We start from the raw sequence: 57,671 nt of genomic DNA on the forward strand, positions 1-57,671 counted from the left end.
TTGTCGGAGGGGTTCTCGACCCTGGCAATGCGAGCCTTGAGGTTGAGTGCGAGGGTGCGGATTGAGCCGTTGAAGCCGTTTTCGGTGGAGGTGAAGGTGCCAATGGTTGCCATTGTCGTGTTCCTTTTCGCTGTGTCGGGCCGCACCATTGCGGCCTCGATGGCTGTCGCAAGGACCGGGGACGATTGGTCCGCACCCATAGGGCCGCAATGGAATGGAGGGCGGCAAGTCGCAGTTTTGTTAGTGCGCGAGGAATGGCGGCGCAGCTGACAGGGGTAAGAAAACGCCGACTTGCCGTTGCGGAAGGACGATCGAGGCGCAGCCAATCTTCGGTCAGACACGCCTCATCGAGCCCGCCGAGGGAGCGCTGTCAACAGCGGGTGAGAGGGACATGGCAATCGCACCTCTGACGAATGGAGCCTCCCGATCGGTGTCGTAGGTTCAATCCATTTCCGCAGGCCGCGATGTTCCGCGAGTACGGTATCTAACACCTGATGGGACGGTTGCATCCAACCGGCCTAACGAAAACGTTCAGTCGCGACTGGTCGCCTGGAGGGAGGTGATGTCAGGCAAAGTCGATTATCGATGGCCCACGCCAGTGAACTTGCCGCGAAGTTCAGGATTTTTGTAGCATTGGGAACACCATTCCAAATGTAATGGCAGCGATAGCAACGAACTGGGGAAGGCTCAGCATTTCCTCGAGCACTGCCATCCCGACCACAGACGTCGTCACTGGAATGCACGGCATGAACAGCGAGGCCTCTCGCGGGCCAAGTTGATGAACCGTATAAGTGTAGAGAACGATCGCAACCGCGCCGGCAAGAATGCCCTGGATCACGAATTGCATCGCGATCTCCGCTACGGACGCAGCTGCAAGACCACTCGGCGCTGCGGTGTACAACAGGGGTAGCGGCAAGCAGGAGAAGAGGACTCCTGCGATCGCCGCCGTTATCGCGTCGACGGACCAGAACCTCACCAGCACCGCATAGAGCGCGAACATGATCCCCGATCCCGCAAAGAGCAGATCGCCGGGCAGGGTGTCGCCTGTCTTGAGGGCTGCGGGGGAAACGAACAGAAGCAGTCCGCCGATGATCGCGACCATGCCGATGATGCGCGCGCGGGAAACCTTGTCCTTGAACACGAGGCGCGAGAGCAAGAACGAGAAGAAGACGATGGACGCGGGAGACAGGGCTGCAGCATGGGCGGCCGGGGCGTGGGTAAGCCCCTGATTGATGATCAGGGTGTAAGGCAATCCCACCAGCAGTGCCAGCAGACCGGCTTTGCGCCAGCCTAACAGCCTCAGCTTTGCCGTGCCGGTCTTCCATAACACCGGCAAGAAGACGAAAAGAGCGCCAGCAAACCGCAAGCCGACGATATCGGCGGCGGTCAGATGTTCGCGCAAGCTGAAGCGGGCGGCCACGAATTGCACGGTGGTAATCGCGACGAATGCTGCCCCTGCTAAAATAGCCATCCGCTTGCTGCCGTCACTGTCTGCGAGGATCGAAATACGCACTCTTGCCTCCATAAGGGCAGGGGACCCGGCCTGGCCATTGGCAGGCGACCGAATGTACCGGGAAACAACGATCACATCGTATTGCTCAAGCGTGCGTGTCTGAATATATTAATTTCGTGATTTTGAAGTGAGTATAACTCGATTATGGATCAAACTGCGTGAAACACGAAGCTGCCGAACTCGACGCAATCGACCGCAACCTGCTGAGGCTGCTGCAGGAAGACGGCCGCCGTACCACGCTCGAACTGGCGAGCCGGGTCGGCTTGTCGCCGACCGGGGCGAGCCAGCGCCTCAAACGTCTGTTCCGGGAGGGTTATGTAAAATCCGTCAGGGCGATCCTTGATCCGCAGAAGGTTGGCCGGGGAACAGTGGTGTTCATTCAGGTCCGCCTCGATCACACTGCTCCGCACATTTTCGAGCGGTTCGCCGAGGCAATCTCAAATGCATCGGAAGTTCTGGAATGCCACATGGTCATCGGCGGCTTCGACTATCTCGTCAAAGCGAGAATTGCCGACATGACGATGTTTCAGGACTTTCTGGAGCGGGTGATATTGCCTTTACCCGGTGTAAGGGAGACCCATACCTACGCATCCGTTGCAGATGTAAAGCCTGATGCCCTTTTGCCGATTTGAGGCTTTAACGCAGGACCTCCAACTAGAAACTGGCCAGCATCGAGCAGGGCAAATCGCGCGAGTGCCGATGAACTGCGGTCCCAACCCTTCCAATTGGTGCGCTTGTCTGAGCGGCTGTTTATGGACCTCGACAGTAGACCGACAAACTGCACCAAAATGTCCAACCGTTCTTGGCGGGGCCCCACGCAGCGAAAATTAGCGAAGGAGGCGGCCTCTGCTGTAGCGACCTTTGCGCGTCTAAAGACGCGCTGGTAGCTCGCTCCTTCGCTTCCTTTCAGTCTGGGAGAGCCAGCAGGTAATCGCTGGCCTCGGACGCTTTGCTGGCGGCGGTGATGAACGCCTTGCGGTCGCCCTTCAGGATCTTGATCCAGCTGGCAAGATACTTGGCATGATCGGCGCGAGGCTCGGCCGAAACGCCCAGGCGGGCGCAGAGGAACGCTGCGCCCAGTTCGGCAACCAGCTCTTCGGCGGCATAGGCATCATCGCCAAAGCGCTTGCCAAATTCGCGCTTGAGCCGTGGTCCACTCCAGTGGGTCAGCTCGTGCAGGACGACGCCGTAAAATGCCTCGGTGGCGCTGCTGGTGGACGTGCCGGTGAACAGGTGTTGCGGCGGCAGCACGATTTCGTCGGTGCTGGGCCGGTAGAAGGCGTTTGCGCCTTCGTGGCGGATTTTCGCGCCACTCGCAGTGATGAGGGCATCGACCGTTTCGATCGGGGACACCTGATTGTGCTCGGGCGCGCGAGCCTTCTCGGGTTGGTAGCCATCGAGCTGAGCGACGTTGAACACCCAGCTGAGACGGGCACAGGGAATGCGGCGGCCATTCTCGTCTTCGGCGTCGATATCGCCGACTTCGTCGCCCTGGCGCTCGAGCATTTTGAACCAGATAACCGGGGTGCCTTTTTCGCCCTTGCGGACGCTTGCGCCGTTTTCGGACCACTGCTTGAAGGTCGCCCATTGATTTTCCGCGTAGCCGGCCTCCTTTGCGGCGACCCACAGCATGACGACGTTGGTGCCGCGGTATTCGTGACCTGACACGGCGTTGACCGGCATGGTCAGCGACGGGCCGACCCAGGGACGCTCGCAGGGTCCGCAGGTTTCGAGGGCTTGGAGAATGGTGTCGGTGATGATCTGATAGGTGTCGCGCTTGGTGTGCATGGTGTGGCTCCTTTCTGGACCGCCTGAGCGGCGGGAGCTTCCAGCAGCGCAAGGCCATAAGAGGCGCATGCACCCGCAGGGCCGAAACGGACGTGAAGGAGGGCTTGCCCTTGCTTGCACCGCGGCCTGTAGCAGCCTGCTCCCCTACGCCGCGCCGGTCCCTGGAAGAGCCGATTGCCATGCCCCGCGCGATCGCAGGATTATTGCCGGGCTCCGTCGCCCTCGTCTGCGGGCTTGCGGATCGCGTGAGGATAACCGGAAGAGGCAAAGCCGGTCGGGTCAGGCCCACGAATGCGCATTGAGGTGACAGTTGCTGCGGATTTCTGCAGGCCACGTGCGCAATGGCGCACCTGGTGGTGGTCGGGCGCATTGTCAGGGCGAAACCCCATGATTGGTTGCGACGCGGCGGGGGAGGGGGCGCGCAAGTGCCGGTAGAGGATGAAGCCGCTGCGGCCGCCGGAGGGTGTTTATGCTCAGGATGGCGACGAGAAAGGCTGGCGTCCCCGAGCCAATCGCGTGAATGGTGGCGTGGGGATCAGAACAGCGTGAGCTACCTCCGCTTGATCGCCTATTGAGCGCTCGACAGTTGATACCGGATCAAGAGCCGGTTGCTTTCCGTTAAACGGGGAGGTGCGCAGGCCAATCCATGCGGTCGCACTTCAATGTCGGAAGTTACTCCACAAATTCAACAGAGACGCCTGGTTCGACCATCGCGGCCAATTCCTCTACATCCCAGTTTGCAAGGCGCACGCAGCCATGCGAACCGACCTTATCGATAAGGGCAGGCTCCGGTGTCCCGTGGATGCCGTACGTCGGCTTCGAAAGATCGATCCATACGGTGCCAACTGGCCCATTTGGCCCACTGGGTATTGTCAGAATTTTCCTGTTGTCGCCCTGCTTGAAGTTGATCTTGGGGTTGTAGACATAGGTAGGCATTCGCGCCACGCCCTTGACTTTGTGCTTACCCGACGGTGCAGGTGTCTCGGAACTGCCGATGGTTGCTGGATAGACTGCCAATAGGGTGCCGTCTTCACCATAGGCATAGAGATGTGCCGTTCGTCTGTTGGCCTCGATCCGTTTGACCTTCCCGGTCTTGGGCGGGCCTGGCATCGTTACCGATATCGTTTCTCCGGCGGCAAAGGACGCTTGCGGGTTGAGCGTCGTGATCAGGTCGATGTCCATATGAAAGCGCTCGGACAACTTCTCCGCCACGCTCGTATAACCGAGGTGATCCATCCGGGCTTTTTCACCATAGTCCGCCGGGATCGATTGAACCAGGCCGGTCGTATCTGCCGCGGTGATGTTGTAGCTCTGAACGACCGGGGCATTGTTGTTAAGACGAGCGATAACTTCCGGATCGAGCTTGCCGTCGGAGGGTAGCCCATTCATCGCCTCAAAGCCTGCGATCGCTTTGCTGACATTCTCCCCGAAATACCCGTCGATTACGCCTGGGGAGGCGCCGGCACGGTCCAAAAGCACCTGAAGTTGCACAGTGGCAGGATCCGGGTTGTCCGGACGCGCCGATGACGTTTCGGTTGTTGGAATAGAATCGAGCGACGCCGTATTGATTGTCTCTGGCAAAAGTTCGAAACTCATGGCGGGGCCGCAGATCAGTGTTGATATCGTAAGTGCTGCGACAAATTCATTTCTGTTCATGGCCTTCCAACGAGTGTCGACATGTATTGTTCCAAATCGACGCCCCGGGTGCCGGGAAGATATCGATTGGAAGTCTTGGACATGCGAGTGATCTGCACCTTGCAGATTGGTGATGGGTGTGCCGGCGTGCCGTGGAAGGCTCTGGATGCGGTACAAACATGATCTCGGCACCCTATATGGGATCTGACATGCCCGGTTCGGGACGCTCATTGCGGCTGTTGAAACACCGCGCATACGTTTAGGCGGGAGCCATGGGGTTGCAGAAAAACAGCCTAGGGTCGTCAAACCGGAATTCTTGCATCGGAGGTGTATATGACGAAAGCGAGATACGAGGTTGTCCCCCATGACGGTGGTTGGGCGTACAAGTCGGGCGATGTCTTCTCGGAAACTTTCCCCTCTCATGACGATGCTCTTGAAGCCGCGCGCATAGCCGCTCAAGAACACCAAAGCGCGGGGAAAGACGCGGAAATCGAGTATCAAGACCGAACCGGGCATTGGCACCAGGAACATGCTGACGGCGAAGATCGGCCCGACACCGAAGTCGTCGATGACGGCAACCATCCAACGGGGCACGAAACCTCATAGCTGGTGGAACCAGCGGCATAAATATTTAGCGCCCATCGAAGCTATGCGGATAGCCGGCTAAGAACTTGAGTACGCTGGACATCTGCTTCATCATGTGTGTTCCCAACACACGATGCCGGCGGCAGCGCTATTCCTGACGCGTCAGGATGAAGAAATAGGGCCGAGGGTCACGGTGGGCCGACATCATTCCAAACAACTGATCGTCGCCGATCCGTCGAAATCGGTCCGTGATTGGCTGCCGGTCATAGACCATGGCTGCTGAACGTATTCCTTCGAAGTCCTGCATCTCGAGGGTAGCGGTTGGCCCACACGCCCGCAGGGGGCGTTGCAGGAATCGAAAACAATGACGAGCCAAGCGGGTGCGCCCGATTGACCCCAGGCGCAATGTCAATCCCAGCGGGATATAGGCCGGATCGAGCGCGACCAGTCGATTGGGACCGAACTGAAACAGAAGTGCATCGGCGCGAAGGTTCGGATGAAAGCGCTTGCCAAACCAGCCGAGGTTTTCAAGAACCCCATCCAAGGGATGGCCTGTTGGCAATCCAGAGCCGCGCCACAGGCCAGCGAGTTCGCGCCTATAGGCGGGTGGGAGTTCGCGAAAGCGTTCGAGGGCTTCCACGGTGGTAATCGGCGAGAGATCAACCATAGCATTTTGTTGGCAGAGACATTCTATCACAGGATACACGAGTGCGTGGTTTCATGGTCACAGGTTACCTTCTGTCGGGTGCTAGCCGTGAACCATAAAAGATGACCTCCAAGAAGGGTCGCTCATCTTGCACACGATCCGGAGGGATTAAGTTCTGGATCGTTTTTGCGCGTGCACTACTGAAAGCGCGGCACATCAAAATTGTTCCCGTCCCTAACCGGCGCGCGTGGTTCTCTGCCTTAACGGCCGGCGCGTGCTTTCGATGATACCAGCGCGCCGAAGGATAACCAACAGGCGCCAAAGGCGTACCTCCATGGTCCAGGCGTCGATCCTCTGCTCCCTCAACGACTACGCTCCCCCCACCAGGGCCTCTCCCACGCAGGCTGACGCAGCGCTCGTTGTGCTAAAGCCACCCAGCCTTGCGGAAGCGCAAGAAGAGCACCACACAGAGAAAGACGATCGCCCCGAGAACCACGTAGTAGCCATAGAGCGTGTCGAGTTCGGGCATGTGTTTGAAGTTCATGCCGTAAATGCCCGCAATAGCGGTAGGCACCGCAAGGATCGCAGCCCATGCAGCCAGCTGTCGCGTGATCGTTCCTTGTCTCTGTTGTTCGAGCAGGTTACTGGCTTCAAACACAGATGTGATGACCTCGCGCAAACCCGCAACCATGCCTTCGACGCGTCTGACATGATCCAGCACGTCGCGGAAATATGGTCTGGCGTTATCGTCGACGCACGGAAGTTCCAGATGAACCAGTTTGCTGGCGACTTCCGACATGGGACCGAGAATGCGTTGGAACAGGATGACCTGCCGCCGCAGCCGGAAAATTCGCCTGATTTCATCCCGCTCTAGAAAGGCTACAAGCATGTGTTTTTCCATGCCGAGAACCTTGTCCTCGATCGTTTGAACGATCGGCAGGTAGCCGTCGACAATGAAATCGATGACCGCATGAAGGACATAGTCGGTCCCTCGCGCCAGCAATTGCGGCGATGCCTCGAGCTGTGCTCTCAACTCTGTGTGACTGCGTGCCGAGCCCTGCCGGACTGTGATGATGTGGTGTCTGCCGACAAAGATCGCCGTCTCACCGTAGACGATCTTGTCCTTCTCCAGATGGGCAGTCTTGGCAATTACGAACAGTTGCTCGCCGTAGACCTCCACCTTGGCGATCTGATTTCCATTGAGCGCATCTTCAACGGCAAGTGGGTGAAGCCCGAATGCCGCGGCAACTGCCGTCATTTCCTCCGGCGTCGGGTCGTGAAGCCCTATCCAGGCGAATTCGCTTTCATCCATTACCCGCGCTTGTCCGGAAAGCTCGAGCGTATCCGCACGCTTTCCGTTGCGATACAAATACGACGCGACGACACTCATCAGTTCGATCCATATTGCGGGGGGCCGGAAAAGGGCCCGTTGAGATTGGTGCCTGGGACAGGGAACGGTGCGACAAGAGCGGCGTTCCGGTCGGTTATTGGCAACAAAGCAACGAGATCCGACCTGCTTCCAACGCATCGGCATACCCACCGACTGCAGTAAGAGCAACTGCCTTCGTGCACAACCGACCGCGGTCGGCACGGCCAACTATCCGCGGTCCGCACCGAATCGGCTGACTACACGGCCAAACGCTGCTCACCCATAGCGACATGGTGAGCCTCCGTTGCAGTAGAGTCTGTAGCCGGCAAAAGACAAGTTTCTGTGCTTTCGCCGACTGGATATGCGCTCGACCTTCAGTGAAGTCCGTCAGAGCACACCAGCGGGCCGAGCCCTGCCATCATCACCAGGCGCGCGTCGAGCGAGGCATGAAGCGCGCGATACATGTCCTCGATCGCCTCGAAATCCTTGATCGCCTCGAGATCCGCGTTGCCGTCTTCCATTTCGTCGCCGACGGTTTGCGCCTTGACGCAAAGTTCCCCAACCCGTGACCACAGGTGCAGCGCTTCTGCCTTGGCAAGCTGCTCGCGTGACAGGGCCTGCAGTACAACTCTCTCGACCGCCATGGCGATCTCTGCCTGCTCAAGGATTACGGCGCGCCAATCGGGCATTCAGACATCCTGTTCGGTTCCGACGTCATAGCTCGCCATGCTGATCTTAAGGGGCGCCCTCACACAATTAACTTTGACATACTGGTGACAAGTACTGGCGCGAAACGCGTCGTGTGACGAAAACGTAATTTTGCTCACTGTCGCTGTTGTTCTATTGGTGTGCAGGGGGCGTCTTTGTTGCGAACTTTGGGAACGGCCAGGCGATGAGAAGACGTACCATCATTCTTGGAGCAGGAGCCCTTCTGGCAGGAGCAAACGTTGCTCTGCTGGCCGGCAGGAGCGGCGGCGGCGATGCGGTGTCGCGTGACAGCATCGACTGGACCGCCTCGGGGCTGCGAGCCGGCGGGACGGCTGGAGTACCCGCTGACTTGCCCGATCCGGTGTTTCGCGAACAGCCCCAATGCGTCACCACCCTCGCGCAGACCCTCGGTCCCTGCCATACCAATGACGTTCCCATCCGACCCGACGTGACGGAAGGCGTCAACGGACTGCCCACCCGCATCAGCTAGCGCCTTTTGCGGTCCGAGGATTGCAACCCGATAAAAGGTGCAGACGTCGAGATTTGGCATGCCGATACGCGCGGCGTTTATTCCGGGCGCGCGGCAGGGATGTGCAACGCGGACGATCAAGACGCCAGCAGCCTCGCGTTTTTGCGGGGCAGGCAGATCAGCGACGCCGAGGGCCGTGTGAATTTTCTCAGCATTTATCCTGGCTGGTACAGTGGCCGTACCGTCCATGTCCATCTGCGTATCGTGATTGAGGGCATGGAGTTGCTGGTCACGCAACTCCTGTTCGACGAACCGCTCAGCGATATCGTCTGTCAAGGCCACCCCGATTATGCAGCGCGCCCGCAGCGCGATACGATGAACGGCAGCGACAGCGTTTTTTCTGCGGCGGAGGCGTCGGAATTCATCTTCGACGTCGAACGGCTCGAAATCGGCATTCTGCAAGCAAGCTACACTATCGGTGTCGCAGGCGCATAGATTCGCTTTGCGGGCCAATCGCCGCGAACCCCGAAGGTCTGTGTTTCCCTCAGGTCAGGCGAGCCGGCCGACATCCTTCAAGATTGCGTAGAGTTCGGCCGCCGCTTCATTTTCGTCACCTGCATCGAGCCAGATCGGACCGATGGCAAGCTCAATGTCTTCCGCATACCTTTCGCCCATGATCAAGCTGACGGTATGGAGGCCTGCAGCCTCGGATATCGTAGGATTGACGGCGATATGAAAGAAGCCGTTTTGGGTATCTCCCGGCATTTCATAGACACGGGCCAGGAAGCCTTGAAAATCCGCCACGTCGTTGCGTTGCTCAAGCGCCGTGAGCAACGAAGGATGCAGAATCTCGACAGCGATTGATTGTGGCTCCAGCCAACGAGTACCAAGTTCACCAGCGGCCTCGACCTCACCTTGGACCTCACTGAACATACGGTTTCTCCTCTCGACGAAGGTTATGGCAGAGTACGAACGCATCAGCGCGCATGGGAGCGCTTGCAGACCGACAACATGCCGTGCGCGCCGCTCAGGCATCGCGTCAACTGGCGTGCTGTCGATCTCCCATCGATGTGGCTATGCCGAATTGCTGCGCTTCCAGTTTATCGGCATGAGCTGCCAGATCGGCGCTCAAGGCTCTCGCTTGCGCCGCTGTCAGGCCGAACTGAAGCGCGCTGACGTGGTGCGATGCCGGTTCGTCCGAGAACTCAATCCGCAAGCCGATATCGGCATTTTCGCCTAGCAGTGCTGCACTTTTCCACGCCAGGACTGCAGATATCCTGACACATCCATCGCCATCTCTGTTCCAACCGTCCCAAGCCATAGAAGCCCCCACGTTGTGATTGCGTAATTAAAGCAAACCAAAGACAAGTTGTCGATATAAGCACATATCGGTCTCGTAAGCGAACGATCGGCCCACTTGCAAATCGGGCCGGGCCGCCAGTGGCGCCACCCGAAGGGGGCGGATTGGACCGATTCGAGCCGAGAGCTGGAACCCTGACGGTCTACAGGTTCTGAGATAAAAATTCCCACGTAGCAACCGTCTCAGCACCGGACCATGGACGGCGCACATCCTTTCTATGGGTTCGAGGCGCCGCGCGCTACGCGAACCAAGCATCCTTCACATCAGGTGGTGGGGAGCTGGCGCGGCTATTACGACAAATGGTGGTGATTGCCGGCGGAGATGGTGGAGTCGGGAGTCAAGCCTCGCTCGGCTTGCACCTCAAGCGTTTGTCCAACGGACTTGGCCTCTCGCCCAATTGTGCCTGACGGCTGTGGGCGTCATGGCGGCCGCCGCTTGGTTCTTGTCGCATCCCTAGTCGAAACCAGTGATTGTTAACTAATTGAATATGCTGCAGAGTTCTGGCAATCAGAAGCCAATCGGTCATTCCCTTCCGTCACTCTTGGCGTTGCAAGCGTTGCGCTCGGTCGGATAGGATCGACTGCTCGGGGTGATTTATCATGCCATTCGCGCCGCTTGGGCGCGCCGGTATAGGCATTCTAGCCTCCGTCAACTCTATGTCAAAGGCATTACCGTGTGAGTCAACTTGATATGATACCAACTCCAACACTGAATCCGGGTAATGTAGAATCGTAATGTCGCAAGTTTTGGCCGGCGTCCTAAGCGTTACCCGACGACCGAGGTTGAACCGGCGATCGCCCGATGCACGATCGACGAGAAGAATATCGCTCGAAGCAGGATCGGCAATTGGTGCCGAACTGGGCCGCTTCTCGAGCATGGTCCGCAATTACAAAATCTGGAAGCTGAAAGATTTGGTAGGCGACGCCCGTACACAGACCCCTTCAACGGCAATCGACTGGGTCCCAGCCATGGCAATCATCCCAACTTGCTGCGTGTGTCGGTGCCCAGGTTGCCATGCGAAGTAGCCCGGCCTGTACGGCCTTATCCAATCCTGTTAGCCTGACAAGAAATTCCCATCGCGTACCGCAGGTTCGTTGCGATGCCGGCATGAGCATCACGCCGATCGTATAGAATGGCACGTCTTCACGAAAGCGACGATTGGAAGACCGAAGCCAACAATACGCATTCAGTACAGTCGACCCGGGAGGCGATATCCCCGCCAATGCTCCAATTGGCAACGCTTAATGAATCGATCGCTCGGTAGAGTCGCGCTCATCCCATCTTGTCCCGAACAGCAGGCTCGCATTGAAATATGTCCCATCGCGGGCACTTTTTATGCCGGCCGCATACCAGCCTTACCGCGATAGGGCTTCAAACTCCGGTGGCTCGCCCGGGTCCCATGGCGCCAACCGATGTAGCGCGGCAACACGCTATGACCTCAGAAGGCAACGACAAATACCGCTCCAGATGCAGAAGCTAACGCGATCCACCGCGGTGCCCATGGGCACATTGTCACTCACTGGGTTGACGCGAGTAATTGCTCCCACCCTGCGTCAACAGCAGCGACGAACATATGCCCAACTATCCCCGCAGCCGATTGGCGGCTCTATCAGCAGCGTCGCGATCGCCACCATGCTGCTTGATGATACGCCGGGCGTCACTCTCCTTGATCCCGTGTTTTTTTGCGAAATAGCCGACTTCATATTTCTGGCTACCTGCCGCGAGTCGGCGAGGGCTGGTTGTCTTCGTCTTGTCATCTTGCATCTAGGATCTCCTTCCTAACGATCAACGCAGACGAGAATCCCAGGTTCCATATCTTCCAAATTGCCCACACGGGGTGATAGCCGCTGGGCCGCCGTAACGGACACTTGGTGAAACGGAAGGCGCCATGTTGTCTGCAGACAACGTCGCCACCTTGCCAACACCTGCAGTCCAGAAGAGGGCGCATCTAGGGAGAGATCACCCGTTTTGAGCTCCGACCAGGCCGGCACAACGAAAAATAAGCCAGAATGCGTTTCCCGGCTTCCGGCAGTCTTGAGCCCGGTTGTTGTCAGCAGACAACAACGGGAGCGGGTCATCGACCCAACGCAGCCAGCGCGACGCGACGATGCAGTCCAATCCGTTCCAAAATGTCGTTGGCACTGGAGCAAGGCAGCACGACGCGCACTTCGCCTTGGCATTCGTCCACCGGGAAATTGCATGCGTTGCCGAAACAGCGCCGCGGTTTGACGCCGCTGCCTACTTAGGGATGTGCCTACGCGGCTGGCGGCGGCTATGACGAGCGGAGCTCATGCATCGTCCCATGTTGTCTGCAGACAACAACGCATGTACTGGGGCAGGTCAAATCCCCTGAATACCACCTATGCGTGCTATCTTGCTGCACAGTCAACCGACATCGTTGTCTGCAGACAACAAATCAAACCTCACCGGGCTCGCTTAAGTCAGCTGACTGCCGCCCCGAGGCCGTGCCGGCCTCTGATGCTTCCACAGAGGTAGCGAAATTTACAGACGAAGATGCGCGCGGCGGTAAGGGTACGAAGGAACCTGTCAGAACACTTAATTTCAAGCACCCTCTTCCCTTCTCCGCCCGATCCATTAGTTTTGATGGCGCAACAAACGCCATGCGAACCCCTGGTTCCAAGGCTCACGAAGGGGAATGTTATGGCGACTGGTACCGTGAAGTGGTTTAATTCGACGAAGGGCTATGGCTTCATCCAGCCCGACGATGGCGGCACGGACGTCTTCGTCCATGCGTCTGCCGTCGAGCGGGCAGGCATGCGTGGTCTGAACGACGGCCAAAAGATCAGCTACGATCTCGTCGAGGACCGCAAATCAGGCAAGACATCGGCTGACAACCTGCGGGCCTGACACGGCTCCCGTAACTTTACCATTGGCCGGCTGCGCCGGCCAATGGTAGGCGACGTAATGAACTCCAGATCTGCCTACGACATCAAGGCACAAGTTCGTTGTCAGCAACGCAAATCAACCGCATTTTCGTTACAGAACCATGTCACCCTTGAGGCAACTCAGCGGCGTCCATTGCGCCCACATAGATTGGCAAAAATCGGGTTCAAGGGCACCTAGGCGACAAAGAATGCAGCCACCGCCGACCAGAAGCTTTGCGGACGCTCCGAGAGTAAGCTTCGGACCTGGCGAGCCGCTGCAGCCGCACTCACCGTCCTGCCGAAGTGGCAGTAGCAGACGATGTCATGCAGTTCCTCGTCACTGATCTCAAAGAACCGTTTCGCCTCGCCGTAGGTGTCGTTGTCCAAACCGGCCGCATGCAGCACTGGATCGCGGAAGGCAACCGTTATCGGCGAGTAGTCGCTACGCAGTGCATTTCGTTCGTCGCTAAACTGGAACTCGGTCTCATGAAGCGTGTCGAGGTGCCTGTGCCGAATTTGCTCTAGCAACTCGGCCCAACGTTCCAGTCGCTGTCGGCGTGTCATCCCGCGCGCGCCGAAAATTGGCTCTATCTGCGCGATGGTCTGCAACTGCTCCAAGGTGTGATGCTTCATTGTCGCCTCCAATCAAACGACGTTGCGAGAGCCAGCCCAGCACCAGCCTGTTCCTAGTCGTTGGCGCTGTCCAATCACGATGCTGGTGACAGGCAATATCGTAGCTGGAATGGAGCTTTGGTGCGTAAATTCGCTCGTTTTTGAACTCGTCTTTCAAAACAACGATTGAGGCATCATGATCTGGGCGAAACGACGAAACGTGCGGGATCATGGCGCAATTGGAGGTTTGGAGATGGTGAACCGCCTTTGGGCTTGGTCGGACACGGTCCGCACTCCCGACGAAACACCCGGCGAATTGCTCGCGAACTGCCACACCCGTTGTATCGGTTCTCCCAAACCGGCAACCCATCGCCCCCTGATTGTCCAGTAGGTAACCCCTGCGCCGGGTTCCGGCCGATCGGTATTGAATGAAACTGACGGGCCCGCCGGGCAACGGGTCTTCATCTTTCATCAATTGTGCCAAGCATGGTACCCTTGAAATCTTCAACTTGGGCATCAACCGTTTCGACATACGGCGCAATTTTTCGGACTACGTCTACGCGCTTTTGGGCGCTTGCTTAATCCATCCTTGGAAAGGCAAAGCCACCGCACTCTTTCGCGCGACATACCTGTAGCGAAAATCCGGCCACCAGATCGATGCGGCGCATGGGTTGATTTTCCCTCGACAGCTGTGAGCATCAGCGCCACGGAATTTGCTCAACTGCGGACATACGCACCAAAGGGTCACGACATAGGCACATGCAGTGCAAATCGGATGCTGGCGACAGGATCGCCAAAACGGCTTGGATCCTTGTATGGACAGGCAGTTTCCTATTCACGCGATGCGCCTCTGCTCACAGCTTCTTGAGCCGCAGCATTGCAGTCACTTCGTGCGGTGCGAGCACTCCATCTTTCCGCACCATTCCCGCCGAGAACTTCGTAACTGCCTCCGCGCCCATCAGCCCCTCCTAATGTGTGGAAGAGAGACTAGTTTTAGGTATCGCTACCGGACCAGGTTTGCATGTCGCCCGACAACGAAAACAGCCGGGCGATGCGCGGGTTGAAAATGGCAGCCCCGCGCCTTGCTGCCGAATTTTCTGACCCAAACGCAAGGCCGCCAAGTGGAATCTCAAAGGATTTCCAATCCGAAATCAGCGCGCCTCGCCATACCCACAATCAGACCCCTTCTGCATTAGAGTTTGCGTGGCGGAAGTAAACTGAACTTTCCATTCTGTTACGCCGTACATTGAAAGCAAGTTCATGTAGTTAGCACGCGCCAAATTGCGTCCGGACGCTCTTGCCTGGTAGGACATGGGGCAGAAACGGTGACGGCGCCGGATTTCCCATTGCCGGAGGATCTTGTGGGTTGTTGGTGCTGCGCGATTGCGTTGGCCCCATGTTCCAGGCAATCATCTTCATGAATGGAGCCAGCATGCAGAAGTTCGACCTTGATACCTTGAGCGAAGTAGAGCTGATCGAATTGCACGATGCGGTCGTCGACCGGCTGCACTTTCTGCATGAGCAGAAGAAAGACGACGCATGCCTTGCTTGAACTGGCGATCGGCGAGCGCGTGATATTCGAAGACAGTAACGGCCAGACGCAGGCTGGAATCGTCATCCGTCGCAACCGCAAAACGGTGACTGTGCACGGCGACAACGCCCGCCAATGGAACGTCTCACCGCAGTTGCTGCGAAAGGAAAGGCGACCTGACGAACGGCAAAGCAGCAAGCTGGTGCCGTTTTCGGGAAAGGTCTGACTTTAACACGCCATCGTCACGAGTTAGGGAAAGGCTGGAATTGGCCGCCCTGAGCTTCCCAACCCGAGGCGAGCCCGAGCAAATACTACTCATTGCCTAGGGTCGTTGTGCGCAATTTTTAGTGTCAGGGCTGGTGAACACGCCCCCGCTTTTCCCCGGCAAGTGAAACCTAAAGCGGTTGTTCAAAAGGCTCACGCTACGACAATCAAGATTTCCGCGACGGATTTGCAGCGCGAATGACCCGGCTCGACGGTCGAGCCTTTGAGTGATTGGCAGGATGTCCTTGGAAATGAGATCGTCGCTCTTCAACTGGCACTCGTTCGAGTGGTCGGTGATAGCGCGAGCGATGTCGCCGTTTTCCGCACGCAGTCACGCAACCGTGACTGTCAACGGAACCTCTCGTCGAGGCTACTGCGCGCCGGTAAACAAGCAGTTGTTAATACACGGTCGAGCGTTGGTCGATCCGCTAGACTGTTCGAACACCAATGGCAGCCCGAAAAACAGATGCGGCTCAAATGCCGGTCGTGGTCAATCTCCTGCGACGGTGCCTCGGCCCTGGCCAATCATCACAGGCCTTTGGCGAAAAGACACTTGCCTCTCGCCTTCGTCATATTTCCCGCCGCTTGTGTTTGCTGCCGTCATAACCAAGGACGGTTTCGGACGTGGGCAACTGTAAAAGCGGCGGTGAGCGCCGGAGTTGTTTCGACCCCACGAGCAGTTTGCCCCGAGGGAAACGGGGCAAGGTGGAAGTCCTTCACATATCGCACGCCGATCTCGAGATGCTCGTGCGATTATGCGGAGCCCAACAGTTGGTCGCAGTGCTGGCAGTTCAATGTTTGGCTCTCGCAACAGTCGCTTCCAATCATACTGAACCCCACGCATCGATGCCATTTTTCCGGTCTCGTGCTTAAGCACCGATCGCGCTGAACAGTGAAGGTCGAAAGATCTCAATTGCGAAGGCAACAAATACGGACCATGACAAGGCGTGCGATCGAGCCACTTGTCGGGAGTCGCCGGCATCGGATCATTTTTCCTTAGGTCTGTTCCGGTAAATGAAAACCGCTTGCGCACGCCGATCCCGTGTGAATCACTTGACTGACGGGTCTCAAGCACCTTCAGCCTGAAGACCGCATTCTCCAAGCAGCGGGCCCAGATTTCGAAATCTGCGTTTGAACGACCAGGGTGCGGGGTTCTTTGTCAGCATATTTCAGCGCCACCTGTTTGAAAGCGCCCGAATTAGCTACGAACAAGCGCGAACAATCTAGATATCCGGGCCACATGCTACCTGCGGTCTCAGGCGAGACACCGGTCATGGTGCTAAAATGTCGGCCGCAGGTTCTCAGAACCTGTCCCTCAGCTCCGCCCGTTTCCCGGGAACCACCTGCACCCTTTCCCCGTTCCGGACGTGCAAATGGAGTTCGCTATGTTGGGTGAAAGAAACTACCTAAAGCCAGAACGTCACACCTCCGGCGGCCTGCCCGTTGGTATCTTACTCATCTCGGTCCTCGCACTTTCGGCCTATCTCCTTGTCGGAAGCTCGTTTGTTGGCAACAAGCCGTCAACCCCGACTGTCTACCTCCCGGTGGTGTCGCAGCAATCGCGCTAACTGCATCCCCTACCAAGACTAAAGAGGAGAAGGGGAGGGCGACTGCTGTGGTGACGCCGACAGCCGAGACCAGACCTCCGCAAACGGCGACCTGCATGTCAAACCTTTCGAAGTCATGGCCGGACCCGGGTGTGGCAAACACTACCTGACCGATGGCAGTCGCTGTCTCCGGCTAGGTGCAGTTCACGTGGGGAAGCGTCAAGCCGAGAGCAGTTTGCCCAACCGCAGCCCGGCTCACGACGCAGAAGCCAGATTGGATGTCGGCGCCCCACGAAGCAGTGCCATCAGCATCGGCCCGAGCGAGAACTCCCCGCGCCGCGCCCGGTTTGTCAGATCTCTGAGATAACCGCCGGGCGAATTGATGTGTCCGGACCGCTCGTACATGCAAGCCACCACGGACGCAGCCGTCGCCGGCCCCATCACCTCGCACGCTTCCTCATAGGCCGACGGGCTGACCGCAAGCATCGAGCGGACGGTCACCGCGGCCATCATCAGATCACGCCAACTCGAAACCACGCCGTCCGGGCCGAAAGGTTTGATCTCGGGGCAGGCCCGCAAAACCATCTCCAACGGGAATGGCTGTACGCCCTTCGGCTTTGCTCCGCTTTCCGCCCTCGGCTTTTCGTCCTGCTCTTTTTCAGAGCTTGGTTCAAGTTCATTGAAGGATTCGGGTTTTGAATTCTGTATGTGCTGCTCAGATAGACCATCATTGCTAGCCATATTTTCGGAAATCGCGTTATCATCCAGCATGTTGACGACTTCTTCGTGCAAAAGCGTCATCTCGTCAGCAATGGCCCGCAAATCCTTGAGGCTCGGTCGGCGTGGAATTCGTGCGATAAGCGCGACAAACATGTCTTCGGCGTGCCCCCAATCGCCGGATGCCCCCTCCTCGATCGCGGCAGTAATCAGCTTGCGAATATCCCGGCGGCACAATGAGACACGCTCCTTGGCGATCAGGAACCGCCGGCGTTCTGCCGCAACTTCCTGGGCCAGGCCTGCCAGTTCTTCCGAGCGGGCCAAAAGCGGGGCGAGATCAAAGCCGTAGGCCTCCTCTATGCCGCCTTCGCCGTCCTTGCGTGCATATCTCTTGCCATTGGGGCTGTCCTTGCGCGAAATCAGGCCCGCCTCCACCAATGCAGCAAGGCAGCGGCGTAGCGTGCTGCCGGCGATGCCATTGGCGCGGTGGGTCAGCTGGGCGTTCGACGGGAACACGACGAGGTCATTGCCCTCAGCCAATTCGCCCTGCGGATAGAATGACAGAAGTGCGTTCAGCACAGCCAGAGCGCGGTCCTGGACGCCAAGAAGGGTCCGTGCCTCGCATACGTCGCGAAGCACCTTCCACTTGTCGACGGTTTTTCCGGCTTTGATGCCGGACGATCTGATTTGTCCCTTCACCAGGGCAAGCGACATCGGCCGCCGCCCGAATGGCGTCGTTACGGATAACCTGTCCATTTCAGCCTTACCTTTTTTCAGGCAAAGGAATGCCGGTCACCGAAACGGCGCCAAATCTCCGAAGAGAGTCTTGACTGTGAATCCCGGAAGTGCGAATCTCGAAATCGCCAAATGACGAGAAAGGGCCTTCAGAGACGGTGTTTCGGGGGCCTTTTTTCTTTTGCCGTGCTGCTCCTCTATATTTTCAGTCTTCAGGACGGCGCCCTATTCGGCGCTGCTCTGCGTTTTCTCCAGCGCCGCCTCGTAAGCTTCAAACAGCTCGGGCAATTTCGCCGTCAGATAATCTGCAAATCCGTCATGCCGATCGCGCCGGATCGACAGGCGCCATTGCTTGTCGCTCGTGGCCACTTTTCCGATCTCCGCACCCGATCCACTAGTGACAGTCTCAGGTGCAAGCCCAGCGGCTGGCCCTTTTTCGGACTTTGTCGCGGCCGCAAAGGCCAGCATAAAGCGGTCATCCGTTTCCCGTGTCGTAAAGCCGGCTTTGGTTGCAACCGCCAAGGCGCGCTTCAATGCCGGCTCGTTGCCGATCGCATCAACCAGTGACTGCCAGCGGCCTCGACCGATTTTCGGTGCCCGCCCGATGGCGTCCACAAGTTCGCGCGGCAATGCGCGTGCGACAGCGACCAGCTTGGAAACTTCAGCCCGGTCGACAGAAAGTGCCGACTGGATCAGCGCACGGGCAAAGCCGGCATCCTCCAAACGGCAAGCAAATACCGCGCGTTCGATGAAGCTCAGGTCTTCGCGGGCGGAGTTCTCCACACCTTGCGCCACGACTAGATCTTCATCGCTCAGCGAGCGCACATAGGCTTTGACGGGAATGCCGAGCGCACGAGCGGCACGAATGCGCCGATGTCCGTAAGCGCTCTGGTAGCGACCGGATAAAGAAGGATGCTCGCGGAGGAGGACGGGAATTTCCTGTCCTCTTTCCCGGATCGAAGTTATCAGTGCCTCGAAACTGGCTGGGTCCTGCTCGCTGAAGCGATCGGCTAAAGGCGAGGGATCGATCAGGGTGGGGTCGATCTCCACGGCGAGCTGGCCCGACGCGAGCTTTGCGCGAAGAACTTCATACTCCTTCTCGACGTCCGAAAAGGTGTCCTTGAGCGAGCGGACTGCGCCGGAGCTCATACGCGGCAGCGCCGGACGCTTGATGTCACCATCAACGGAGTGCTCGCTCTGGCCGGAAAACATCGAGCGAATGGACTGGGTGCGTTTGCTCAATGGAGGGACCTCCTCGTTACAGGCGAGGCGTTGTCTGTAGACAACATTCCCCGCCCAAGGGGAAAGAGTACTGGCACGGAATGGGAGCAATCACTCATCGCTGCCATACCTTCGAAATCAGGTCGATCACCTCGGTGTTGACCGCGTTGACCGATTCCATGGCTCGGTCATAAACGGACCGCCCGACGGCGCCCTTCGACAATTCGAACAGCGACTGCTTGGTGAGGCCGGCATTGGCAATGGCCGTCGACTTCCATGCCGTAGCCCTGAGGACATCGCTTCCGAAGAGGTCGCGCAACAGTCCGACGATCTCCTGCTCGGGCACGTCGCGCGGATCGTGCCTGGTCACGACGAATTTCATGAAATCGTAGTTCAGATGCGCGCCGGCATCCTCGATCACCGCGATGAGATCGGCTGTCATCAACAGGAACTGGCTCATCGATGCGACATCGACCATCTGCGGGTGGATCGTCACCAGCATGCCGGTTGCCGCATTGAGGGCGCCCATGGTCAAGAAGCCGAGTTGCGGCGGGCAGTCGATGACAACGACGTCATAGTCCGCCTCGACTTCATCGATGGCGGCAGCGACGCGGCGAAAGAACAGATCCTCGGGTCCGGATCGTTTGCCCATTGCACGCGGGGTTTCATGCTCGAACTCCATCAGCTCGAGATTGCCCGGGACGAGGTCTATGCCCTCGAAATAGGTCGATCGGATCACCGAACGCATGTTGACCCGCTCCTCATCGTAGCGGATCGCGCCGTAGAGGGTGGTGTTTTCGGCAATGTCGAATTCCGGCTGGTAACCGAACATGGCAGACAGCGACGCCTGGGGATCGAGGTCGATCGCCAGAACGCGGTAACCCTGCAGCGCCAGCCCCTGTGCGAGGTATAGCGATGACGTCGTCTTGGCTGAGCCGCCCTTGAAGTTGGCGACGCTGATGATCTGGAGCTTGTCACCTACGCGGCGGCGCGGCCAGAACTTCAAGGCTTCCTTCGGGCGTGCTTCGGCAAGATAGGCGCGAAGCTCGTTGATTTGGCGCAGTGTGTAGGAACGGCGACCAGCGGTGCCCAGTTCCGGCATCGGCCCGAGACCGTCCAAGGACAATTGCCTGAGATAACCGTCCGATACACCAACGATCTGCGCGACCTCTCCTGAGGTAAACGACCTCAGGCTCTTCATCGCCTTCGGCGGAAAAGCAATTTCACCAACGGCCCGCAGACGGTCCGAAAGCGCGGTCGCCTGGCGTGTGATACGCTCGGAAGTCGTCTCGTTTTCAACCTGGGGATTCGCGGGCTTCAACATCGGGGTCTCTTCAAAACGGTTTCTTCGCGTCTGACGCATTGTTTCCGTCTGGAAGTAGAGACACGATTCGTTGTCGGTCGACAAGCCGCTTTAGGGATAACAAGAACTTAGCAGTTGCAGCGGAAGCGGCATCCCACTGCTTTCTCCTTGACGCATTCCGTATACTTATCAGCAGCTTGGCGGCACTTTGGCGTCACCTTTCCGCCCAACAATCCCTTGCTTTTGCGGGCCCTTCACGTGGCGTTGTCAACCGTTTCTTGCACTGACTGACACGGCCAACAGGGCAAAACGGCGAAATCGCCGCTCCCGGCAGTCTACTTCCGCAGCCAAATCAATTGATTCGCACCGAGCCGGAAGAGCGTCAGCGGCTGAGTGGGACCGCGTGGTCACCCGATCTTCCACGGCGATGTGTTCTGCCGGGTGGCGGTGAACTCACCTGATCTGGCAGTTGCTTCCGCCTGCCCAATCGGTATCGTTTGAACGCGATTCGTCGCTTGGAGGATCTATGCGTCAGCAGACAAAGCCGTTTATTGTTGAGATAAAGCCGTCCCGCAAGGTGAAGGCCGATAGCCAAAAGACATCGATCTGGGGGAAACTGGATCTGAGTCCCGAACCCGATCTGCAAGCAGAGCCCGTTGGGGCAGAGGAGCTAATCCTCGAGGCTAGTCGGCCCTAGATGATCCAACACGTGTTTGCCGACTGCAGACGGGCCTGAGGTTTGCAAGCCGACTCGCCTTTCCGGGCAAAACAAGTGCGGCCACATGTCGTACTGCAGAGCGACATGGGCGCCAAGCGCACCGGGCAACCACACTGGTCAAGGCGTAGCTCGAGGCTATGTCAGTTCGAGACTTTGACCCACAAAAGCCGAAATCATAAATCGCGCACGACGCAGCTCTCCGGGCATGGCTTTAGCGCACACTTCGCTTCAGTCGATCAGCCGATCGACGTTGGCGACGCATTTCCGAAGAAGAAGACCCTCTGCGACACAGCTAGTTGATTCCTGCGCGGCTGTATCCTAGGGCTGCTTGCCAGCGGCCGTCCGGTTGGCATTAAGCGCGATCAAGGGAGTGTCAGGTGGGAGGAGCCATCGTCGGACACGAATGGCAACCGGTTTCTGCGCTGACCGGTCGCGCCGATTGATCGGCGCCGGCCAAAAATTTTGGCAAAAAAAATGGGCCTGCGGAAAACCGCGGCCCATGAAGTGTGAAGGTCATAAAACCTCCAGAGGGGAACAGCTGCTGCGGCGGCACTGGGAGGAGAAGCCGCCATGTGCATCAGCTGTGAGCGTTATGATCGTTTTTTGATCATTTGGAAAACATTTTTTGTGCAATGCAGCTATGCGTATGCTGCGTTGCTTGTCCGCTCCAGGACAGGCAAACGATTGGTGCGAAGCGATCCCCTGGCTGACCGGCACTTAAAAGCTCCAAGCGTTAAGCAGCGCATTGAACGCGCAGAACCGGTGCAGAGAGCTCAAGGAAGATTGTCAGTTCGGCAATTTCGCATCGCTGGATGGGGCGGGCCATTGGCCTAGAAGGCGAGATTGTGACGTAAAGCACGCTGGCCGCAACGTTGGCTATTCGTTTTCCCCACGAGAGTGATTGACCGCTTCCTGGCTTTTCGCCGCGACACTCGAATACATCCCGGTCGTACGGAACTCGGTGGGACTCGCACCAAAATAGCGTCGAAACACTTTGGCGAAATAGTTCGGGTCTTCAAAGCCAGACATGATCGACACTTCCTTGACCGAGAGATGTGCCGCCTTTGTCAGGAGTTTCGTTGCCCGCTGCAATCGCTTGCGCAGCACGAACTCCGCGGGCGGCATGCCTTCGCTGGCGGCAAACACGCGCGAGAAGTGCGCGCGGCTGAGCCCGGACACTTCGGCAAGCGTCTCGACGGGAAGGGGATGCGCAAGGTTCGCCATGATATGTTGAATGACATGCTGCATTGTCCGGTATTCCTGGCTGAATACGGGATGGGCGCCGAAAACGTCGTCATAGAGTGCCATTGCGGCCTCGTAGGCGATTGCCGATGCGCTGCCCGGCGCTTCGCCGCCACCTGAAATCAGCCGCAGACTGCAGTCTGCCAGATGCTCGATCGTCTCGGGTTTCAAGTTCAGGATTGGTCCGGTTGTCGAAAGAATGGCCTTGTGGATGCGCAGTGCCTCTTCGCCGTTCATCGATATCCAGAAGAACTCCCAACGACCATTCTGCTCGAGCCAGTAGCGGTGGTTGTGCGGCACCAGCAAGAGCAGCGTCTCGCCCTCGCGCACACGGTGGTTGCGCGCCTCGTAGCGCAGGTTTCCCGCGCCCGAGATCGTATACTGCAGCACGGTAAACGGTGTCTGTCCCCGCTTGCGACCATCCCAATCGTAACTTCCATCCGTGCGGATCTCATAACCCGTGCTGGTCGGCATGGTGTGCAGGCTGTGACGCCCGCGCGGCAGCGAGACCGTCTTCATGGCAGGGCCATTCTCGATCAACCGTTTCAGCATAGAATTACCCATGAAAGCACAATACCTCTCTGGCGACGCCAAGCATTATACGCATAATGCCCTCCAACAAAGCAAGACGGCCGATTTCAGGCGAAGCGAGGGGAGTAAACCGGGAGGGGAACCGCGCTTTGGCGCAACCCTGTCGGCGCACCAATTTTACCCAGACTGCCTTTATTTGGTCGAACGAACAGCGACGAGGACAGCATGAGTAACTTCAAGATTGCCATCATCGGCGCCGGCAGCGTCGGTTTCACCAAGAAGCTCTTTACTGATATTCTCTGCGTTCCGGAGTTCCACGATGTCGAGTTCGCGCTCACCGACGTCAGCGCGCACAACCTCGACACGATCAAGTCAATCCTCGACAAGATCGTCGAAGCCAACAACTTGCCGACCAGGGTCACCGCATCGACCGACCGCCGCGAAGCGATCGCAGGCGCCCGCTATATCATCAGCTGCGTGCGGGTCGGCGGGCTCAGCGCCTATGCAGATGATATCCGTATCCCGCTCAAATACGGCGTCGACCAGTGCGTCGGCGATACGATCTGCGCCGGCGGCATTCTCTATGGCCAGCGCAACATTCCGGTCATCCTCGATTTCTGCAAGGATATCCGTGAACTGGCCGAGCCGGGCGCGAAGTTCCTCAATTATGCCAACCCGATGGCGATGAACACCTGGGCGGCGATCGAGTACGGCAAGGTCGACACGGTCGGGCTTTGCCACGGCGTCCAGCATGGCGGCGAGCAGATCGCCGAAATCCTCGGCGCCGGGGAAGGCGAGCTCGACTTCATCTGCTCGGGCATCAATCACCAGACGTGGTTCGTCGACATCAGGCTGCGCGGTCGCAAGATCGGCAGGGATGAACTCGTCGCCGCCTTCGAGGCCCATCCGGTCTTCTCGAAGCAGGAAAAGCTCCGGATCGACGTGCTGAAGCGCTTCGGGGTCTATTCCACCGAGAGCAACGGCCACCTCTCCGAATACCTTCCCTGGTATCGCAAGCGTCCGGAGGAGATCACCCGCTGGATCGACATGTCGGACTGGATCCATGGCGAAACCGGCGGCTACCTCCGCTATTCGACGGAAACCCGCAACTGGTTCGAAACCGAGTTCCCGCAGTTCCTGGAGGATGCCCGGCGTCCGATCGATGCGACGAAGCGCTCGAACGAGCACGCCAGCCACATCCTGGAGGCGCTGGAGACGGGGCGCGTCTATCGCGGCCATTTCAACGTCAAGAATACCGGCATCATCACCAATCTGCCTGCCGATGCAATCATCGAGTCCCCTGGATTCGTCGATCGCTTCGGCATCAACATGGTCTCGGGCATCACGCTTCCCGAGGCCTGCGCCGCCACCTGCCTGTCCTCGATCAATGTCCAGCGCATGTCGGTGCATGCTGCCATTTCCGGCGATCTCGATCTGCTCAAGCTGGCGATGCTGCACGATCCGCTGGTTGGCGCCATCTGCACGCCAGAGGAGGTCTGGCAGATGGTCGACGAGATGGTGGTCGCGCAAGCCAACTGGCTACCGCAATACGCCCACGCGATCGGCGGTGCCAGAGAGCGCCTGAGCCGGGCGACCGTCAAGACCCGCGATTGGAACGGCGCGGCGCGACGCCAGGTACGTTCGGTGGACGAGATCCGCGCCGAGCGACAGGCGACCAAAGTCCGCGCCGCCGGTTGACGGCTGGCGGGGCCACCGCGTGAGGAGACGCGGACCCTCTTGCCGCCACATGCCCGCGCCCGCGGGACATTCTGAGACTTTCTAGGAGGAGGCCACCCTTCGGCGTGGCAGATAGATGAGGGAGAACCACAGACCATGAACAGCCACCGACTGACGAAAATGGCGAGCCTGCTGCTCGTCGGCATCTCAAGCTTTGCGCTGCAGGCGGCCGCATCGGAGCCGACTGTCGTGCCCGAGCAGCCACCCTTTCCGGCGCAGGGCAAAATCACCTATGTGCCACGCGACTCGATCGCCGAGTTCAAGGCGTTGCCGGAATACAAGGAGCCGGCCTGGGTCACCGAGAAATACGTGAAGGCCGGCAAACTGCCGCCGGTCGCCGAGCGTCTGCCGAAGGAGCCGATGGTCTTCAAGACCGGCAACATGCCCGATGGCGTCGGCGTCTATGGCGACACGCTGCGCCACGTGATCGGCGGCCGGCCGGAGGGCTGGAACTACAGCGCCGGCCAGAGCCAGGGCTGGGGCGGCATCGATATCGGCATGTCGGAATGCCTGACGCGTACGGCCCCACTCTTCCAGGTGGAGGCGAAGGACGTCGAACCGCTGCCGAACCTCGCAAAGAGCTGGGACTGGTCCGAGGACGGACACAAGCTGACGATGCATCTCGTCGAGGGCGCGAAATGGTCGGACGGCGATCCCTTCGACGCCGAGGACGTCATGTTCTACTGGGAGGACAATGTTCTCGATCCAAGCGTGACGCCGCTGAACGGCGCGACGCCCGAGACCTTCGGCGAAGGAACGACGCTGAAGCAGATCGACAAGTATACGGTCGAATGGACCTTCAAGGAGGCCTTCCCGCGCCAGCACCTCTATGCCATGGCCTATGGCACCTTCTGCCCCGGCCCGTCGCATATCCTCAAGACCAAACATCCAAAATATGCCGGCACGACCTATGACCAGTACAAGAACGGCTTTCCGGCGGAATACATGAATATTCCGGTGATGGGTGCTTGGGTGCCGGTCGCCTATCGGCCGGACGACATCATCGTGCTGCGCCGCAACCCCTACTATTGGAAGGTCGACGAGGCCGGCAACCAGCTGCCCTACCTCAACGAGCTCCACTACAAGCTCTCGACCTGGGCCGACCGCGACGTGCAGGCGGTCGCCGGTTCGGGCGATTTCTCAAACCTGGAGCAGCCGGAAAACTTCGTCGAATCGCTGAAGCGCGCAGCCGACGAGGCAGCCCCCGCCCGGCTGGCCTTCGGTCCGCGTCTCATCGGCTACAACATGCACATGAACTTCTCGGCCAATGGCTGGGGTGAGCCAGACGAGCGGGCCCAGGCGGTGCGCGAACTCAACCGCAACGAGGATTTCCGCAAGGCGGTGACCATGGCGGTCGACCGGAAGAAGCTCGGTGAGGCTCTGGTCAAGGGGCCCTTCACGGCGATTTATCCGGGCGGCATTTCCTCCGGTACGAGCTTCTACGATCGGCAGTCGACGGTCTATTACCCCTATGACCTCGACGGTGCGAAGGCGCTGCTCGACAAAGTCGGCCTCAAGGACACCGACGGCAACGGCTTTGTCAACTTCCCGTCCGACAAGCTCGGTGGGCGCGATGTCGAGATCGTGCTGCTGGTGGCCTCGGACACCGGCACAGACAGGAATCTGGCCGAGGGCATCATCGGGCAAATGGAGAAGCTCGGCTTGCGGGTCGTGCTCAATGCGCTGGACGGCAAGCAGCGCGACGCGGCCAACTATTCCGGTCGCTTCGACTGGATGGTGCACCGCAATCAGGCGGAATTTGCTTCCGTCGTTCAAAACACCCCGCAACTCGCGGCAACCGGCCCGCGAACGAGCTGGCACCATCGCGCTCCGGAAGGCGGTGTTCCTGACCTGATGCCGTTCGAGAAGGAGCTTGTCGACATCGTCAACAAGTTCATCGCGACCAACGACAACGCCGAGCGCGCGGAACTGATGAAGCAGTATCAGAAGGTCGCCACGACCAATGTCGATACGATTGGTCTGACCGAATATCCCGGCGCGCTGATCATCAACAAGCGCTTCTCGAACATTCCGACAGGCGCGCCCATTTTGATGTTCAACTGGGCGGAAGACACAATCATCCGCGAGCGGGTCTTCGTGGCGGCCGACAAGCAGGCCGACTTCGAACTCTTCGCCGAGCAGCTTCCGGGCAAGCCTGGTGAGAGTGGGCCGAGCAACTGACGACACCTCGCCTCCTCCGGCCCGCTCTCGGGCCGGAGGAGGAACCCGCCTTCACCCGGTGCGCCGTCTAGCCGGCGCACTGCAAGCCCATCCGACAGAAGGAAACGGCATGTTCAGATTTCTGCTTGTCCGCATCGCCTCTGCCATTCCGGTGCTGCTGGTCCTAAGCGTAGCGACCTTCGCCATCATCCAGGCGCCGCCGGGAGACTATAGCGACTACATCCGCTCGCAGCTCATCAATCAGGGCGGGGCCTCCTTCGAGGAGGCCGATGCGCAGGCCCAGGCCTATCGCAAGGAGCATGGTCTCGATAAGTCGATGCCGGTCCAATACGTCACCTGGATGACCGGCATTCTGACGCGCGGCGATTTCGGCCACAGCCTCTACTACAACAAGCCCGTCGCCGATGTCGTCAGCGAGCGCTTGCCGCGCACGCTCGTGCTTGCTCTCGTCTGCCATATCCTTGCGTCGGTTATCGGCATTTCCTTCGGCATCATTGCAGCGACCCGGCAATATTCCTGGATCGACAGCCTACTTTCGACCGTCTCCTTCCTCGGCATGACGGTGCCGCGCTTCCTGATGGCGCTGATCATTGTTTATGTCCTCGTCTTCCACTTCAATGTCAGCGAAATCAACAGCTTCCACTCCGCCCGCTATGGCGGCGCGCCCTGGTCCTGGGGCAAGTTCGTCGATCTCATCAAGCATGTCTGGCCGGTCGTGGCGATCGCAACCTTCGGCGGCCTCGCCTACAATATGCGCGTGATGCGCGGCAATCTGCTCGACACGCTAAATGCGCAATATGTCGAGACCGCCCGGGCGAAGGGTTTGAGCGAAGGGGCCGTGGTCATGCGCCATGCCGTGCCCAATGCCCTGCATCCGCTGATCATGTATCAGGGCGTCGTCCTACCCTACATGTTGACCGGCGAAATCGAGACCGCAATCATCTTCGCGCTGCCGACAGTCGGTCCCGCCATCGTTGGCTCCATGTGGGTGGGAGACGTCTATGTCACCGCGACCTTCATGCTGGTGCTCTCGGCGACCTTGATCCTCGGCAACATCATCGCAGACCTCTTGCTCGCCGCTCTCGACCCGCGCGTGCGCATGGGGGGAGGAGCCCACGCATGACCGTAGAAATGCACAGCGCCATTCCCCTTACCGTCGACCCCAAGGACGCACAGCACAACGAAAGCTATTCGGCGCTCGTATGGCGTCGATTCAAGCGCTCCTGGACCGGGATGCTCGGACTGATCCTCGTCGGTCTGCTGCTCGTCATGGCGATTTTCGCCGATTTCCTGTCACCGGTTGATCCGAAGGCGACCGGTGTCGGCTTCGCACCGCCGCAGGCAATCAGCTTCAGCGATCAGGACGGCGATTTCGCCTTCCCGCCGCGCAGCTATCCCCTGCGCGAGACCGAAGAGCTCGATCCCATCACCTTCCAGCCGAAGATCGGCCCGGACTATGCCAATCCGCAGGTCCTCGGTTTCTTCGTCAAGGGATCGCCTTATCGCCTCTTCGGCCTGATCCCGGCCGAGCGGCACCTTTTCGGCGCAATCGGCGGTTCACCGGTGCACCTGCTTGGAACCGACAAGTTCGGCCGCGACGTGCTCTCGCGCATTCTTCATGGGTCGCGCATCTCGCTGATGATCGCCCTGATCGTCGTCTCGATCGTCACCGTCGTCGGCACGACCGTCGGCATGGCGTCGGGCTATTTTGGCGGGCGCTTCGATGCCTGGACACAGCGTTTCGTCGAGCTGGTGTTGGCCTTCCCGCAATTGCCGCTCTATCTGGCACTGGCGTCGCTGATCCCGGTAACGGCGCCAACGAGTGTGTTCCTCGCCTTCGTCATCATCGTCATGTCGGCGCTCGGCTGGGCGCAGATGTCGCGCGAGGTTCGCGGCAAGACGTTGGCGCTCGCCCGTATCGACTATGTGCGGGCGGCCATTGCCGTCGGCGCCAGCGACCGGCGCATCATCTTCCAGCACATTTTCCCAAACGTGATGAGCCATGTGATCGTCGCCGTCACCTTGTCCATCCCGCAAGTGGTGCTGCTGGAATCGTTCCTGGGCTTCCTCGGTTTTGCGGTCAAGCCACCGCTGATTTCCTGGGGACTGATGCTGCAGGACACCGCCACCTATTCGGTCATCGGGTCCTATCCCTGGATTCTATCGCCCGTTGCCTTCGTGCTTGTCACAGTCTTCGCCTTTAATGCGCTGGGCGACGGCCTGCGCGATGCAATCGACCCCTATTGAGGAGGAGCGTCTCATGGCAGAAACGATCGACTTCATGGCCGCTGCCCCCGTCGAAAGGAAGGACCTTTCGAGCCGAGACGGCAAGCCGGTCATCGACGCGCGCAACGTCGCGGTCAATTTCAAGGTCGAACACGGCACGGTAGAAGCGGTGAAGGACGTGTCCTTCCAGCTCTATCGCGGCGAGACCATCGCCATCGTCGGCGAATCCGGCTCGGGCAAATCAGTGACGGCGCGGACCATTATGGGGCTTCTCTCCAAGCGCGCGACGATCGCCTCGCAGTCCCGCATCGAATATGACGGCAAGGACGTGCTCAAGTTTTCCGCGCGCGAGCGGCGGGGCCTGCGCGGCGATCGCCTGGCGATGATTTTCCAGGAGCCGATGAGCTCGCTCAATCCCGTCTACACGGTCGGCGCGCAGATCGTCGAGGCGATCCGGGCGCATCGCAAGCTCGGCCGGCGCGCGGCCACCGAGCGCGCGCTTGAATTGCTGCGTCATGTGAGGATCCCGGATCCCGAGCTCAGGCTCAACCAGTATCCGCACCAGCTTTCCGGCGGTCAGCGCCAACGGGTGATGATCGCCATGGCGCTTGCCAACGAGCCTGACGTGCTGATCGCCGACGAGCCGACGACGGCGCTCGACGTCACCGTTCAGGCGCAGATCCTCAACCTGATCCGCGACTTGCAGCGCGAGCTCGGCATGGCGGTGATCCTGATCACCCACGACCTGACCGTGGTGCGCCAGTTTTCCGACTACGTCTATGTCATGCAGCATGGCGAAGTGAAGGAGCACAACACCACCGCCGATCTGTTCGGCAATCCGCTACATCCCTATACGAAGCGGCTTTTGTCGTCGGAACCATCGGGGGCGGCCAATCCGCTGCCGGACGATGTGCCGATCATACTCGATGGACGAAACGTCCGCGTGTCCTTCATGCTGAAGAAGGGCGGCTTGTTCCGACCCCAGCTTTCCGAGCTGGTTGCCGTCGACAGTCTCAGCCTTAATCTGCGCAAGCATGAGACACTCGGAGTGGTCGGCGAATCCGGATCGGGCAAGACGACCTTCGGACAGGCCTTGATCCGCCTGATCAACACCGATGGCGGCGAAATCTTCTTCGACGGCGTCCCGATCCACGACAAGGACCGCACCGCAATGCGGCCGTTGCGCTCGCGCATGCAGATCGTCTTCCAGGATCCCTTTGCCTCGCTCAACCCGCGCATGTCGGTGGGCCAGATCATCGAGGAGGGGCTCGTCGTCAACGGCATAGGACAAAACCGCAAGGAACGGCTCGACCGGGTCGTGGATGCGCTGGTCGCCGCGGGCATGCCGGGCAATATCCTTTCACGCTTCCCGCATGAATTCTCCGGCGGTCAGCGCCAGCGCATCGCCATCGCCCGCGCCGTCGCGCTCGAGCCGGAATTCATCCTGCTCGACGAACCGACCTCGGCGCTCGACCTTTCCGTCCAGGCGCAGATCATCGACCTCTTGCGCCGACTACAGGACGAGCGGGGCCTGAGCTACCTCTTCATCTCCCATGACCTCAAGGTCGTGCGCGCACTCTGCCACCGCGTCGTGGTGATGCAGAACGGCAAGATCGTCGAGGAGGGACCGGTGCACGACATTCTTACCAATCCCAAGACCGCCTACACCGAGCGGCTCGTTCGAGCCGCCTTCGATGTGGCAGCATGATCGTCAGAAAGCAGAGGCAATCCATGACCAGACAACCCAAGATCACTTTCATCGGCGCCGGCTCGACCGTGTTCATGAAGAACATCATCGGCGACGTTCTGCAGCGTCCGGCCCTGTCGGATGCAAAGATCGCGCTGATGGACATCAATCCGCAACGGCTCGAGGAAAGCGAAGTCGTCGTACGGAAACTGATCTCAACGCTCGGCGCCAAAGCCACCATCGAGTTGCATGCCAACCAGCGCAAGGCGCTCGATGGTGCCGACTTCGTCGTCGTTGCATTCCAGATCGGTGGCTACGAGCCCTGCACGGTCACGGATTTCGAGGTGCCGAAGAAGTATGGCCTGCGTCAGACCATCGCCGACACACTCGGCGTCGGCGGCATTATGCGCGGCCTGCGCACCGTGCCGCATCTCTGGAAGATCTGCGCTGATATGACCGAGGTCTGCCCCGAGGCAATCCTCTTGCAATATGTCAACCCAATGGCGATCAACACCTGGGCGATCGCCGAGAAATATCCCCGGATCAAGCAGGTCGGCCTTTGCCACTCCGTGCAGGGCACGGCGCTGGAACTCGCCGAGGATCTGAACATTCCTTACGAGGAGATCCGCTACCGCTCGGCCGGCATCAACCACATGGCGTTCTTCCTCAAATTCGAGCACCGCCAGCCGGACGGATCCTATCGCAACCTTTATCCAGATCTTCTGCGCGGTTATCGCGAAGGCCGCTTCCCGAAGCCCAGCCATTGGAATCCGCGTTGCCCGAACAAGGTGCGTTACGAGATGCTGACGCGGCTCGGCTATTTCGTGACCGAAAGCTCGGAGCACTTCGCCGAATACACGCCCTATTTCATCAAGGAAGGCCGCGACGATCTGATCGAAAAATTCGGCATCCCGCTCGACGAATATCCCAAGCGCTGCATCGAGCAGATCGAGCGTTGGAAAGGGCAGGCAGCGGCCTATCGCTCCGCCGACAAGATCGAGGTCAAGCCGTCGAAGGAGTATGCCTCCTCCATCATGAACTCCGTCTGGACCGGCGAGCCCTCGGTCATCTACGGCAACCTGCGCAACAATGGCTGCATCACCTCGCTGCCCGACAATTGCGCAGCGGAAGTGCCATGCCTGGTGGATGAAAACGGCATACAGCCGACCTTTATCGGCGATCTGCCGCCGCAGTTGACCGCACTGATCCGCACCAACATCAACGTGCAGGAACTGACGGTCGCCGCGATGATGACCGAGAACCGCGAGCATCTCTATCATGCGGCCATGATGGATCCGCACACGGCCGCCGAACTCGATCTCGACCAGATCTGGTCGCTCACCGACGACCTGCTTGCCGCTCACGGCAACTGGATCCCGGAATGGGCAAGAAGCGCAAGAAAGGTTCACGCCGCGTAGCTTTTTCTCCCGGTCGCGCGGCGAGGAAGCCCCGGAACCTCCCAGTTCCGGGGCTTTCCTTCGGTCGCCAGCCGGACGGGTCGATAGCGATCGACATGCTATGCCGGAGCGGGTGATAAACCCTTTGCTACAAACCCCAACTGCGGTTGATTGGTGCCTGAGATTGACTCAATTATCGCGATCGGGTAATGACTGGGTAATCGTTAACCCAAGGACTGCCCGTGACGACCTCATTGAGCGACATTGCTGAACGCGCCGGCGTTTCCATCAAGACCGTTTCGGGTGCGTTGCATGGCGGCTCGGCGCGAATGTCGGAACAAACGCGACTGCGCATCAAGGAAATCGCCGAAGAGTTGGGTTACGTCACCAACCTGGCCGCTCGTGGCATGCGACAGGGTTGGATGCCGCTGATCGGTGTCGTTGCCGATGACTTGATCACCTCGCCCTTCGCCACCGAGATCATCCGCGGACTGGATGGTGCCGCCCGCGCGGCGGACATGGCGGTCTTTGCAATGACGCTCGGCGGAGGTCGCGATGTGGCCTCCGTGCTTGAAGAGGTGCGCCGCTTCCGCCCACGCGCGATTGCCTACGCCGCGATGTATCACAAGACGGTATCGCTGCCGGCGGAGTTCGCAGATACGGTCGGCGTCATGATCAATTGCCGTGAGGCCAATGACAAAGTGACGTCCTTGGTGCCGGACGAGATCGCTGCCGCTCACGAGATCACGACCTATCTGATCGAGGCTGGCCGCCGGAATATTGCCTTCATCAACCTGCCGGGGCTTCTGGCAGGAGAGCTGCGCGAGGCCGGTTTCCGGCGTGCTCTCGACGAAGCCGGGCTTGATGCAGGTCGTGCCTGCGTCCTGCCGGCGGTCCGCCGGGCGATCTATAGCGACCGGGCCCACAGCCTCGTGCTTGCGCACGTAACTGCGCTGATGGACGGACCGGAGCGTCCGGATGCGATCCTTTGCGGCAACGATCGCGTTGCCATGGAAGTCTACGCCGCATTGCGCCGGGTGGGTGCACAAATTCCAGATGACGTCGCAGTCGCAAGCTTCGACAACCAGGTGGACATTGCCACCAGGCTCGATCCCCCTTTGACGACCATGGCATTGCCGCACCGTGCCATGGGCCGCCTGGCAGCAGACATTCTGCTTGCCGAAAATAGCGCCCCCGGCGAGGTGCGCAAACTCGCGTTCCAGTTGGTGGAGCGCTCATCCGTCTGATCAAACTGAAAGACCAAACCCTGTTGAGGAGGAGTTGCAGCGATGGGTAAACGTTTACTTTCAACGTTAATGGGGTCGGTTGCCCTTATGGCCACCGCCGTGGGTGCAGAGGCGAAGACAGTCTTGCATGTCATGCACCAAGGCGACCCAGGTTGGGTTTCGACCTATGGCGAAGTCGCCAAACGCTTCGAAGCCGCCAATCCGGATGTGGATGTCGAGCTGATCTACGCACCGCACGATGCCTACAATGAAAAGTTCAGCGCAGCGGTCATGTCCAAACAACTGCCTGATGTCATGGAGCTCGATGCCCCCTTCCTCGCCAACTATGTCTGGTCCGGCTATTTGCAGCCGATCAAGCCTCTGATCGATCAGGATGTGCTCGATGACATGACCCCGTCGAACATCGCCCAGGGCACCTATCCGATCGACAAGGATCTCTATGCAATCGGCCTGACCGACTCCTCCGTCGTGCTCTACGGCAACAGGAAGTATCTGGAAGCGATCGGCGCCCGCATTCCGAAGTCCGTGGACGATGCCTGGACCCAGGAAGAGTTCGAAGGCTACCTCGAAAAACTGGCAAAGGTCGATGGCGTCAAGTGGCCGATCGACACGTTTCGCGGTTACGGCATCAAAACCGAATGGATCACCTACGCCTACGGCCCGATCCTGCAGTCGGCGGGCTGCGACCTGATCAATCGCACGACCTGGAAATCGACGGGCACCCTTGATAGCGATGCGTGCGTCAAGGCACTGACTATGATGCAGACATGGGTGAAGAACGGCTGGGTCGTGCCGCAATCGTCCGGCACCAACCAGTTCTTCGCCGAAGGCCATCCTGCAGCGCTCGCACTCGGGGGCCACTGGTTCTACGCCGAAGCTGCCGCGTCGATGAAGGACGACATCGTCGTCATGCCGTTGCCGAAGTTCGGGCCGAAGGGTGCTAGCCCCAACGGCACCTGGATCTGGGGCATCACGACCGCCTCCGAGCATCCGGACATCGCCGGCAAGTTTGTCAGCTTCATGCTGAAGGACAAGCTCTACCGGGATTATGCAATCGCCGATTCCGGCTATCCCGGTTTGAAAAGCTTCGCGGCAGCATCGCCCTTGTACAACACCGGTGGTCCGCTCGCCGTCGCATTCGAACAGGCGTCCAAGACCGCGGTCGCGCGTCCTCCGCATCCGGCCTATCCAGTCATCACATCGACCTTCATGCAGGCCGTCGACGAGATCTTCAACGGGGGCGATGCCAAGACGGCATTGTCGGCGGCCGCGGCCAAGATCGACGAAGACATCGAGGAGAACGACGGGTACCCGCCATTCGACGAGCAGCAATAGGCAACCAAAGACGGGACCACGATGGTGCGGCCGCAGCCGGTCTGACGCCATCGTACCCGTCGCCGGCCTGCGCATCGATCCGAGGAGGAGGAGGAGGAGAATATGACATTGCAACAATCAGCCGAGCCGGCGATTGCAGCGCGTCCCGCCTGGCGCCGGGACAAGAGCCGGCTGCTTCAGGAGATGGGCATGCTTGCGCCGGCAGTGGTGCTGCTGACGATATTCCTTATCGTTCCGTTCCTGTTGTCGTTCTGGACGGCGATGACCAATCAACCGCTGGTCCCGCGGCCAACGCCGGTCCGTTTTGTTGGCTTCGGCAACTTCCTGCGCATCTTTAGGGACGATCTCTTCTGGACATCGCTCTGGAACGTCTCGCGCTTCACTTTCTGGATCCTGCCGGTGCAATGCGGCCTGGCATTTGCCACCGCACTGCTGTTGCACCAGAAGATGCCGTTTCGAAATCTTTTTCGCGGACTGTTCTTCCTGCCAGCGATCACGTCGATGGTCGTCGTCTGCGTCATCTGGGGAACGCTCTTTCAGTACCCGACCGGACCATTCAACCAGGTGATCGGTTTCCTGTCGGGCGGAGCCATCGAACCGATCGACTGGCTCGGGGACCCCAACTGGGCAATGTTCTCGATCGTGCTGCTGTCGGCCTGGCAGGCCTACGGCTTCCAGATGATTGTCTATCTCGCTGGCCTTCAGTCCATTCCGGATGAACTCTACGACGCAGCGCGGATCGACGGCGCGAACGCGCTGCAGCGCTTCTGGCATGTGACCATGCCAGGCTTGCGGCCGACCCATGTCTTCGTGCTGGTGATTACGACAATCCAGGCATTCAAGCTCTATACCCAGGTTGCCATCCTGACCCAAGGCGGTCCCAAGAGCAGCACGGAGACCGTTGTCCACTACATGGTGCGTTCCGGCTTCGAGGAGCAGAAGCTCGGTTATGCTTCGGCCGTATCGGTCATTCTCTTTCTCATCGTTCTCGTTATCGCGCTGCTTCAGCGTCAACTTCTGAGGCGTTTCGATGTCTGATATCGCAATTTCCACACCACACGCTCAGGCGATGCACACCCGCTCGGCCGTTGGTTCGCTGCGCATCGTCCAGACGGCCTGCATCCTTGTTATCGCGCTCGTCATCGTCTCCCCCCTGTTCATGCTGCTGATTGCCAGCCTGAAGGACGATCGTTTCCAGATCCTGGCCGACATGGGGAGTTTCAGGGCGTTCTGGGTCTCCGATCCGACGCTCGCCAACTTTGCGGAGGTCGGCAATTTCTCAGGCGAGCTTGCCTTTGGGCGCTATCTGCTGAATTCGCTAATCATCCTCGCGCTGACGGTCGGGTCGGGCCTGATCGTCAATTCTATGGCAGGCTTTGTCCTTGCCTGGGGCTCCGTACGCGGCCGCGCAGTTATCCTTTCGCTGGTCATAGCCCTCTACGTCATTCCGCAGGAAAGCATCATCATGCCGCTCGTGATCATGGTGTCACGCGCCGGAATAACAGATACATTCGCCGTGCAGATCGTGCCCTGGATCGCTAGCCCGCTCTATATCTTCCTCTTCTACCAATTCTTTGCCCAGCTTCCGAAGGAGCTCTTCGAGGCCGCGCAGATCGACGGAGCATCGATCTTTCGCATCTACCGGTCGATTTTCCTGCCGCTCAGCCTGCCGGCACTTGCCACTGTCTCGATCCTGATGGGGATCGAGAGCTGGAACCAGTACCTTTGGCCGATCCTCGTCACCCAGACCGACTATGCGCGGCCCATAGCCGTCGCGATCGCTACGTTCTTTGGCCAGGACAGCATCTATTGGGACCGCGCTATGGCGGCATCCGTGTTGATGATGCTGCCTATCCTCGCCCTCTATCTTGCCTTCCAGCGCTGGTTCGTAAGTTCCTTCGTTGGTTCGGCCGTGAAAGGTTGATCAATGACAACGCATGCAGAAACCGCTTCGGCCGCCGCGGCAGACGTCGAGAACATCAGCGCAGTCCTTGCGGATGCGACCACGATCCACATCTGGCTCAAAGCGAGACAGCTGGGAACATCGGCCGAGATCAAAGCGACCGTGGCCGGCCGCGAAATCGACCGTCTGATGGCGTCCAACAGCGACGAATTCGAGCAGCGCAGCCTGGACCTGGGGCAGGGCGGTCGAACCGTTCTCTCCTATGATCCGACCACAACGCAGGTCTCCGTTGCCTATGCCTTTCAGCACCAGAATGTGCTGACCGAGGGCGTTCAGATCCTGCACAGCAGCCGGGAAAATGCGGCGCCGACGGTCGTCGGCGGGTACCACTTCCGCCCACCCTTCGGATGGATGAACGATCCCAACGGGTTTGGCCGTTTCGGCGACCATGTCCATCTCTTCTACCAGCACTATCCGCACAGCCTGCGCTGGAACACCATGCATTGGGGCCATGCCGTATCGGATGACTACATTCATTGGCGACACTTGCCGATCTTCCTGTTTCCCTCCTCGGACCTTTCGGCCCGCGCCGATGGCCGCGGCGGGGCGTTTTCCGGCTCGGCAATTCCGCTATCGTCAGGTGAACCGGGTATCCGTGTCTTCTTCACGGAGCAGGTCAAGGACCGGGAACCCGAAGAGCAGATCCAATTGACGGCGGTATCGCACGACCAAATCACGGCCGGCGCGCAAGAGATCATTCTTGCCCACCGGCCGTCCGGCCTTGACCTGACGCTCGACTTTCGCGACCCCTATGTCTTCAAGGGCCCGGACCACCTTTGGAAAATGTTGATCGGCAGCCGCGACCGCGCCGGCGGCGTCGTCCTGCTCTACGAATGTGGCGATCCGAACGGTGCTTCCGACTGGACCTTTGTCGGCATTATCCACCGGGAAGACCGGTACGGGATGACGGCGGCGGAGTGCCCGTGCATCGTGCCGCTCGACGGCCCGGCTGATGATCCGAAAACGCGCTGGGCGCTCATCTTCGGACTGCTGACGAGCCGCGACCCGCAGACCGGCCGCCGGAACATCACAGCGGCGACTGTCGGCCGCTTCGACGGCCGCAGCTTCGTCAAGGAATTCGAGCAGGAACTGGATTTCGCGACCGATGCCTATGCTTTCCAGGCATTCGTCGATCGATCCGGGCCAATCGGCATCGCCTGGCTTGCCAACTGGACCGAGGTGTCAAAAAAAGTAGACTTTCCAACGGCAATGACACTGCCTCGCCAGCTGCTGCTGGAAAAGGACGCATTGCTGACGCCGCCGGTCGAAACGGTTGCGACGCTGCGTCGTGACCTGATCGACGACAACAAACTCAAGGGGCAGGAGCCTGTCGGCCTTAACAACGGGGCGGTCGAGATCGTCATCGAACTCGCGGGGCCGGGTGCGCAGTTTCATCTCGAGCTTGATCATCCGGACGTTGGCCTCGGCGTTCAGCTCGGAGCGGAAGGCCTGATCATTCACTACGACCTGCCGGACGGCAAGGGCGCACCGCGCTACATCGCTGTCGGGGCGCAACCGTCGACGCTGCGTATTTTCCTCGATGTCGGCTCGATTGAGGTCTTCGCCGACAACGGTCGCTGGACGGGAACGAAACGTCTGCCAGGCTTTGCCGCCGTCAGCACGGCACGCCTATCAGCGCCCGCGGGCAACATTACCGCCGCCACGATCTGGCAACTCGAACTGTGATCGCGCAAGGGGAGGAATAAGCAATGGCATCTGTCACGATCGAACAGGTTAGAAAGCAATATGGCGCCGTTCCGGTTATTCACGATGTTTCCATTGACATCGAGGATGGCGAGTTCGTCACACTCGTCGGGCCCTCTGGATGCGGCAAGTCGACATTGCTGCGTATGCTTGCCGGTCTCGAAGACATCAGCGGTGGCCAGATCCGCATCGGCGGCCGCATCGTCAACAATATCGCGCCCAAAGAACGCGATATCGCCATGGTCTTCCAAAGCTACGCGCTCTATCCGCATATGACTGTGGCGGAGAATATGGGATTTGCGCTGAAGCTGAAGGGACAGGACAAGGCCGCGATCCAAAGCCGGGTAAAGGAGGCGGCCGATATCCTGGCACTCGAACCTTTGCTCGACCGCCTGCCGAAGCAACTTTCCGGCGGCCAGCGCCAACGCGTGGCGATGGGCCGTGCGATCGTCCGTCATCCCCAGGTGTTTCTGTTCGACGAACCGCTGTCGAACCTCGATGCCAAACTGCGCGTAACCATGCGTGCCGAAATCAAGGATCTGCACCAGCGGCTGAAGACAACGACAGTCTACGTCACGCACGATCAGATCGAGGCAATGACAATGGCAGACCGGATCGTCGTCATGCGTGGTGGTGTGGTCGAGCAGATTGGCCGGCCGCTCGACCTCTATGATCGACCCGTAAACACCTTTGTCGCCACGTTCATCGGTTCGCCCGCCATGAACCTTTTCCACGGCTCGATCCTCGATGGGCAGTTCGTCACAGAGGACGGCAAAACGCTTCCGCTGCCGCCGGGTTATTCCGGCGGTGCTGCGCACACCTATGGCATCCGGCCTGAGCATCTGGCTATTGCCGAGAGCGGCATTCCAGCGACAGTCGGCGTGGTGGAGCCGACTGGCGCCGAGACGCATCTGGTCGTCAAGCTCGGCGCATTCGATACGACATTGGTGATCCGCGATCGAATGGAGCTTCGACCCGGGCAGACCGTGGCGATCGCCCCTGATCTGGCGAAAATCCACCTGTTTTCGTCACAGGGCTCGCGATTGAACTGAGACAATGGTTTGGTCAGTTGACGGGTTTCGACGCCGCTTGCGCACAGTTCGATCACTTGCGCGCAAGCGGCGCTTCTTCGAGGTCGGACGGGGGCAGGACAGCCGTTACCCCTTCCTTCGAGCGGCGATGACGCGCGACCATCGGTCGAGCCGAAAAGGCTAGGAAAACGATCGCCTCTGCTACGGAGCCACCGATTTCGCTATCTGAGACGGATGCCATCCTTGTCGAACAGGAAGGACCGTAATGCGGCGATGCCGATGCTGAGGGTTTCGCGACTGGCGATGTTGCGGACGTCACCGTGTTCGATGATGATCCGCTCGCTGTCCGAGACATGAGCGTAGACATAGCTGGTATTGCCGAGGTGCTCTGCGACATCGACCTTGACTGTGAGATCAACATCACCCTTGCCTTCAGCGAGAAAATGCTCGGGGCGAATTCCAAGGGTGACGACGTCGCCGATGGCAACAGATGTCGATGTAACGGGTAGAGTCAACGCGACACCGGGCTGGCTCGTGAGTGCCACAGTCGCGCGGCCGTCTGCGACGTTTGCGACATGGCCTTTCAGAAAGTTCATGCGCGGTGAGCCGATAAAGCCGGCAACAAAGGTGTTTGCCGGGTCGTCGTAGAGATCGAGCGGTGCGCCCACCTGTTCGACGACACCCGACCGCAGGACGACGATCTTGTCGGCCAGCGTCATCGCTTCCACCTGGTCATGCGTCACGTAGATGACGGTCGACTTCAGTTCCTTGTGCAGCTTGGCGATTTCGACGCGCATATGCACACGCAACTCGGCGTCCAGGTTCGACAGCGGCTCGTCGAACAGGAAGACGAGCGGATTGCGCACGATGGCGCGGCCGATCGCGACGCGTTGCCGCTGACCACCCGAGAGCGCCTTCGGCTTGCGATCCAGCAGCGGTTCAAGCTCGAGAATTCGTGCCGCGTCGTTGACCCGGCTATCGACTTCCTCTCTTGCCATACCGGCGAATTTGAGCGCGAAGCCCATATTCTCACGCACCGTCATGTGCGGATAAAGCGCATAGGACTGAAACACCATGGCGATGCCGCGCTTGGAGGGGTCAACGTCGTTCATGACTTCGCCGCCGATTGTGAGTTCGCCGGAGGAGATGTCCTCCAGACCGGCGATCATGCGCAGTAGCGTCGACTTTCCGCAGCCCGATGGGCCAACGAAAACGACGAACTCTCCGGCATCGATCGACAGATCGACACCCTTGATGATTTCGAGCGCGCCGAAGCGCTTGCGAATGTCGGTAAGACGGACTTCGGCCATGGCGGGTACTCAGCTGACGGTAAAGGTGATGGACTGGTTCTCGAAGCGGCGGCTCGTCACCGTTAGTTCGAGCTTGCCCTTGGCCTCGCCGGCCTCGATCCAGAAGCCGGTCGCGCCGCCCTTCAGCGTATGTTCTGAGGGCCCTATGATCCGGCCGGGGCCATCCAGCGAAAGCAGGACAGGCTCTTCGAAATAGGGCAGCAGATTGCCGCATTGATCGAGCGCGCGCACCACCACGCGCACCGCATCCTTTTCGCAGGCGCGAAGCTCCGTATCGTCGGCTACGACCTCCAGCGTCGCCGGGACCGGGTCGGCCGGAAGGGTCAGCGTCTTCACAGGTTTGCCGTCGACGTAGCCGGTGAAGGTACCTTCGCGCCAGACCCGACCCCAGGTGCCGAATTCTTCCGGCGTCACGCTGCGCAGGTCGAGCACGACGGGAGGATGCGGCAGATGCGGGTAGTTCTCCCTGTCCGGGTAGATCCGCTTTGTCGGCCATTCGCCGAACTTCACTTCGACATAGTCACAGTTCGTCAGCACGATCAGGGGAAGTACGCCGCCGATATTGCGTTCGCCGCGTGCCCAGAAGGTCACCGGCTGAAGCACGACATTGTCCTTCGGATCTCCCTGCGAAGCGTAGGCATAGGCAGCAAGTTTCGGTATCCGGTACATGTCGAGCACACCGTGATAGCAGATGCGGTCGCCGGCGCCGAAGTCCTTGTGGGTGTTGTAATCGAACATGCACCAACCGGTGGAGCCGGAAATATCCTGGTCGCCGGCAACGGCGTTGAGGATCAAGAGGTGACGCGTCACATGCTCGGCCTGGCGCTGTTCCTGGTCGAAGCGCTTGGTCGGATACATGTGGCCATTGTATTCGGTGATCATATAGGGGATCGGCCGGCGAATACCCGTCGTCTCCACCCGATCGCGCAGCACCACGCGCCCGCGGTTGTTGCCCGGCAACTCCTCGTTTCCGAGGATGAAGTCGTTCATCGTGTAAACGTCTTCGAGCAATTCCGAATTGGTGATGAAGCGTACGCCGCCGGTCTGGCGGGTCGGATCAAGCTCGCGCGCCAGACGGTTGGTCTCCGCGTAGAAGGCGTGGTTGTCCTGGCTTTCGTTAATGCGAACGCCCCAGATGATGATCGAAGGATGGTTCCAGTCACGCTCGATCATGCGGCGCACATTCTCGATCGATTCTTTCTGCCAGGCCTCGCCACCGATATGCTGCCAACCGGGGATCTCCTCGAAAACGAGCAGGCCGATCTCATCGCAGCGCTCGATGAACCACTTCGACTGCGGATAGTGTGACGTCCGCACGACATTGCAGGCGAGTTCATGCTTCAGGATGTCGGCGTCTTTTTCCTGCGCGCGCCGACCCATGGCGTAGCCGGTGTGGGGAAAGGCCTGGTGCCGGTTCAATCCGCGCAGTTTCAATGGTCGACCATTCAGCAGAAAGCCTTCCGGTGTAAAGAGCGCAGTGCGGAAACCGAAACGTTGCGTCAGCACGTCTTCGCCGTACTCTGTCTCAAGTTTGAGCGACAGGGCGTAGAGCACCGGGTTGTCGATATCCCAGAGTTCGATATCGGTGAGATCGGGGAAGGTGAGGGCCACCTCGTTGCCATCGAACTTGATCGAGGAAGCCGCAACGTCGCCACCACCCTTGCGGCGGATCTTGGCGGAAAGCATGCCGGACAACGTGTGCCCCTGCGGATTGCAGAGAAAGACACGAGCGGTGACGGACTTCTTTTCGGCAAGCGCATCCGGCGTCTCGATCTTCACATTGGCGATCGAGACGGGGTTTGTCACTTTCAGCCAGACGTCGCGGTAGATGCCGGCATAGCAGAGGTAGTCGATCTGGCCGCCAAAGGGGGGGATCTCGGGGTTCTCAGAGCCATCGATCTTGACCGTGATCAGGTTTTCGCCACGCGTGAGATGCGGCGTCAGTCGCGCCTCGAAGGGCGTATAGCCGTCCTTGTGCGCGATGATCTCCTGGCCGTTCAGATAGACGACGCTGTCGGCCATGGCGGCATCGAAGATGAGCGAGACTTCGCGCCCCTCGAATTCCGGGCGCCAGTCGAGCCGCTTCTGATAGGTGAAGGGCTTCTGGTAATCGGTCTCGTCGAAGTAGTTGTAGGGCAGTTCGACGGCGCTATGCGGCAGCCGCACGGTTTCGCCCGACTGAAGAGCGTGAACATGTGCCGGCTCGAAGCCGTTGCGGAAGACCCAGTCGGCATTGAAGTTTTCAGTAATGCGCATTGACGACGTTCCTATTTCACTGAGCCGAGCATGCCCTGTACGAACTGGCGCTGCATGACGAAGAAGACGAGGAGGGTGGGGAGCGTGGCGAGGATCGTGCCGATCATGACCACGCCGTAGTCGGGGTAATAGGCCGAGGCGAGTGAGGAGACGACGAGGGTGATCGTCTTGGTCTCGTTCGACTGGAGGACGATGAGCGGCCAGAGGTAGTTGTTCCAGTTGGTCATGAAGACGATGACGAAGGCGGCCGCGTAGGTCGAGCGCATCACCGGAACGTAGATGTAGAGAAAGATCTGCCATTCCTTGAGGCCGTCGACCTTGGCGGCGTCGCGCAGCTCCGTCTGAAAGGCCTTCGTCGACTGGCGGAAGTAGAAGATGATGAAGGCGGATGCGATCGTCGGCAGCATGATGGCGATATGCGTGTTGATGAGGCCACTCTTCGCCATCATCATGAACAGCGGGATCATCAGTGCGGCAAACGGCACCATGAGTGTCAGAAGCACGAGCGCATAGATCCGGTCACGCGCCTTGGACCTGAACATCTCAAAACCGTAGCCGGCGAGCGACGACACGACGATCGTCAAAAGCGTTGCAAGCACCGCAACCTTCGTGGAGTTCCAGAAAACCAGCGGCACGTCGACCTGTGCGAAGAAGTTGGTGACATTTGTACCGAAGGCGTCGCCGATACCCGTTCTGCCGCTGATGATATCAATCGACTTGTTCGTCGAACTGATCACCATCCAGATGAACGGGAAAATCGACAGGAAGGCTGCAGCCGCGAGGAAGGCGTATTGCAATGCGGTTGTGGCCAGGCGTGAGGCGTTCATGACCGATCCCTCGCCGCGTAGAATTGGAGGAAGGACAGAAGCGCCACCATGATCACGATGACGTAGGAAATGGTCGCCGCGTAGCCGAAGCTCGGCATGAAGCGGAAGGTGAGATTGTAGATATAGAGCGAGAGGGTGATCGTTGCGTTCGCCGGGCCGCCGCGGCCCTCGGTCAGGTTGTAGACTTCGTCGAACAGCTGGATCGTGCCGATGGTCGAGATGATCGTCGTAAACAGGATCACCGGCTTCAGCATTGGTACTGTGATGTAGACGAAGCGAGCCCATGCCGGCACGCCGTCGATCCGCGCCGCCTCGTAGATCGACTTGTCGATGTTCTGCAAGGCAGCAAGGTAAAAGATCATGTTGTAGCCGGTCCAACGCCAGGTGATGGCCAGGATGACGAGCACCTTGGCCCAGAAAGGTTCCGTCAGCCAGCCGATCGGGGTGGCGATCAGGCCGACCGCCAGAAGTCCGGAGTTCACCACGCCATCGACGGAAAACATGCTTTTGAAAAGCACGGAATAGGCAACGAGCGAGGCGACGCAGGGCAGGAAAATGGCGGTGCGGAAAAAGCCGATGAACTTCAGTTTGTCGTTGTTCAAGACCGCGGCAAGCAGAAGCGCCAGCGTGATCATGATCGGCACCTGGACGATGAAAAAGGTGACGGTGTTTTTCAGAGCCTGAAGAAAGACCGGATCGTTCCATAGCCGTGCAACGTTTCCGAAGCCGGCAAACTTCATCATCATTCCCTTGCCCGAGAAGAAGGACAGGTAGAGCGAGCGCAAAATCGGATAGACGAGGAAGATTGCGATGAGAAGCAAGGACGGGGCGATGAACAGCCAGCCGTTGAGGTCGTAGTAGCGCTTCAATCCGCCTGTTTTGCCGGCAGCCATGGGTGCCCTCAACGAAAAGGGATGATGTTGCGGAGGGCACGCGACGTGATGGCCGCATGCGCCCGAGCGAGAAGGCAGGCGGTTGCCGCCTGCCTTTGAGCCGTTACTGGATCTGGCCCTGCGCTTGGCTATCGACCGCCTTCAGCACGTCATCGATGGGCGCGCCCTCGCCAAGCGAAGGCAGATGCGCCGTTACTGCCGTGTCCACCTCGTTGGTGAAGACGCCGTAATTGACCGCTGGAACCTTCGCCAACCAGTCGGAGAAGTTCTGCCAGACCTTCTCGCCACCAAAGAATGCATCGGCTTCAGAATAGGCGGGACCGTTGCGGGCCGCGAGCAGCGAGCCGACGGCACCGCGCTCCGTCAGGATCTTCTGATAGAAATCGACGTCCTTGGCATAGACTTCGTTGAGAAAGTCGATGGCTTCGTCCTTCTCGGCGGAGCTGGCGGTTACGTACCAGCTGGAACCACCAAGGTTGGACGCATGCGAGGCGCCCTCGACGTCAAGCTTCGGAATCGGTGCCACGCCCCACTTGCCGGACTGATCGGCCTGGGCCTTGACCGTACCGGTGATCCAAACGCCTGTTGTCACGGTGGCGACATCGCCGGAGGTGAAGGTCGCGACCCATTCCGTCCAGCCGGCAGCCGGCTTATGGATATTGGCCTGCAGGATCTTCTGTTCGGTTTCGAGCGCTGCCTTCAGGGCGGCGTTGTTCTCGATCGAAAGATTGCCGTCCTTATCGAAATACCAGCCGCCGGCGGATTGCATCAGGATGCGGATGAAGCCCGCATCGTTGACGTCGAGGCCGAGCATCTTCTTGCCGGTCTTGGCTTCGACCTGCTTACCGATCTCGATGAAACGGTCCCAGGTCAGGTCCTGCATATCATCAGGCTTGAAGCCTGCCTGCTCCAGATAGTCCTTGCGGTAGTAGAGGCCGGTGACGCCGGAATCGAACGGCATGCCGTAGACGGCCCCGTCCATCGTCATCAATTGAACCTTGTAGGGCGCGAAGCCGGAAAAATCGACCTTGCTGGAAAGCTCGGCGAAGGCTCCGGGAAAGGACTGGAGGTACTTCTGCGCACCGTAGTCCTCGATCAGCACGATATCCGGCAGCGCGTCAGTGGTGCCCGACGACAGTGCCGTCTGCAGCTTCTGCTCGACATCGGCCTTGGCGAAATCGACGATGTTGAACGTCGTTTCGGGATGCGTCGCGCTATAGCGCGCCGTAGCTTCCTTCATGATCGCAACGTTGAAGTTGGGATCCCAACACCAGATCGTGACTTCCCCGGCAAAGGCGGCGGTGGACGCAAGCAGGCTTGTTGCGGCGAGCACGCCAGCCGCAACGCGCGACAGGTTCGTTTTGCGGTACATCGTTTCCTCCCTAGAAACTTGCTGAGGGCAGGTTCTCCTCTCCTGCCGTCCGCGCAAGATTTACCGAAATTCAGGCAACACGCAAGGAAGATTTAGTAAATATTTATCAGGCGCAGCGAACAGCTCACAACGGCAAGGATTCCAGGGGCTTGCGGCAGCTGTCGCGCCAAACGAGTTCCGTGGCGATGCGTACCTGCTTGCCGTAGCTGCGGCCGGAAAGTCGCTCGAGCAACAGATCGACGGCTGTCTCGCCGATATGTTCGCCATGGATGCGCACCGTGGTCAGCGACGGCGTCAGGAACTGGGCAACGGGGATGTCGTTAAAGGATATGACGCCAATGTCGGCCGGGATCGAAAGGCCGAATTCCAGGATCGCCCGATAGGTGCCGATTGCCATGTTGTCGTTGGATGTCACGATCACATCCGGCCGGTCAGTGAGCGACAGCAAATCGCGCGCGAGACGATAGCCGGTTTCGAGCCGGAGGCTCTGACCCGATGAGCAATCGGAGAGCGCCAAAAGCTCAGGCGCGAAGGTGCCGTTCTTCTTCTGCCAATCGATATAGGCCACACATCGGCGCTCGGCGAAATGCTGGACAGTGCCGTTGAGGTTCTCGTGGCTGCCGATAAAGCCGATGCGCTTGTATCCGCTGGACTTCAGAGCGTCGAGGATCTTGCACGTGGCGAGCCCCACATCGGAAAACACGCTGTCGATCAGGTCGCTCCTCGGGTCGAAATCGGCAAAAATGACATGTGGAGCATTCTTGCTCAGCCATGCGATCTCGTTGTCGGAATGCTTGCCTATGACGATGACGCCCGATGCGCCTGCAAGCAAAGACGCCTCAGGCAGCGCGTCTGAATGGAAGACCTTGACGATCTCCGTCCTCAGGTCGCGGCAGCGGCTTTCGATGCCAAGCCGCACGCCGACGTAATAGGGGTCGGCAATCTCGTCCGAAGGCTCGAGAAAATGCACGATGACGAGCTTGGTCAAAAGGCTGGGGGCAGCCTGTCCGTTCGCCTTGTTGCGATTGCGCGGGGTCTCATAGTTCAGAGCCTCGGCCGTCTCGATGATCGCTTGCCGTTTTGCCGGTGAGATCGACAGGGCGGGGTCGTAGTTGAGCACCCTCGAAACCGTAGCCGACGACACGCCAACACTCTTGGCGATTTCCTTGATAGTGACCATGCCGTCATTCCATTGTTGTCATAGGGCGATCGTTGTCATTGGCGAATGTGCCATATGCAACGGGATTTCGAAATCGTCTTCAGTAAATTTTTACTCTCAACATTCAATTAGGCGCCAACGCAGCCAAACGCCACCATCACAATGTATGCGGCGCTCAATCTCATCAGCGGCAAGTGACAAGGCATGATCCTGTATGATCTTCTCAAGGGTACCTTGCGGTCCAATGCCCTGAAAAGAGAACTCGGTGACCGCTCACAGCGGCTCCTGATCAAGCAGCTAAGGGAACTCGAAGAGGTTGCCTGGTCGAATGCAAGGTGTTCGCAGTCATCCCGCCACAGGGAGGTCCGGGCGAAGTAACGGGCGGCAAAAACCGATGCCAGCACCTGAAATGCTAATCAGGCCAACGTCGCCAGCAAGCCAAGAGCAATGACCGGGATTATGGCGGCGGATATTCAGTTCGCGGCCCGCCCTCAATGGGTTCGTCCCGCAGCCACTCCATGAGCAGTACATAGCCAACAGCCAGGAGCACAGGGCCCACAAACAGGCCGAGAAGCCCGTCAGCGATCATGCCGCCGATTACACCGATCAGAATGATCGGCATTGGAACGTCAAGTCCGCGGCCGAGCATCAATGGCTTGAGGAGGTTGTCGCTGAGCCCGGCAATGATGGTCCAGATCGAAAAGATGATCGCCGGCGTGGTCGCTTCCGTCGCAAGAACATAGGCTATGACAGGTAGTGTTACCAACACCGCCGGCACCTGCACGATGGCAAACAATAGCACCAAAAGCGTCAAAACTCCGGCTGCCGAAAGACCTATCGCAAAAAAGCCTATCCCGATCAGCAGCGACTGGATGACGGCCACGCCGACTACGCCGACCGCCACACCTCGAATCGTCGCGGCCGTCATTGCAACTAGCCGGGTACCTTGTGCCTTGCTGCCGGTGATACGTTCCAACAGACGTCTGGCGAACTCGGTGGCGCCCTCGCCATAGGCGATGAGCACGGCAGCGACTGCGAACGAAAGCACGAATGACAGCTGACCGGCGGCCAAACCGCCCGCGAACGACGCCAGCCATGATGCAACTCCACCTAGCATCTTGCCGTACTTGGCAAGCGCCGCCGGCATGTTTGTCGCGACGAGAGCCCATGTCTCGGTCAATTTCTGGCCGACCAGCGGGAGGTCGACAAGCCATGTCGGCGGCGGTGGCACCGTCAGGCTGCTGTCTTGCAAGCCCGAGACGAACTCAAGTATGGAAGATCCAAGCGACGTCACAACCATGACCAATGGAACCAGCAGCAGCGCAACGCTGACCAACCCGATTAACGTCGCCGACCAGCGATTGCCGACCCGGGCAACCAAGCGTTGGTGCAGCGGATAGAGCATGACCGCGAGGATCACCGACCACAACAGGATGCCAGCAAAAGGCAATATGATGCGGCTACAGGCAAAGATCAGTAAGGCTACTAGTCCGATCTGAAGTGCTGCGTCGAGCATTCTTAAAAGCGACGGCGCGCGCTCAGGGATTGTTACCTTCGGCTCCATTGTTGCTGGCCCCCTTCCCAGCCAATCCGGATTTCCCAGGTAGCTTGGTACTCTGGCTGATTATTTACCTGTTTCGGTCTTCCTGCAAGGCAGACGCAAAAGTGCTCGCTGGACGCGCCCCCAACAGGCCATTTGAGAAGCCGATGCCACCTCAGCCTGGCTCGGTTCTATGGGCGGATACCTGGGTTATGCATCGCATCGGTGGCCGTTGCGATGGCTGCAGCTTAGGACTAAATTGCCATTCCAACGCAGGTGCTGGCGCAAGGAGAGCCTCGGCGCGACGGCCGCGTGGTCTTAGGGGAAACGTCATGGCGTCGGATACAACTGGGGCCCCTCAAAATGATGCTCCAAATACAGTGAGCGCGCCTGTTAAAGAGAAAAACCCGCAGCGCACGGTCGCAATCACCGTGCTCCTGGTGGCTTTGCTTCTGTTCGTCGTGACGGTGTTCATGGAGCGGCGTACTCCTTCTTCCTCGCAGGCGACCGTCAGTGCATACGTCGTTGGCGTAGCGCCGGAGGTTACCGGGCGGGTCATTGAAGTGGGCGTGACCGACAATAGCGCCGTGACGTCCGGCCAGATGCTGTTTCGCCTGGACCCGCAACAGTACCGGCTCGCCGTTGCCGAGGCGGAAGCACGCCTTGCAGGGGTAGGTCAGACGATCGGCGCTTCGACGGCGTCCGTCGATGTCGCCCAGGCCAAGGTGGTGGAGACGAAGGCAGTGCGCGCCAACGTCCAGGATCAAGCCACCCGCGCCATGGAACTTGTCAGGCGCGGTATCTACGCCCAGGCGAAATATGATGAGGCCGCGGCCGCGCTGGATCAGGCAGATGCAGGCGTGGATGCAGCCACAGCCGACCTCGTGCGGGCTCAGGAGGAGCTTGGACCTGCGGGAAAGGACAATCCACAATTGAAGGAGGCGCTCGCGGCGCTTGAAACCGCTCAGCTTGATCTGCTGCGCACGACGGTTTCAGCGCCGGCGGAAGGCGTCGTCACCAATCTTCAGCTTTCCGTCGGTGGTATGCTCAGCGCTGGCGAGAGTGCAATGACTTTCATCGATACCGGCACGATTTGGATCACCGCCGCGTTTAAGGAAAACAGCCTTGAGATGGTTGCCGCCGGCGACCGTGTGGAGGTGCTTTTCGATGTTCTCCCCGGTCAGATTTTCGCCGGGACCGTTGAAGGCATCGGGATGGGAGTGGCTCAGGGGAGCGTCGACCCAGCGACGGGCCTGCCGAAGATTTCCACAGACACTGGATGGGTGCGAACGCCGCAGAGCTTTCCCGTCCGCCTGGTTCTCGACGAAGGGCGGCCCAAGGGCGTTCGGTACGGTTCGCAGGCGAATGTGGTCATCTATACCGGGGACCATCCGGTCACCAATGCGCTCGGCAGTCTCTGGATCCGAATTCTGTCGGTCCTGACCTATGTCAGCTGACACGTATCTTTCGCACGAGGAGGACCGCGTCAATGTAAAGCGCAAGGGTCTGCGCATAGCGCTTGCCGTTGCGGTCGGCTTTTCCTGTTCAGTTTATTCGGGGGCTATCATCCCCTTCCTCGGGCCATTGTTTGCAGCACAGTTTCTCATCGCCAGTGATCGCCCTATGTCGTTGCAAAAGGCGTTAGCGGTCACTTTGTTTATTCTTGTCGTCGGGGCACTTCTGCAATTCGTAACGATGCTGACTGGCGACCGGCCGCCGGTTCTGTTGCTACTGCTTGGGCTGATTTACTTTGGATGTTTCTACCAGCAGGCGAACGGCAAGGGCGGCCCCACAATCTTTCTTGTTCTGGTCATTGCGGTTATGGTGCCGCTCCTCACAATTCTGAACGAGGATCTCGGCGACACCATTCTAATGATCCTGGTGCAGGGTGTGGTGACCGGAATGCTCTTGATGTGGCTGGCATATGTCTTTATCCCGGACAAAGGCAGCCCCACTGTTAAGCCGGCGACGGCGACGACATATCCGCGTGCGGCACACTACGCTGCCGCCAACACCACCATACTCCTGATCGCGGTGGTTGCCTGTCTGACACGCGAAGCGCTAGCCACGGCGATTGTCATTCCGATAACAGTCGTGTCACTGCTCTCACAATTCGACGCAACAGCCAGCACGCGCGCGGCGCTGGGGATCGTGATAACCAATATCACTGGAGGCGTGGCCGCGTCCGTCGCATTCGGGCTGCTTCAGCTACGGCCGTCCCTCATTTTCCTCTTTCTATTGGTCCTGCTGGCCGGCCTGGTATTTGGCGGTCGTGCCGCCATGCGTGCGCCGGCCGCCAAACTTTACGCGGGCGCCTTGACGATCTTCCTCCTCGTATTCGGAACCGGCGTCTCACCGCTTCCGGGGTCTGCCGCCGAGTCCTTCTCCACCCGCGTCACTTACATACTGGTGGCCATCGCCTTTGCCACATTCATGACGACGTTGCTTTGGCCTCGGCAGGAAGGCAGTCGCGATTGAGTGCTTGTCGGCGGCTGACGCGCGCCGATTGATCGCTGCCTCCTCCTTGGCGAGCCGCGGAGGCTGACAACCCAGCGGACATCATCGCGAACAGCGCCAGAGTGCAGCGTCTCTCGCCAACTAACCCCGTAGTCAACGCGAATGGCCGCTGTTGCCGCGACCGCTTGTGGCGGAAAAAGTCGGTTTTTCTATAAGGTCTGATTATTTGAAGAGTCGTAGAGGCCGACACAGAAAATTGGCGTGGGGGCCTGCCAATTTTCGATCAAGCAGCGTGTAAGCCGTGTAGCGGAATTGATTCAGCATCAAGCAGCAAACATTCACGCAGAACGTGAATTGGCCGACTTTTCGGCAAACCCACGATTTGGGACTTTTTCAACAATATCGGCACAAAGAAGCCCTCGCAGGCTTTGAGAACCGCACTAAGTGCTCTTCTTGTCCCATTCCAACAGCAGTCTGTCCTGAACATCGATCGGCCCATGCAAATCAAGGCTTTGCGGGCATGAAATCAACACCGGTTCAATTGGGACAGCGGAACAAGCCTTCGCGATGGCCCCGGAAAAGGAGGAACGCGTTTCGTGTCCAACAAATCCACTGGCCTCAATTTTAGTATGATGTAATTTTGACGCAGCCATCCATAGGCTGCATCCCAAGCTTGCCTTTCTCCCTTGGTTACGGAGCTATCATCGATGCGCGTCGCATTCGTCGGGACAGTCGAGGGTTCGAGGATCGCTCTTGAAGCGCTCGTGTCTGTGGGTCGCCCGCCCGGCCTGCTCCTCACCCTTCCCGGTGCAAAAGCAGGTCGGCATTCGGATCATGCCGACCTTATGCCGATTGCGCGAAGAGCAGGGATCGAGGTTGTCGAAACCTCTGATGTCAACGACGAGGCCACGCTTGCAACCCTCCGACAATTCGCGCCCGATGTCATCCTTGTCATCGGGTGGTCTCAGATCTGCGGCCCCCAGTTTCGAAGCATCCCTGCACGCGGTTGCCTGGGTTTCCACCCGGCCGCCTTGCCAAGGCTACGGGGGCGGGGAGTCATCCCCTGGACGATACTCTGCAACGAAAAGGTCACGGGATCGACCCTCTTCTGGCTCGATGATGGCATGGATTCCGGCGACATCCTGCTGCAACGATTGTTCGATGTCGCCGCCGACGAGACCGCGCGGACCCTCTACGACAAGCATACGCGCAACCTGTCGGAGATGATCGTCGAGGCGACGGATTTTCTGGAGAAGGGCTCGGCGAAAGGTATCCAGCAAGACGAACAGGGCGCAAGCTATTGCGCGCGCCGAAGAGCCGAGGATGGGTTGATCGATTGGCGAAGTTCGGCCGTGGACATCGAGCGCCTCATTCGCGCCGTCGGCGATCCTTATCCCGGGGCATTCACCTTTTTCGGCGATCGCAAGATCGTTGTCACCCGCGCGACCGTGCACCCGAATGCGGGCAAATATATCGGCCTTGCGGGCCAGGTCCAAGTGTACACGAAAGCCGGCTTCCTCGTCTTGTGTGGAGACGGCAATTGCCTGGAAGTCATTGACTGGCAGGGGGATCGGCCAGCGTTACATGGCAAGCTGACAGATGGCCGCCCGGGACTTTAGACAGGGGCAGCTTGAATCCAGGACGACAGGCGCCAACGGAGGGCTTTAACGATGAGCAGACGGGAGTTGTGCGTTCTCTTTTCTTCCGCCGGACGGCGGGTCGAACTCATCCAGTGCTTTCGCGCCGCGGCCGCGCGGCTTGATGTGACGCTGCGAGTAATCGCGTGTGACAGGAGGCCGGAGCTCAGTGCCGCCTGTCATACGGCCGATCGGGCATACGCCGTGCCCAGTTGTGACGACGAGGCGTTCATCGATGCCGTCGCCGACATCTGTCAAACAGAAAACGTCGATCTCGTGGTGCCGACAATCGATCCCGAATTGTTGCCGTTTTCCCTTAACGCCGAGCGCCTCGCCGTGGCAGGGACACGGATCCATGTGAGCCCACCCTTGGTGGTGGAAATCGCCCGGGACAAGTTGCGTACGATGCACACGTTCCACCGGGCGGGCCTCGCCGTCCCACGCACCGATACGCTGGAGAATGCCCGCCAGGCGATCTCCGACTGGACGTGGCCGGTCTTCGTCAAGCCGCGCTCAGGCAGCGCCAGTCGCTCCATCAGTGTGATCCACGAGCCAAGCGGTCTTCCTAAAGACTTCGCCGAACCGATGATCGTCCAGGAATACCTCTCCGGCCCCGAATACACGATCAGCATGTTCATCGATCGTGATGGCGTGGCCCGATCTTGCATCGCACACGAACGGCTCTCGGTGCGGGCGGGCGAAGTCGAGAAGGGGCGAACTGTGCGCCTGGCGGAGCTTCCCGCGCTTGCGCGCGGGATGGCTGAGGCACTGCCCGACGCACGCGGCGCCCTCTGCTTTCAGGCAATCGCCGATGCAACCCGCGGATTGCAGGTAATCGAACTCAACGCGCGGTTCGGAGGCGGTTATCCGCTTGCCGATCACGCCGGGGCGTGTTTCGCGCAGTGGCTGCTTGAGGAAGTCGCCGGCCTTCCCGTCAGCGCCAACGACGATTGGCGAGATGGAGTACTCATGTTGCGCTATGATCAGGCTCTTTTTGACGGGTGACCAAATGCGCTCCTTTGCTCGCGGGATCATCTTTGATCTCGATGATACACTCTATTTAGAGCGCGACTTCGTCTTCAGCGGCTTTGCGGCTGTCGGCGCATGGTGGCAGCAAAGAACCGGACAGACCGATTTTGCTGCGCGGTGTGCCCGTCTTTTTGCGGCGGGAGTCAGGGGCCAGGTTTTCGATCTTGCGCTTGCGGAAACGGAGGGCGAGGTCGACCCTTCTCTGACAGAGCAACTGGTGACGATTTACCGGCACCATCAGCCATCAATCTCGCTTGCCCCCGACGCGGCGCGTTTTTTGTTCGATCGCCCGAACGATGACTTCATCGGCATCATCACCGATGGACCAGTCTCGACCCAGCGTTCGAAAATCAGGGCCCTTGGACTCGAGCATAAAGCTGACCTCGTCCTCTTTACGGATGCCTGGGGCATATCCTATCGCAAGCCACACCCAAGAGCATTCGAAGCTGTCGAGACTGCGTCGCATTTAACGGCATCGCAACTCACCTATGTTGCCGACAATGCCATCAAGGATTTTGTCACGCCCCGAACGAGGGGCTGGCAGACCGTTCAAATCCTGCGCGACGAGCGCATCCACTGGTGCGACGCGCCGACACCGATGCACCAGGCACAATCACGAATCGTTACATTCGACGAACTCGAGTTAGCGATCGAACGCTTTCCTTAATCCTCTCGCTTGTAGCAATTCGGCACTTGCGAACCTAAATGATTGATCTTTATCGTCGTCTGTCTACGTTATCAAAATCCATCGATGTTGTAGATTACATTTATCGCCCCAAAGGATTAATCCTTCAAAGTTAGTTTACTTTCCAAAATCAAAGTGGTCTCTAGAGTTCAATGCAAATAGGGAAAAGGTAAAACACGCTCCGACACCGAACAGGTCGAGAGCGTATATCTTTTTTATGCTATGGAATTGACGGAACTCCACCAGAAGTAACGCATATACTTTCGGTCGTATTACTCGCCCGGCCCATTCTGGCCACCGGTTAGCGAAGCCATGTCGAAGGAGGGGCGTTATGTTTCGCATTCCGACCGCCTTTAAGGCGTTTTACGGTGCGTGGGCATTTCGTGTAATGAATCATCGAGCCATCGCAGACAGCGCAGCGTTCCCGGCAACTGCCCGGGACGCCGCGATCACACTTGCGCAGCTTGGCGTCAGGAAACTCAAATCGGCCGCTCGTGGCGCACGAAAGAACGCTGCTCTCTATGCGGTGGATTTGGCATCCGCTGCGATCGCGCTTTTCCTCGCACTATTCCTGCGGTATGGGCCTGGAGGCCTGAGCGATCGCCCCGATACGATGCAGATCCTGGCCTGGTCGTCTGCCCAGTATTTGGCGGTCTGCGCGGCCATGTTCCCGCTCTCGGGTCTCTACAGTCGAAACTGGAAATACGGGTCAATCAGCGACCTCGTGATTATCATCCGCGCGGTGGTCCTGACCTCGCTCGTGCTCATCGCCCTTTTGTTCTTTTCGACACGCCTCACCGATATGCCGCGAACTGTCGTGCCGCTGCAATCGCTGCTTTTGATTGCCTTCCTTGCGACCTCCCGCTTAAGCTTCCGCGCAGACGAATTCCTGCCTTCCAAAAACAAGCGTTCGGAAAAGGCCGACGCCGATGGCCATCGCCACCGCGTTCCCCTGCTTCTGGTTGGAGCCGGCAACGCCGCGGATCTCTATCTACGCGCTTTGTTTCGCGATCCGGCGGCGCCCTATGTGCCGGTCGCCTGTCTCGACTCGAGTGAATCTCAAGTTGGCCTGATGCTGCATGGGGTACCGATCGCAGGAAGGCTCGAGGATCTGGAACAGGTCGTCGCCGATCTCAGGGCCGAGGGCAAGCAACCCTGCCATATCGTTTTCACCGAACCCCTGTCGTCCTTCGATGAGACGGCTTCGGGCGAGTTACTCCAGGCCGCCGAACGCCTTGGGATCGCAGTCTCGCGGCTGCAAAGCGCTACGGAGTTCAAGCAGACCAGCAACGAGAACCCATACGAGCTCCGATCGATCGAAATGACTGATCTCCTCGAACGACCGCAGGCCGCCCTCGACAAGGACGCCATCAGGCGCTTGATTGCCGGCCGGCGAGTTCTTATCACTGGGGCAGGCGGGTCGATCGGCAGCGAACTTACCCGCCAGATCGCCGCTTGCGGCCCGGCCGAGATCGTCCTGGTCGACAATACCGAATTCAATCTCTATTCGATCGACCTGTGCCTAAAGGAAGAGTTTCCGGAGATCCGCCATTCGAACTGCCTTGGCAGCGTTCGGCGCAGCCAGAGGGTCAATGAGATCTTCGAAGCGCACTTGCCGGAACTGGTCTTCCACGCCGCCGCGCTCAAACATGTGCCCATGGTTCAGATCAATCCCTGCGAAGGCGTCCTGACCAATGTCATCGGCACCATGAACGTCGCGAACGCAGCCAAGCGATTCGGTGCACTCGCCATGGTGCAGGTGTCTACCGACAAGGTGGTGAACTCCTCCAGCATAATGGGCATGACGAAACGGCTTGCCGAACTCTATTGCCAAGCGCTCGATCTCGATGGTGTCACAAGCGGGCAGGGACCCCGCTTCATGACCGTTCGCTTCGGCAACGTGCTTGGATCAAGCGGATCCCTTATCCCGCTCTTTAAGCATCAGTTGGCCAAGGGCGGTCCGTTGACGGTCACGGACGCGAGAATGACGCGTTTCTTCATGACCATCCGAGAGGCCGTCGAGCTGACGCTTCAGGCATCGGCTTACGGTTTTCAGAAGCAGATAGGCCAAGGCGAAATCTTCGTTCTCGACATGGGCGAGCCTGTGAAGATCATTGACATCGCTCGACGCATGATCCGTCTGGCGGGCTTCGTGCCGGACAAGGACATCATGATCGAGATCGTTGGATCCCGACCGGGCGAAAAGCTGTTCGAGGAACTGTTCGATCCGACCGATAAGCGCATCCAGTCGGCCATCCCGGGCGTGCTTGGAGCGGTCCCTCAACCCGTGCCCTCTTCGGTGTTGAAGAGCGCATTCAATCGTATGCAGCGCGATGCCGAACGATGTGACGAGAGTTCTGTTCTGGCAGCGATCGCGCAATTGTTGCCGAATGCGGAAATCCCCCAAGACATGATTTCGGCAGCAAGGGCGGCTCGTCAATCGACCGGTCGCAGTCCTGGCGTTATCGCGCTTAGCAAAAAGACGGCGGTGCGGCCGCAGACCACCAGCAGGCCGCGTCAGTAGGTATTGGTGTACGCAAGGAAGGAGCATGGCATGGCAGGGATCCCCGTACTTCATTGCATCACGGGGCTGAATGTCGGCGGTGCGGAATACATGCT

48 protein-coding genes (2 of these 48 cut by a window edge) are annotated in these 57,671 nt (G+C 59.1%); 27 read left to right on the forward strand and 21 right to left on the reverse strand.

Annotation, left to right across the window (positions count from 1 at the left end):
- Positions 1-113, reverse strand: partial view of a DUF736 domain-containing protein gene (locus C6558_RS23805; RefSeq protein ID WP_107027786.1) — the beginning only. It extends 196 nt beyond the left edge of the window; the window shows 113 of its 309 coding nt (coding positions 1-113); its start codon is at positions 111-113; its stop codon lies beyond the left edge, outside the window.
- A gap of 503 nt (positions 114-616) precedes the next feature.
- Positions 617-1,513 carry a DMT family transporter gene (locus tag C6558_RS23815; RefSeq protein ID WP_245449201.1) on the reverse strand — a complete coding sequence of 299 codons (897 nt, stop codon included), beginning with the start codon at positions 1,511-1,513 and terminating at the stop codon, positions 617-619.
- Between the two features lie 158 nt (positions 1,514-1,671).
- Here C6558_RS23815 and C6558_RS23820 point away from each other — a divergent pair, with 158 nt between their 5' ends.
- Positions 1,672-2,145, forward strand: coding sequence for an Lrp/AsnC family transcriptional regulator (locus tag C6558_RS23820; RefSeq protein ID WP_057207675.1), 474 nt, complete (start codon positions 1,672-1,674; stop codon positions 2,143-2,145).
- A gap of 274 nt (positions 2,146-2,419) precedes the next feature.
- On the opposite strand, the gene C6558_RS23825 is transcribed toward C6558_RS23820, so the two are convergent.
- Together C6558_RS23825 and C6558_RS23830 are read right to left on the reverse strand one after the other, a co-directional pair.
- A complete protein-coding gene (locus C6558_RS23825; RefSeq protein WP_107027787.1) occupies positions 2,420-3,301 on the reverse strand; it encodes an ArdC family protein in 882 nt (293 codons plus the stop codon).
- Between the two features lie 672 nt (positions 3,302-3,973).
- Positions 3,974-4,957 carry a L,D-transpeptidase gene (locus C6558_RS23830; protein WP_107027788.1) on the reverse strand — a complete coding sequence of 328 codons (984 nt, stop codon included), beginning with the start codon at positions 4,955-4,957 and terminating at the stop codon, positions 3,974-3,976.
- 312 nt (positions 4,958-5,269) lie between these two features.
- Between C6558_RS23830 and C6558_RS23835 the strand changes: the two genes are divergently transcribed.
- Positions 5,270-5,542: a DUF2188 domain-containing protein gene (locus tag C6558_RS23835; protein ID WP_057207678.1), complete on the forward strand. Its 273-nt coding sequence runs from the start codon at positions 5,270-5,272 to the stop codon at positions 5,540-5,542.
- 127 nt (positions 5,543-5,669) lie between these two features.
- Here the strand turns inward: C6558_RS23835 and C6558_RS23840 are convergent, their stop codons facing one another.
- From C6558_RS23840 to C6558_RS23850, 3 genes are all read right to left on the reverse strand, one after another.
- Entirely contained in the window at positions 5,670-6,188 is a 519-nt protein-coding gene (locus C6558_RS23840; RefSeq protein ID WP_107027789.1) for a DUF4334 domain-containing protein, read from the reverse strand.
- 403 nt (positions 6,189-6,591) lie between these two features.
- Positions 6,592-7,557, reverse strand: a complete 966-nt coding sequence (locus C6558_RS23845) for a magnesium and cobalt transport protein CorA (protein WP_107027790.1) — start codon at positions 7,555-7,557, stop codon at positions 6,592-6,594.
- 353 nt (positions 7,558-7,910) lie between these two features.
- Positions 7,911-8,225 (reverse strand): hypothetical protein, encoded by a 315-nt coding sequence (locus C6558_RS23850; RefSeq protein WP_057207681.1) that lies wholly within the window; start codon positions 8,223-8,225, stop codon positions 7,911-7,913.
- A 203-nt stretch (positions 8,226-8,428) separates the two neighbouring features.
- On the opposite strand from C6558_RS23850, the gene C6558_RS41685 reads away from it, so the two are divergent.
- Together C6558_RS41685 and C6558_RS41690 are read left to right on the forward strand one after the other, a co-directional pair.
- The gene (locus C6558_RS41685; protein ID WP_371412284.1) at positions 8,429-8,734 is read left to right on the forward strand and encodes a hypothetical protein; all 306 of its coding nucleotides are present in this window, start codon (positions 8,429-8,431) and stop codon (positions 8,732-8,734) included.
- Between the two features lie 6 nt (positions 8,735-8,740).
- Positions 8,741-9,208, forward strand: coding sequence for a hypothetical protein (locus C6558_RS41690; protein ID WP_371412285.1), 468 nt, complete (start codon positions 8,741-8,743; stop codon positions 9,206-9,208).
- A 54-nt stretch (positions 9,209-9,262) separates the two neighbouring features.
- Here the strand turns inward: C6558_RS41690 and C6558_RS23860 are convergent, their stop codons facing one another.
- Entirely contained in the window at positions 9,263-9,646 is a 384-nt protein-coding gene (locus tag C6558_RS23860; RefSeq protein ID WP_107027791.1) for a hypothetical protein, read from the reverse strand.
- Positions 9,647-11,654: 2,008 nt separating this feature from the next.
- Entirely contained in the window at positions 11,655-11,837 is a 183-nt protein-coding gene (locus tag C6558_RS23870; RefSeq protein ID WP_057207686.1) for a DUF3606 domain-containing protein, read from the reverse strand.
- Positions 11,838-12,734: 897 nt separating this feature from the next.
- Between C6558_RS23870 and C6558_RS23875 the strand changes: the two genes are divergently transcribed.
- A complete protein-coding gene (locus tag C6558_RS23875) occupies positions 12,735-12,941 on the forward strand; it encodes a cold-shock protein (RefSeq protein ID WP_057207687.1) in 207 nt (68 codons plus the stop codon).
- A 212-nt stretch (positions 12,942-13,153) separates the two neighbouring features.
- Here C6558_RS23875 and C6558_RS23880 read toward each other — a convergent pair whose 3' ends face one another.
- Entirely contained in the window at positions 13,154-13,591 is a 438-nt protein-coding gene (locus tag C6558_RS23880) for a hypothetical protein (protein ID WP_057207688.1), read from the reverse strand.
- A 1,345-nt stretch (positions 13,592-14,936) separates the two neighbouring features.
- Between C6558_RS23880 and C6558_RS40955 the strand changes: the two genes are divergently transcribed.
- Together C6558_RS40955 and C6558_RS23890 are read left to right on the forward strand one after the other, a co-directional pair.
- Positions 14,937-15,122, forward strand: a complete 186-nt coding sequence (locus C6558_RS40955; RefSeq protein WP_245449202.1) for a hypothetical protein — start codon at positions 14,937-14,939, stop codon at positions 15,120-15,122.
- Positions 15,088-15,327 (forward strand): hypothetical protein, encoded by a 240-nt coding sequence (locus C6558_RS23890; RefSeq protein ID WP_234907961.1) that lies wholly within the window; start codon positions 15,088-15,090, stop codon positions 15,325-15,327. Before C6558_RS40955 ends, C6558_RS23890 begins: the two co-directional genes overlap by 35 nt.
- A 1,840-nt stretch (positions 15,328-17,167) precedes the next feature.
- Here the strand turns inward: C6558_RS23890 and repC are convergent.
- The 4 genes from repC to C6558_RS23920 form a co-directional block, all read right to left on the reverse strand.
- Complete coding sequence (repC, locus tag C6558_RS23900; RefSeq protein ID WP_057220952.1) at positions 17,168-18,385, reverse strand: plasmid replication protein RepC; 1,218 nt, start codon at positions 18,383-18,385, stop codon at positions 17,168-17,170.
- Between the two features lie 204 nt (positions 18,386-18,589).
- Positions 18,590-19,606, reverse strand: a complete 1,017-nt coding sequence (repB, locus tag C6558_RS23905) for a plasmid partitioning protein RepB (protein WP_057207691.1) — start codon at positions 19,604-19,606, stop codon at positions 18,590-18,592.
- Between the two features lie 94 nt (positions 19,607-19,700).
- Complete coding sequence (gene repA, locus C6558_RS23910; RefSeq protein ID WP_057207692.1) at positions 19,701-20,909, reverse strand: plasmid partitioning protein RepA; 1,209 nt, start codon at positions 20,907-20,909, stop codon at positions 19,701-19,703.
- Between the two features lie 1,573 nt (positions 20,910-22,482).
- Positions 22,483-23,412, reverse strand: a complete 930-nt coding sequence (locus C6558_RS23920) for an AraC family transcriptional regulator (RefSeq protein WP_107027794.1) — start codon at positions 23,410-23,412, stop codon at positions 22,483-22,485.
- Positions 23,413-23,604: 192 nt separating this feature from the next.
- Here C6558_RS23920 and C6558_RS23925 point away from each other — a divergent pair, with 192 nt between their 5' ends.
- The 12 genes from C6558_RS23925 to C6558_RS23980 all read left to right on the forward strand — a co-directional run bounded on the left by C6558_RS23925 (position 23,605) and on the right by C6558_RS23980 (position 39,908).
- A complete protein-coding gene (locus C6558_RS23925; RefSeq protein WP_107027795.1) occupies positions 23,605-25,077 on the forward strand; it encodes an alpha-glucosidase/alpha-galactosidase in 1,473 nt (490 codons plus the stop codon).
- A 135-nt stretch (positions 25,078-25,212) separates the two neighbouring features.
- Complete coding sequence (locus C6558_RS23930; RefSeq protein ID WP_107027796.1) at positions 25,213-27,297, forward strand: ABC transporter substrate-binding protein; 2,085 nt, start codon at positions 25,213-25,215, stop codon at positions 27,295-27,297.
- Positions 27,298-27,406: 109 nt separating this feature from the next.
- Positions 27,407-28,420 carry an ABC transporter permease gene (locus C6558_RS23935; protein ID WP_057220956.1) on the forward strand — a complete coding sequence of 338 codons (1,014 nt, stop codon included), beginning with the start codon at positions 27,407-27,409 and terminating at the stop codon, positions 28,418-28,420.
- Positions 28,417-29,544, forward strand: coding sequence for an ABC transporter permease (locus tag C6558_RS23940; protein ID WP_107027797.1), 1,128 nt, complete (start codon positions 28,417-28,419; stop codon positions 29,542-29,544). The genes C6558_RS23935 and C6558_RS23940 overlap by 4 nt, the downstream gene beginning before the upstream one ends.
- 34 nt (positions 29,545-29,578) lie before the next feature.
- Positions 29,579-31,231, forward strand: coding sequence for an ABC transporter ATP-binding protein (locus C6558_RS23945; protein ID WP_245317855.1), 1,653 nt, complete (start codon positions 29,579-29,581; stop codon positions 31,229-31,231).
- A gap of 23 nt (positions 31,232-31,254) precedes the next feature.
- Positions 31,255-32,628, forward strand: a complete 1,374-nt coding sequence (locus C6558_RS23950; RefSeq protein WP_084814672.1) for an alpha-glucosidase/alpha-galactosidase — start codon at positions 31,255-31,257, stop codon at positions 32,626-32,628.
- A 221-nt stretch (positions 32,629-32,849) separates the two neighbouring features.
- Positions 32,850-33,854, forward strand: coding sequence for a LacI family DNA-binding transcriptional regulator (locus C6558_RS23955; protein WP_025431300.1), 1,005 nt, complete (start codon positions 32,850-32,852; stop codon positions 33,852-33,854).
- A 42-nt stretch (positions 33,855-33,896) separates the two neighbouring features.
- The gene (locus C6558_RS23960) at positions 33,897-35,189 is read left to right on the forward strand and encodes a sugar ABC transporter substrate-binding protein (RefSeq protein ID WP_057207700.1); all 1,293 of its coding nucleotides are present in this window, start codon (positions 33,897-33,899) and stop codon (positions 35,187-35,189) included.
- Between the two features lie 102 nt (positions 35,190-35,291).
- The gene (locus C6558_RS23965) at positions 35,292-36,227 is read left to right on the forward strand and encodes a carbohydrate ABC transporter permease (protein WP_057207701.1); all 936 of its coding nucleotides are present in this window, start codon (positions 35,292-35,294) and stop codon (positions 36,225-36,227) included.
- Complete coding sequence (locus C6558_RS23970) at positions 36,220-37,113, forward strand: carbohydrate ABC transporter permease (protein WP_057207702.1); 894 nt, start codon at positions 36,220-36,222, stop codon at positions 37,111-37,113. The genes C6558_RS23965 and C6558_RS23970 overlap by 8 nt, the downstream gene beginning before the upstream one ends.
- Before the next feature lie 3 nt (positions 37,114-37,116).
- The gene (locus C6558_RS23975) at positions 37,117-38,838 is read left to right on the forward strand and encodes a beta-fructofuranosidase (protein WP_107027798.1); all 1,722 of its coding nucleotides are present in this window, start codon (positions 37,117-37,119) and stop codon (positions 38,836-38,838) included.
- A 23-nt stretch (positions 38,839-38,861) separates the two neighbouring features.
- Positions 38,862-39,908 carry an ABC transporter ATP-binding protein gene (locus C6558_RS23980; protein ID WP_057213855.1) on the forward strand — a complete coding sequence of 349 codons (1,047 nt, stop codon included), beginning with the start codon at positions 38,862-38,864 and terminating at the stop codon, positions 39,906-39,908.
- A gap of 200 nt (positions 39,909-40,108) precedes the next feature.
- Here C6558_RS23980 and C6558_RS23985 read toward each other — a convergent pair whose 3' ends face one another.
- The 6 genes from C6558_RS23985 to C6558_RS24010 form a co-directional block, all read right to left on the reverse strand.
- On the reverse strand, positions 40,109-41,197 hold the full coding sequence (locus tag C6558_RS23985; RefSeq protein ID WP_057207705.1) for an ABC transporter ATP-binding protein: 1,089 nt from the start codon (positions 41,195-41,197) through the stop codon (positions 40,109-40,111).
- 9 nt (positions 41,198-41,206) lie between these two features.
- Positions 41,207-43,453: a glycoside hydrolase family 2 protein gene (locus tag C6558_RS23990; RefSeq protein WP_107027799.1), complete on the reverse strand. Its 2,247-nt coding sequence runs from the start codon at positions 43,451-43,453 to the stop codon at positions 41,207-41,209.
- Positions 43,454-43,464: 11 nt separating this feature from the next.
- Positions 43,465-44,280: a carbohydrate ABC transporter permease gene (locus C6558_RS23995; protein ID WP_025431308.1), complete on the reverse strand. Its 816-nt coding sequence runs from the start codon at positions 44,278-44,280 to the stop codon at positions 43,465-43,467.
- Positions 44,277-45,173 carry a carbohydrate ABC transporter permease gene (locus C6558_RS24000; RefSeq protein WP_057213861.1) on the reverse strand — a complete coding sequence of 299 codons (897 nt, stop codon included), beginning with the start codon at positions 45,171-45,173 and terminating at the stop codon, positions 44,277-44,279. The genes C6558_RS23995 and C6558_RS24000 overlap by 4 nt, the downstream gene beginning before the upstream one ends.
- A gap of 103 nt (positions 45,174-45,276) precedes the next feature.
- Positions 45,277-46,545, reverse strand: a complete 1,269-nt coding sequence (locus C6558_RS24005) for an ABC transporter substrate-binding protein (RefSeq protein ID WP_057207709.1) — start codon at positions 46,543-46,545, stop codon at positions 45,277-45,279.
- 124 nt (positions 46,546-46,669) lie between these two features.
- The gene (locus C6558_RS24010; protein WP_057207710.1) at positions 46,670-47,725 is read right to left on the reverse strand and encodes a LacI family DNA-binding transcriptional regulator; all 1,056 of its coding nucleotides are present in this window, start codon (positions 47,723-47,725) and stop codon (positions 46,670-46,672) included.
- Between the two features lie 183 nt (positions 47,726-47,908).
- On the opposite strand from C6558_RS24010, the gene C6558_RS41695 reads away from it, so the two are divergent.
- Positions 47,909-48,082 carry a helix-turn-helix domain-containing protein gene (locus C6558_RS41695; RefSeq protein WP_082523613.1) on the forward strand — a complete coding sequence of 58 codons (174 nt, stop codon included), beginning with the start codon at positions 47,909-47,911 and terminating at the stop codon, positions 48,080-48,082.
- A gap of 79 nt (positions 48,083-48,161) precedes the next feature.
- Here the strand turns inward: C6558_RS41695 and C6558_RS24020 are convergent, their stop codons facing one another.
- Complete coding sequence (locus tag C6558_RS24020; protein ID WP_057207711.1) at positions 48,162-49,268, reverse strand: AI-2E family transporter; 1,107 nt, start codon at positions 49,266-49,268, stop codon at positions 48,162-48,164.
- 308 nt (positions 49,269-49,576) lie between these two features.
- Between C6558_RS24020 and C6558_RS24025 the strand changes: the two genes are divergently transcribed.
- From C6558_RS24025 to C6558_RS24055, 7 genes are all read left to right on the forward strand, one after another.
- Positions 49,577-50,701 carry an HlyD family secretion protein gene (locus C6558_RS24025; RefSeq protein ID WP_082523614.1) on the forward strand — a complete coding sequence of 375 codons (1,125 nt, stop codon included), beginning with the start codon at positions 49,577-49,579 and terminating at the stop codon, positions 50,699-50,701.
- A complete protein-coding gene (locus C6558_RS24030; RefSeq protein ID WP_057207713.1) occupies positions 50,691-51,722 on the forward strand; it encodes a DUF2955 domain-containing protein in 1,032 nt (343 codons plus the stop codon). Before C6558_RS24025 ends, C6558_RS24030 begins: the two co-directional genes overlap by 11 nt.
- A 686-nt stretch (positions 51,723-52,408) precedes the next feature.
- A complete protein-coding gene (locus tag C6558_RS24035; RefSeq protein ID WP_057207714.1) occupies positions 52,409-53,320 on the forward strand; it encodes a methionyl-tRNA formyltransferase in 912 nt (303 codons plus the stop codon).
- Positions 53,321-53,371: 51 nt separating this feature from the next.
- Complete coding sequence (locus C6558_RS24040; protein ID WP_057207715.1) at positions 53,372-54,343, forward strand: ATP-grasp domain-containing protein; 972 nt, start codon at positions 53,372-53,374, stop codon at positions 54,341-54,343.
- Between the two features lie 4 nt (positions 54,344-54,347).
- Positions 54,348-55,034: an HAD family hydrolase gene (locus C6558_RS24045; protein WP_158268953.1), complete on the forward strand. Its 687-nt coding sequence runs from the start codon at positions 54,348-54,350 to the stop codon at positions 55,032-55,034.
- 406 nt (positions 55,035-55,440) lie between these two features.
- On the forward strand, positions 55,441-57,576 hold the full coding sequence (locus tag C6558_RS24050) for a nucleoside-diphosphate sugar epimerase/dehydratase (RefSeq protein ID WP_199197050.1): 2,136 nt from the start codon (positions 55,441-55,443) through the stop codon (positions 57,574-57,576).
- Positions 57,577-57,606: 30 nt separating this feature from the next.
- Positions 57,607-57,671: the beginning of a glycosyltransferase gene (locus C6558_RS24055; protein ID WP_057207717.1), read on the forward strand. Its footprint extends 1,135 nt past the window's final position; only the first 65 of its 1,200 coding nucleotides appear in the window; it begins with the start codon at positions 57,607-57,609; the stop codon falls past the right edge of the window.

This window comes from Ensifer sp. NM-2 (assembly GCF_003024455.1).
GTDB classification, from domain to species: domain Bacteria; phylum Pseudomonadota; class Alphaproteobacteria; order Rhizobiales; family Rhizobiaceae; genus Ensifer; species Ensifer canadensis.

What these genes read in the sequence shown, in the direction of transcription:
- C6558_RS23825 (WP_107027787.1), bottom strand. Translation starts at nt 3,301, where the DNA reads ATGCACACCAAGCGCGACACCTATCAGATCATCACCGACACCATTCTC.
- C6558_RS23830 (WP_107027788.1), bottom strand. Translation starts at nt 4,957, where the DNA reads ATGAACAGAAATGAATTTGTCGCAGCACTTACGATATCAACACTGATC.
- C6558_RS23835 (WP_057207678.1), top strand. Translation starts at nt 5,270, where the DNA reads ATGACGAAAGCGAGATACGAGGTTGTCCCCCATGACGGTGGTTGGGCG.
- C6558_RS23840 (WP_107027789.1), bottom strand. Translation starts at nt 6,188, where the DNA reads ATGGTTGATCTCTCGCCGATTACCACCGTGGAAGCCCTCGAACGCTTT.
- C6558_RS23845 (WP_107027790.1), bottom strand. Translation starts at nt 7,557, where the DNA reads ATGAGTGTCGTCGCGTCGTATTTGTATCGCAACGGAAAGCGTGCGGAT.
- C6558_RS23850 (WP_057207681.1), bottom strand. Translation starts at nt 8,225, where the DNA reads ATGCCCGATTGGCGCGCCGTAATCCTTGAGCAGGCAGAGATCGCCATG.
- C6558_RS41685 (WP_371412284.1), top strand. Translation starts at nt 8,429, where the DNA reads ATGAGAAGACGTACCATCATTCTTGGAGCAGGAGCCCTTCTGGCAGGA.
- C6558_RS23860 (WP_107027791.1), bottom strand. Translation starts at nt 9,646, where the DNA reads ATGTTCAGTGAGGTCCAAGGTGAGGTCGAGGCCGCTGGTGAACTTGGT.
- C6558_RS23870 (WP_057207686.1), bottom strand. Translation starts at nt 11,837, where the DNA reads ATGCAAGATGACAAGACGAAGACAACCAGCCCTCGCCGACTCGCGGCA.
- C6558_RS23875 (WP_057207687.1), top strand. Translation starts at nt 12,735, where the DNA reads ATGGCGACTGGTACCGTGAAGTGGTTTAATTCGACGAAGGGCTATGGC.
- C6558_RS23880 (WP_057207688.1), bottom strand. Translation starts at nt 13,591, where the DNA reads ATGAAGCATCACACCTTGGAGCAGTTGCAGACCATCGCGCAGATAGAG.
- C6558_RS23890 (WP_234907961.1), top strand. Translation starts at nt 15,088, where the DNA reads ATGAGCAGAAGAAAGACGACGCATGCCTTGCTTGAACTGGCGATCGGC.
- repC (WP_057220952.1), bottom strand. Translation starts at nt 18,385, where the DNA reads ATGGACAGGTTATCCGTAACGACGCCATTCGGGCGGCGGCCGATGTCG.
- repA (WP_057207692.1), bottom strand. Translation starts at nt 20,909, where the DNA reads ATGTTGAAGCCCGCGAATCCCCAGGTTGAAAACGAGACGACTTCCGAG.
- C6558_RS23920 (WP_107027794.1), bottom strand. Translation starts at nt 23,412, where the DNA reads ATGGGTAATTCTATGCTGAAACGGTTGATCGAGAATGGCCCTGCCATG.
- C6558_RS23925 (WP_107027795.1), top strand. Translation starts at nt 23,605, where the DNA reads ATGAGTAACTTCAAGATTGCCATCATCGGCGCCGGCAGCGTCGGTTTC.
- C6558_RS23930 (WP_107027796.1), top strand. Translation starts at nt 25,213, where the DNA reads ATGAACAGCCACCGACTGACGAAAATGGCGAGCCTGCTGCTCGTCGGC.
- C6558_RS23935 (WP_057220956.1), top strand. Translation starts at nt 27,407, where the DNA reads ATGTTCAGATTTCTGCTTGTCCGCATCGCCTCTGCCATTCCGGTGCTG.
- C6558_RS23940 (WP_107027797.1), top strand. Translation starts at nt 28,417, where the DNA reads ATGACCGTAGAAATGCACAGCGCCATTCCCCTTACCGTCGACCCCAAG.
- C6558_RS23945 (WP_245317855.1), top strand. Translation starts at nt 29,579, where the DNA reads ATGGCCGCTGCCCCCGTCGAAAGGAAGGACCTTTCGAGCCGAGACGGC.
- C6558_RS23950 (WP_084814672.1), top strand. Translation starts at nt 31,255, where the DNA reads ATGACCAGACAACCCAAGATCACTTTCATCGGCGCCGGCTCGACCGTG.
- C6558_RS23960 (WP_057207700.1), top strand. Translation starts at nt 33,897, where the DNA reads ATGGGTAAACGTTTACTTTCAACGTTAATGGGGTCGGTTGCCCTTATG.
- C6558_RS23965 (WP_057207701.1), top strand. Translation starts at nt 35,292, where the DNA reads ATGACATTGCAACAATCAGCCGAGCCGGCGATTGCAGCGCGTCCCGCC.
- C6558_RS23970 (WP_057207702.1), top strand. Translation starts at nt 36,220, where the DNA reads ATGTCTGATATCGCAATTTCCACACCACACGCTCAGGCGATGCACACC.
- C6558_RS23975 (WP_107027798.1), top strand. Translation starts at nt 37,117, where the DNA reads ATGACAACGCATGCAGAAACCGCTTCGGCCGCCGCGGCAGACGTCGAG.
- C6558_RS23980 (WP_057213855.1), top strand. Translation starts at nt 38,862, where the DNA reads ATGGCATCTGTCACGATCGAACAGGTTAGAAAGCAATATGGCGCCGTT.
- C6558_RS23985 (WP_057207705.1), bottom strand. Translation starts at nt 41,197, where the DNA reads ATGGCCGAAGTCCGTCTTACCGACATTCGCAAGCGCTTCGGCGCGCTC.
- C6558_RS23990 (WP_107027799.1), bottom strand. Translation starts at nt 43,453, where the DNA reads ATGCGCATTACTGAAAACTTCAATGCCGACTGGGTCTTCCGCAACGGC.
- C6558_RS23995 (WP_025431308.1), bottom strand. Translation starts at nt 44,280, where the DNA reads ATGAACGCCTCACGCCTGGCCACAACCGCATTGCAATACGCCTTCCTC.
- C6558_RS24000 (WP_057213861.1), bottom strand. Translation starts at nt 45,173, where the DNA reads ATGGCTGCCGGCAAAACAGGCGGATTGAAGCGCTACTACGACCTCAAC.
- C6558_RS24005 (WP_057207709.1), bottom strand. Translation starts at nt 46,545, where the DNA reads ATGTACCGCAAAACGAACCTGTCGCGCGTTGCGGCTGGCGTGCTCGCC.
- C6558_RS24010 (WP_057207710.1), bottom strand. Translation starts at nt 47,725, where the DNA reads ATGGTCACTATCAAGGAAATCGCCAAGAGTGTTGGCGTGTCGTCGGCT.
- C6558_RS41695 (WP_082523613.1), top strand. Translation starts at nt 47,909, where the DNA reads ATGATCCTGTATGATCTTCTCAAGGGTACCTTGCGGTCCAATGCCCTG.
- C6558_RS24020 (WP_057207711.1), bottom strand. Translation starts at nt 49,268, where the DNA reads ATGGAGCCGAAGGTAACAATCCCTGAGCGCGCGCCGTCGCTTTTAAGA.
- C6558_RS24025 (WP_082523614.1), top strand. Translation starts at nt 49,577, where the DNA reads ATGGCGTCGGATACAACTGGGGCCCCTCAAAATGATGCTCCAAATACA.
- C6558_RS24030 (WP_057207713.1), top strand. Translation starts at nt 50,691, where the DNA reads ATGTCAGCTGACACGTATCTTTCGCACGAGGAGGACCGCGTCAATGTA.
- C6558_RS24035 (WP_057207714.1), top strand. Translation starts at nt 52,409, where the DNA reads ATGCGCGTCGCATTCGTCGGGACAGTCGAGGGTTCGAGGATCGCTCTT.
- C6558_RS24040 (WP_057207715.1), top strand. Translation starts at nt 53,372, where the DNA reads ATGAGCAGACGGGAGTTGTGCGTTCTCTTTTCTTCCGCCGGACGGCGG.
- C6558_RS24045 (WP_158268953.1), top strand. Translation starts at nt 54,348, where the DNA reads ATGCGCTCCTTTGCTCGCGGGATCATCTTTGATCTCGATGATACACTC.
- C6558_RS24050 (WP_199197050.1), top strand. Translation starts at nt 55,441, where the DNA reads ATGAATCATCGAGCCATCGCAGACAGCGCAGCGTTCCCGGCAACTGCC.